Origin of the sequence: Aeromicrobium camelliae, from assembly GCF_003850045.1 — a bacterium.
In the GTDB taxonomy this organism is placed as follows: Bacteria; Actinomycetota; Actinomycetes; order Propionibacteriales; family Nocardioidaceae; genus Aeromicrobium; species Aeromicrobium camelliae.
This window is the reverse complement of record NZ_RQJX01000002.1, coordinates 1-56890: the sequence shown is the minus strand read 5'-3', so window position 1 is coordinate 56890 and position 56890 is coordinate 1. Positions and strand designations below refer to the sequence as shown.

General features: G+C 69.4%; 58 protein-coding genes, 1 pseudogene and 1 riboswitch (1 of these 60 cut by a window edge). Of the genes and pseudogenes, 34 read left to right on the top strand and 25 right to left on the bottom strand.

The window, feature by feature from the left end; genetic code table 11:
* Positions 1-996, bottom strand: the 5' end (the start) of a protein-coding gene (locus EHW97_RS01910; protein WP_124235479.1) for a phosphodiester glycosidase family protein. The gene continues 2634 nt to the left of window position 1, outside the view; the window shows 996 of its 3630 coding nt (coding positions 1-996); its start codon is at positions 994-996; its stop codon lies off the left edge, out of view.
* Positions 997-1187: 191 nt separating this feature from the next.
* On the opposite strand from EHW97_RS01910, the gene EHW97_RS01905 reads away from it, so the two are divergent.
* Positions 1188-2606 (top strand): carboxyl transferase domain-containing protein, encoded by a 1419-nt coding sequence (locus EHW97_RS01905; RefSeq protein ID WP_124235478.1) that lies wholly within the window; start codon positions 1188-1190, stop codon positions 2604-2606.
* Positions 2603-3394: a mycothiol synthase gene (gene mshD, locus EHW97_RS01900; protein WP_124235477.1), complete on the top strand. Its 792-nt coding sequence runs from the start codon at positions 2603-2605 to the stop codon at positions 3392-3394. Before EHW97_RS01905 ends, mshD begins: the two co-directional genes overlap by 4 nt.
* Here the strand turns inward: mshD and EHW97_RS01895 are convergent.
* On the bottom strand, positions 3391-3984 hold the full coding sequence (locus EHW97_RS01895; RefSeq protein ID WP_124235476.1) for a hypothetical protein: 594 nt from the start codon (positions 3982-3984) through the stop codon (positions 3391-3393). The two genes, mshD and EHW97_RS01895, sit on opposite strands and share 4 nt — an antisense overlap.
* Positions 3974-5125 carry an SGNH/GDSL hydrolase family protein gene (locus EHW97_RS01890; RefSeq protein WP_124235475.1) on the bottom strand — a complete coding sequence of 384 codons (1152 nt, stop codon included), beginning with the start codon at positions 5123-5125 and terminating at the stop codon, positions 3974-3976. Before EHW97_RS01890 ends, EHW97_RS01895 begins: the two co-directional genes overlap by 11 nt.
* 372 nt (positions 5126-5497) lie before the next feature.
* Between EHW97_RS01890 and EHW97_RS01885 the strand changes: the two genes are divergently transcribed.
* The 5 genes from EHW97_RS01885 to EHW97_RS01870 all read left to right on the top strand — a co-directional run bounded on the left by EHW97_RS01885 (position 5498) and on the right by EHW97_RS01870 (position 10683).
* Positions 5498-7540 (top strand): RNA degradosome polyphosphate kinase, encoded by a 2043-nt coding sequence (locus tag EHW97_RS01885; RefSeq protein WP_208001839.1) that lies wholly within the window; start codon positions 5498-5500, stop codon positions 7538-7540.
* Between the two features lie 113 nt (positions 7541-7653).
* A complete protein-coding gene (locus EHW97_RS01880) occupies positions 7654-8709 on the top strand; it encodes an alpha-hydroxy acid oxidase (RefSeq protein WP_208001826.1) in 1056 nt (351 codons plus the stop codon).
* A gap of 33 nt (positions 8710-8742) precedes the next feature.
* Positions 8743-9552 carry an MFS transporter gene (locus tag EHW97_RS01875; protein ID WP_208001825.1) on the top strand — a complete coding sequence of 270 codons (810 nt, stop codon included), beginning with the start codon at positions 8743-8745 and terminating at the stop codon, positions 9550-9552.
* Complete coding sequence (locus EHW97_RS15450; RefSeq protein ID WP_208001844.1) at positions 9546-9983, top strand: MFS transporter; 438 nt, start codon at positions 9546-9548, stop codon at positions 9981-9983. The genes EHW97_RS01875 and EHW97_RS15450 overlap by 7 nt, the downstream gene beginning before the upstream one ends.
* Positions 9970-10683, top strand: coding sequence for a MerR family transcriptional regulator (locus tag EHW97_RS01870; RefSeq protein WP_124235473.1), 714 nt, complete (start codon positions 9970-9972; stop codon positions 10681-10683). Before EHW97_RS15450 ends, EHW97_RS01870 begins: the two co-directional genes overlap by 14 nt.
* A 78-nt stretch (positions 10684-10761) precedes the next feature.
* Here EHW97_RS01870 and EHW97_RS01865 read toward each other — a convergent pair whose 3' ends face one another.
* Positions 10762-11277: a hypothetical protein gene (locus EHW97_RS01865; protein ID WP_124235472.1), complete on the bottom strand. Its 516-nt coding sequence runs from the start codon at positions 11275-11277 to the stop codon at positions 10762-10764.
* Positions 11278-11362: 85 nt separating this feature from the next.
* Between EHW97_RS01865 and EHW97_RS01860 the strand changes: the two genes are divergently transcribed.
* Positions 11363-11923: a DinB family protein gene (locus tag EHW97_RS01860; RefSeq protein ID WP_124235471.1), complete on the top strand. Its 561-nt coding sequence runs from the start codon at positions 11363-11365 to the stop codon at positions 11921-11923.
* Between the two features lie 120 nt (positions 11924-12043).
* On the opposite strand, the gene EHW97_RS01855 is transcribed toward EHW97_RS01860, so the two are convergent.
* A complete protein-coding gene (locus EHW97_RS01855; protein ID WP_124235470.1) occupies positions 12044-12904 on the bottom strand; it encodes a hypothetical protein in 861 nt (286 codons plus the stop codon).
* A gap of 52 nt (positions 12905-12956) precedes the next feature.
* On the opposite strand from EHW97_RS01855, the gene EHW97_RS01850 reads away from it, so the two are divergent.
* The 8 genes from EHW97_RS01850 to EHW97_RS01815 all read left to right on the top strand — a co-directional run bounded on the left by EHW97_RS01850 (position 12957) and on the right by EHW97_RS01815 (position 20541).
* Entirely contained in the window at positions 12957-13826 is an 870-nt protein-coding gene (locus tag EHW97_RS01850) for an NUDIX hydrolase (RefSeq protein WP_124235469.1), read from the top strand.
* A gap of 128 nt (positions 13827-13954) precedes the next feature.
* On the top strand, positions 13955-15046 hold the full coding sequence (gene pstS / locus EHW97_RS01845) for a phosphate ABC transporter substrate-binding protein PstS (protein WP_243696262.1): 1092 nt from the start codon (positions 13955-13957) through the stop codon (positions 15044-15046).
* A 97-nt stretch (positions 15047-15143) separates the two neighbouring features.
* Complete coding sequence (pstC, locus tag EHW97_RS01840) at positions 15144-16088, top strand: phosphate ABC transporter permease subunit PstC (protein ID WP_208001824.1); 945 nt, start codon at positions 15144-15146, stop codon at positions 16086-16088.
* Positions 16088-17167 (top strand): phosphate ABC transporter permease PstA, encoded by a 1080-nt coding sequence (gene pstA / locus EHW97_RS01835; protein WP_243696261.1) that lies wholly within the window; start codon positions 16088-16090, stop codon positions 17165-17167. The genes pstC and pstA overlap by 1 nt, the downstream gene beginning before the upstream one ends.
* Positions 17168-17172: 5 nt before the next feature.
* Positions 17173-17952: a phosphate ABC transporter ATP-binding protein PstB gene (pstB, locus tag EHW97_RS01830; protein WP_124235468.1), complete on the top strand. Its 780-nt coding sequence runs from the start codon at positions 17173-17175 to the stop codon at positions 17950-17952.
* Positions 17953-18059: 107 nt separating this feature from the next.
* Positions 18060-18737 (top strand): response regulator transcription factor, encoded by a 678-nt coding sequence (locus EHW97_RS01825; RefSeq protein ID WP_124235467.1) that lies wholly within the window; start codon positions 18060-18062, stop codon positions 18735-18737.
* Between the two features lie 2 nt (positions 18738-18739).
* A complete protein-coding gene (locus EHW97_RS01820) occupies positions 18740-20026 on the top strand; it encodes a sensor histidine kinase (RefSeq protein ID WP_208001823.1) in 1287 nt (428 codons plus the stop codon).
* An 86-nt stretch (positions 20027-20112) separates the two neighbouring features.
* The gene (locus tag EHW97_RS01815; RefSeq protein WP_124235465.1) at positions 20113-20541 is read left to right on the top strand and encodes a PepSY domain-containing protein; all 429 of its coding nucleotides are present in this window, start codon (positions 20113-20115) and stop codon (positions 20539-20541) included.
* A gap of 220 nt (positions 20542-20761) precedes the next feature.
* Here EHW97_RS01815 and rlmB read toward each other — a convergent pair whose 3' ends face one another.
* Both rlmB and cysS read right to left on the bottom strand, forming a co-directional pair.
* Positions 20762-21709, bottom strand: a complete 948-nt coding sequence (gene rlmB / locus EHW97_RS01810; protein ID WP_124235464.1) for a 23S rRNA (guanosine(2251)-2'-O)-methyltransferase RlmB — start codon at positions 21707-21709, stop codon at positions 20762-20764.
* Complete coding sequence (gene cysS, locus EHW97_RS01805) at positions 21709-23124, bottom strand: cysteine--tRNA ligase (RefSeq protein ID WP_124235463.1); 1416 nt, start codon at positions 23122-23124, stop codon at positions 21709-21711. The genes rlmB and cysS overlap by 1 nt, the downstream gene beginning before the upstream one ends.
* Positions 23125-23163: 39 nt before the next feature.
* On the opposite strand from cysS, the gene ispF reads away from it, so the two are divergent.
* Positions 23164-23640, top strand: coding sequence for a 2-C-methyl-D-erythritol 2,4-cyclodiphosphate synthase (ispF, locus tag EHW97_RS01800; protein ID WP_124235462.1), 477 nt, complete (start codon positions 23164-23166; stop codon positions 23638-23640).
* Between the two features lie 150 nt (positions 23641-23790).
* On the opposite strand, the gene EHW97_RS01795 is transcribed toward ispF, so the two are convergent.
* Positions 23791-24276, bottom strand: coding sequence for a CarD family transcriptional regulator (locus EHW97_RS01795; protein WP_121795165.1), 486 nt, complete (start codon positions 24274-24276; stop codon positions 23791-23793).
* Positions 24277-24375: 99 nt separating this feature from the next.
* Between EHW97_RS01795 and EHW97_RS01790 the strand changes: the two genes are divergently transcribed.
* Positions 24376-24969, top strand: a complete 594-nt coding sequence (locus tag EHW97_RS01790) for a hypothetical protein (RefSeq protein ID WP_124235461.1) — start codon at positions 24376-24378, stop codon at positions 24967-24969.
* Positions 24970-25032: 63 nt separating this feature from the next.
* Here EHW97_RS01790 and phoU read toward each other — a convergent pair whose 3' ends face one another.
* The gene (gene phoU / locus EHW97_RS01785) at positions 25033-25683 is read right to left on the bottom strand and encodes a phosphate signaling complex protein PhoU (RefSeq protein WP_124235460.1); all 651 of its coding nucleotides are present in this window, start codon (positions 25681-25683) and stop codon (positions 25033-25035) included.
* Positions 25684-25816: 133 nt separating this feature from the next.
* On the opposite strand from phoU, the gene EHW97_RS01780 reads away from it, so the two are divergent.
* Both EHW97_RS01780 and EHW97_RS01775 read left to right on the top strand, forming a co-directional pair.
* On the top strand, positions 25817-26953 hold the full coding sequence (locus EHW97_RS01780) for a sensor histidine kinase (RefSeq protein WP_124235459.1): 1137 nt from the start codon (positions 25817-25819) through the stop codon (positions 26951-26953).
* Positions 26950-27630 carry a response regulator transcription factor gene (locus EHW97_RS01775; protein WP_124235458.1) on the top strand — a complete coding sequence of 227 codons (681 nt, stop codon included), beginning with the start codon at positions 26950-26952 and terminating at the stop codon, positions 27628-27630. Before EHW97_RS01780 ends, EHW97_RS01775 begins: the two co-directional genes overlap by 4 nt.
* Positions 27631-27839: 209 nt before the next feature.
* Here the strand turns inward: EHW97_RS01775 and EHW97_RS01770 are convergent, their stop codons facing one another.
* Genes EHW97_RS01770 through EHW97_RS01750 form a run of 5 tightly spaced genes read right to left on the bottom strand, consistent with a single transcriptional unit; the run spans position 27840 to position 31917 of the window.
* Positions 27840-28583 (bottom strand): phosphoglyceromutase, encoded by a 744-nt coding sequence (locus tag EHW97_RS01770; RefSeq protein ID WP_124235457.1) that lies wholly within the window; start codon positions 28581-28583, stop codon positions 27840-27842.
* Between the two features lie 16 nt (positions 28584-28599).
* Positions 28600-29175, bottom strand: coding sequence for a DsbA family oxidoreductase (locus EHW97_RS01765; protein ID WP_124235456.1), 576 nt, complete (start codon positions 29173-29175; stop codon positions 28600-28602).
* On the bottom strand, positions 29172-29672 hold the full coding sequence (locus EHW97_RS01760; protein ID WP_124235455.1) for a type III secretion system chaperone family protein: 501 nt from the start codon (positions 29670-29672) through the stop codon (positions 29172-29174). The genes EHW97_RS01765 and EHW97_RS01760 overlap by 4 nt, the downstream gene beginning before the upstream one ends.
* A complete protein-coding gene (gene mshA / locus EHW97_RS01755) occupies positions 29669-30928 on the bottom strand; it encodes a D-inositol-3-phosphate glycosyltransferase (RefSeq protein WP_341770275.1) in 1260 nt (419 codons plus the stop codon). The genes EHW97_RS01760 and mshA overlap by 4 nt, the downstream gene beginning before the upstream one ends.
* Positions 30929-30975: 47 nt before the next feature.
* Positions 30976-31917: a YeiH family protein gene (locus EHW97_RS01750; RefSeq protein ID WP_166367349.1), complete on the bottom strand. Its 942-nt coding sequence runs from the start codon at positions 31915-31917 to the stop codon at positions 30976-30978.
* A gap of 70 nt (positions 31918-31987) precedes the next feature.
* On the opposite strand from EHW97_RS01750, the gene EHW97_RS01745 reads away from it, so the two are divergent.
* From EHW97_RS01745 to EHW97_RS01735, 3 genes are all read left to right on the top strand, one after another.
* Positions 31988-32881: a LysR family transcriptional regulator gene (locus EHW97_RS01745; protein WP_124235453.1), complete on the top strand. Its 894-nt coding sequence runs from the start codon at positions 31988-31990 to the stop codon at positions 32879-32881.
* Positions 32878-33645 (top strand): SDR family NAD(P)-dependent oxidoreductase, encoded by a 768-nt coding sequence (locus tag EHW97_RS01740; protein ID WP_124235452.1) that lies wholly within the window; start codon positions 32878-32880, stop codon positions 33643-33645. Before EHW97_RS01745 ends, EHW97_RS01740 begins: the two co-directional genes overlap by 4 nt.
* 79 nt (positions 33646-33724) lie before the next feature.
* The gene (locus EHW97_RS01735; protein ID WP_243696260.1) at positions 33725-35458 is read left to right on the top strand and encodes a BCCT family transporter; all 1734 of its coding nucleotides are present in this window, start codon (positions 33725-33727) and stop codon (positions 35456-35458) included.
* Between the two features lie 54 nt (positions 35459-35512).
* Here EHW97_RS01735 and EHW97_RS01730 read toward each other — a convergent pair whose 3' ends face one another.
* The 6 genes and pseudogenes from EHW97_RS01730 to EHW97_RS01710 all read right to left on the bottom strand — a co-directional run bounded on the left by EHW97_RS01730 (position 35513) and on the right by EHW97_RS01710 (position 39276).
* Entirely contained in the window at positions 35513-37075 is a 1563-nt protein-coding gene (locus EHW97_RS01730) for a DHA2 family efflux MFS transporter permease subunit (protein ID WP_124235450.1), read from the bottom strand.
* Positions 37062-37526, bottom strand: coding sequence for a MarR family winged helix-turn-helix transcriptional regulator (locus tag EHW97_RS01725; RefSeq protein WP_208001822.1), 465 nt, complete (start codon positions 37524-37526; stop codon positions 37062-37064). Before EHW97_RS01725 ends, EHW97_RS01730 begins: the two co-directional genes overlap by 14 nt.
* A gap of 172 nt (positions 37527-37698) precedes the next feature.
* On the bottom strand, positions 37699-38115 hold the full coding sequence (locus tag EHW97_RS01720) for an RNA polymerase sigma factor (protein WP_124235449.1): 417 nt from the start codon (positions 38113-38115) through the stop codon (positions 37699-37701).
* Positions 38049-38393 (bottom strand): DUF6596 domain-containing protein, encoded by a 345-nt coding sequence (locus tag EHW97_RS15920; protein WP_378079910.1) that lies wholly within the window; start codon positions 38391-38393, stop codon positions 38049-38051. Before EHW97_RS15920 ends, EHW97_RS01720 begins: the two co-directional genes overlap by 67 nt.
* Positions 38394-38461: 68 nt before the next feature.
* Positions 38462-38917 (bottom strand): annotated as a pseudogene (locus EHW97_RS15915) (sigma factor); the annotation flags it as partial.
* 11 nt (positions 38918-38928) lie between these two features.
* Positions 38929-39276, bottom strand: a complete 348-nt coding sequence (locus tag EHW97_RS01710) for a YciI family protein (RefSeq protein ID WP_166367347.1) — start codon at positions 39274-39276, stop codon at positions 38929-38931.
* 90 nt (positions 39277-39366) lie between these two features.
* Here EHW97_RS01710 and typA point away from each other — a divergent pair, with 90 nt between their 5' ends.
* The 3 genes from typA (at position 39367) to EHW97_RS01695 (ending at position 42023) form a co-directional block, all read left to right on the top strand.
* Positions 39367-41232 carry a translational GTPase TypA gene (gene typA / locus EHW97_RS01705; protein ID WP_124235446.1) on the top strand — a complete coding sequence of 622 codons (1866 nt, stop codon included), beginning with the start codon at positions 39367-39369 and terminating at the stop codon, positions 41230-41232.
* 21 nt (positions 41233-41253) lie between these two features.
* Positions 41254-41559 (top strand): hypothetical protein, encoded by a 306-nt coding sequence (locus EHW97_RS01700; protein WP_124235445.1) that lies wholly within the window; start codon positions 41254-41256, stop codon positions 41557-41559.
* A 68-nt stretch (positions 41560-41627) separates the two neighbouring features.
* Complete coding sequence (locus EHW97_RS01695) at positions 41628-42023, top strand: tautomerase family protein (protein WP_124235444.1); 396 nt, start codon at positions 41628-41630, stop codon at positions 42021-42023.
* Positions 42024-42035: 12 nt separating this feature from the next.
* On the opposite strand, the gene EHW97_RS01690 is transcribed toward EHW97_RS01695, so the two are convergent.
* The 5 genes from EHW97_RS01690 to EHW97_RS01670 form a co-directional block, all read right to left on the bottom strand.
* A complete protein-coding gene (locus EHW97_RS01690) occupies positions 42036-43562 on the bottom strand; it encodes an OFA family MFS transporter (RefSeq protein ID WP_124235443.1) in 1527 nt (508 codons plus the stop codon).
* 124 nt (positions 43563-43686) lie between these two features.
* Complete coding sequence (locus tag EHW97_RS01685; RefSeq protein ID WP_124235442.1) at positions 43687-44385, bottom strand: energy-coupling factor transporter transmembrane component T family protein; 699 nt, start codon at positions 44383-44385, stop codon at positions 43687-43689.
* Complete coding sequence (locus EHW97_RS01680; RefSeq protein WP_124235441.1) at positions 44382-45770, bottom strand: ABC transporter ATP-binding protein; 1389 nt, start codon at positions 45768-45770, stop codon at positions 44382-44384. Before EHW97_RS01680 ends, EHW97_RS01685 begins: the two co-directional genes overlap by 4 nt.
* Before the next feature lie 5 nt (positions 45771-45775).
* Positions 45776-46387 (bottom strand): ECF transporter S component, encoded by a 612-nt coding sequence (locus tag EHW97_RS01675; protein ID WP_124235440.1) that lies wholly within the window; start codon positions 46385-46387, stop codon positions 45776-45778.
* Positions 46377-46486: riboswitch (TPP riboswitch) on the bottom strand. It overlaps the preceding gene by 11 nt.
* Before the next feature lie 109 nt (positions 46487-46595).
* Positions 46596-46979, bottom strand: a complete 384-nt coding sequence (locus EHW97_RS01670) for an ankyrin repeat domain-containing protein (protein WP_124235439.1) — start codon at positions 46977-46979, stop codon at positions 46596-46598.
* An 87-nt stretch (positions 46980-47066) separates the two neighbouring features.
* Between EHW97_RS01670 and EHW97_RS01665 the strand changes: the two genes are divergently transcribed.
* The 8 genes from EHW97_RS01665 to EHW97_RS01630 form a co-directional block, all read left to right on the top strand.
* The gene (locus EHW97_RS01665; RefSeq protein WP_124235438.1) at positions 47067-49157 is read left to right on the top strand and encodes a CocE/NonD family hydrolase; all 2091 of its coding nucleotides are present in this window, start codon (positions 47067-47069) and stop codon (positions 49155-49157) included.
* A 9-nt stretch (positions 49158-49166) separates the two neighbouring features.
* Positions 49167-49832: a GOLPH3/VPS74 family protein gene (locus tag EHW97_RS01660; protein ID WP_124235437.1), complete on the top strand. Its 666-nt coding sequence runs from the start codon at positions 49167-49169 to the stop codon at positions 49830-49832.
* A gap of 26 nt (positions 49833-49858) precedes the next feature.
* Positions 49859-50404 carry an NUDIX hydrolase family protein gene (locus EHW97_RS01655; RefSeq protein ID WP_124235436.1) on the top strand — a complete coding sequence of 182 codons (546 nt, stop codon included), beginning with the start codon at positions 49859-49861 and terminating at the stop codon, positions 50402-50404.
* Entirely contained in the window at positions 50401-50853 is a 453-nt protein-coding gene (locus EHW97_RS01650) for a GNAT family N-acetyltransferase (RefSeq protein ID WP_124235435.1), read from the top strand. Before EHW97_RS01655 ends, EHW97_RS01650 begins: the two co-directional genes overlap by 4 nt.
* A 32-nt stretch (positions 50854-50885) precedes the next feature.
* Positions 50886-51368, top strand: a complete 483-nt coding sequence (locus tag EHW97_RS01645; RefSeq protein ID WP_208001821.1) for a nucleoside deaminase — start codon at positions 50886-50888, stop codon at positions 51366-51368.
* Entirely contained in the window at positions 51365-52537 is a 1173-nt protein-coding gene (locus tag EHW97_RS01640) for an MFS transporter (protein WP_208001820.1), read from the top strand. The genes EHW97_RS01645 and EHW97_RS01640 overlap by 4 nt, the downstream gene beginning before the upstream one ends.
* A 169-nt stretch (positions 52538-52706) precedes the next feature.
* Complete coding sequence (locus tag EHW97_RS01635) at positions 52707-55565, top strand: heterodisulfide reductase-related iron-sulfur binding cluster (protein ID WP_124235434.1); 2859 nt, start codon at positions 52707-52709, stop codon at positions 55563-55565.
* Between the two features lie 356 nt (positions 55566-55921).
* Positions 55922-56890, top strand: a 969-nt coding sequence (locus EHW97_RS01630; protein WP_124235433.1) for a DUF222 domain-containing protein, incomplete at its 3' end; no start/stop codon positions are given.

Below are 56890 nucleotides of genomic sequence, written 5' to 3'. Positions count from 1 at the left end.
GCGTCCGTCGATCGTGACGACGAACAGCTCCGTGCCGTCGGCGTTCATGCCGACCGCGGTGCGCGGGTGCACCGAGGTCGCGAGGCTGCCGCTGAGCTCGGGAACCTCCCCGTCGCGCAGGATCTGATGGCTCCCCGCGATCGCCATGTCGACGTCGGCGGACGGGCCGACCTCGATCTCGAGGTTCTGCCCGACCTCCAGGTCGGCCACCACCGCGGCACCGGCGTCACGGCCGAGCAGCACCTGCTCACCTTCGGCGATGTCGGCCGCGCCGGGCGCGTCGAGGATCCCGCTGACCTCGGTGACGGTGCCGTCGACGACGGTCGCGAGGGCGACCTGCTCGGCGGGAGCCTCCGGCGCGCCGGCAGGACGATCCAGCGAGTGGTCGCCCCAGGCGCCCGTGTAGACGCCGATCGCGTCGGCAGGCAGACGCGGGTTGTTGAGACCCTCGAGCTCGTGCTCGACGCCGTCGACCGTCAGCGTGCCCTCGGCCGACAGCAGCTGCACCGCGGCGCGTCCTTGGGCGAGGGTCAGGCTCGGCATCGCAGTGGGCGTTCCGACCCGCATGCCGTCGCGAGACGAGATCGAGGTGTAGTTGGGCGCGCTGGTGTGGTTGATGTCGAAGAACGTGCCGTTCACCGCCGCGACCGCGCCGTTGTCGCGAGCCAGCTCGCTGACGGTCGACGTCCGGGTCACGGCTCCCGAATCGACGACGTCCATGCTCAGCGTCGGGGTCGTGAGATCAGCCGTGAGGACGTTGCCGTCGTTCCAGCCTCGCTCCTCCAGCCGGGAGAAGTTGGTGAGGTCGAGTCCGGGGGCGACGCGCTCGGTGACGGCCGACCGGAGGACGGACCCGTCGGCTCCCAGTTGCTCGTCGCTCGGAGCCGCGTGGCCGGGAATCCCGGGTGCGACGAGAGCGACCAGCAGGGCGAGCAGGACAGCGGCCAACGGCGTTTGCCGTCGCGTGGACAGGGATCGGGGAGTGCGGTGAAGCATGAAGTCCTTTTTCACGAAGGGTCATCGGCGGGCCCGTACGAGAGCCTCAGGGAGGCTAGGAAGACCGTCCGACCGGCCGGGGTCGGATCGGTGAACGAACGGCGAACTCGCGTGGCGACGCGACGTGGGATGTCTCACTCGCCCGTCCGCGCGCTCCGACACGCACGGCGCACATGGCCTAGGCTCGCCGCGTGGGACGCCTGACGACGCACGAGCTCATCGACCTGGTTCTCGATCCGGGCTCGTTCACCTCCTGGGACGAGCCGATCGACATCTCGCACCACCCCGAGCCGTATCGCACCGAGTTGAAGGCGGCGGCCGAGCGAGCCGGCACCGACGAGTCCATCGTCACCGGCCGGGCGACGGTCAAGGGGCGACCGGTCGCGGTCGTGGTCAACGAATTCCGCTTCCTCGCGGGCTCCATCGGGCAGGCGGCCGCGCAACGCATCGTCGCCGCCGTACGGCGGGCGACGGCCGAGAGGCTGCCCGTGCTGGCGACGACGGCGTCGGGTGGCACGCGGATGCAGGAGGGAACGCCGGCGTTCGTCACGATGGTCGACATCTCCCGCGCGCTCATGGACCACAAGGCGGCCGGCCTGCCGTACCTGGTGTATTTGCGCCATCCCACGACCGGCGGGGTCTTCGCCTCGTGGGGGTCGCTCGGCCACATCACGATCGCCGAACCCGGTGCGCTGATCGGGTTCCTCGGCCCGAAGGTCTACGAGTTGCTCAACGGCGTCCCGTTCCCGCCGAACGTGCAGACCTCCGACAACCTCGCCCATCGCGGCATCATCGACGCGGTGGTGCTGCCCGAGGAGCTCCCCTCGATCGTCGACACCGCCTTGTCGCTTCTGGTCGATCCGGTCACCAACCCGCAGCGGCACCGTCGCACCGAGCCGGTGAGCCGCCACCGCGACACGTGGACGTCGGTCGAACTCACGCGGCGTCCGGACCGCGTCGGCGTGCGGGAGGTGCTGCGTTACGGCAGCGACGCCACGATCCGCCTGCAGGGCACCGAGAAGGGCGAGCGCGACTCCGCCATGATCGTCGCGATCGCGCGTCTGGACGGCGTGCCGTGCGTCGTCGTCGGCCAGGACCGCACCACCCAGACGCGGATCAAGCCGATGGGTCCGGCGGCCCTGCGCGAGGCGCGGCGCGGCATCCGGCTCGCCAACGAGCTGCAGCTCCCGCTCGTCTCCGTCATCGACACTCCCGGCGCCGAGCTCTCGCCTCAGGCCGAGGAAGGTGCGATCGCCGGGGAGATCGCCCGTTGTATCAGCCAGATGTCGACGATCCAGGTGCCCTCCGTCTCGGTGCTGCTCGGTCAGGGTTGTGGCGGCGGTGCGCTCGCTCTCCTGCCGGCGGCGCGCGTCATCGCGACCGAGAACGCCTGGCTGTCGCCGCTGCCGCCCGAGGGCGCGAGCGCGATCGTGCACGGCGACATCGATCACGCGGAGGAACTCGCCGTCGCCCAGCGGATCAGCGCCTTCGACCTGCACGAGCTGGGCACCGTCCACCGGCTCATCCCCGAGCGCGACGAGGACACCCCCGAGACGTTGGCCCATGCGGTGGCCGCCGAGGTCGCTGGACAGTTGAGGGAGTTGACATGAGCATCGAGGAACTCGCCGCCGCGGCGACTGCCGAGGACGGCGTGGCGCCGTTCAACGAGGCGACGACGATCGCGCTCGCGGGCGACGGCCCGTGGCGCGTGCACGAGGTGAACGAGGAGGCGGCAGCGCTCGCTCTCGCGGACGCACCGATCGAACTCGTCGTCCACCCGCGCCGGCGCCGCCGCGGCTACGGCGGCGCGCTGCTCGACCGGTTGATCGCCTCCGGCGAACGGCGGTTCTGGTCCCACGGCGATCTCGAGGGCGCCCGCGCCCTGGCAGTCTCGCGCGATCTCGTGGTCACCCGCACCCTGCTCGTCCTGCGGCTGGACCTGGAGATGCCACCTGAGGTACCGCAGCCCGAGGGCGTGACCCTGCGGTCGTTCGAGGAGCGCGACGCCGACGCCATCGTCGAGGTCAACGCGCGGGCGTTCGCCTCACATCCCGAGCAGGGGGCGATGGACCGCGCGGACTTCGACCGACGCCGTTCTCAGGAGTGGTTCGACCCGGCCGGGCTGTTCGTCGCCGAGCGTGAGGGGCGCGTGGTGGGCTTCCACTGGACGAAGGCCGAGGACGGGATCGGCGAGGTCTACGTCGTCGGGGTCGATCCGGACGCCCACGGCGGCGGGCTCGGCACCGCACTCACCGCCCGCGGACTGCGCCACCTGTGGGACGACGGAATCCGCACGGTCGACCTCTACGTGGAGGGCGACAACCTGCCCGCCCTGGCGGTCTACACGCGTCTCGGCTTCCGGGAACACGCGCGCGACGTTCTCTGGTCGGTCGCCTAGCCGTCCAGCAGGCGCTGATCGATCGCTGCGGCGATCGCACGCTGCTCAGCGTCCGGCAGCACCGTGGCCGCGGGTGCCGCTACGACGACCACGACCTCATCACGACGGAAGACGATCGCCTGGAACGCGGACGACGCCGGCTCGTCGAACGCCCACCCGATCGACTCGTCGCCCACCTGCGTCGAGATCGGGCGACCGGTCCGGCCGTCCTCTTGGACACACTCGTCGCGATGCGAGGCGAGGTCGTCCATGACCTGCCGAGCGTCGTTCTCGTCGGCCACCATGCTCCAGACGATCACGTACCGATCGAGCGCGCGGCCTTCGTCGTACGTCGTGATGCGGCCTTCGGCCACGTCGGCCGGCGCGGCTCGAACGCCGCAGTACTGCGGGATGCCGGGTGAGGACCCCAGACGTTCTTGCACGGTCACCTCGGTCCAGCCCTCTGGAAGGGCGCTCGAGGGCAGCAAGGTGAGGTCGGCCCGCTCGTACTCGGGTGAGCGCGTGGTTTCGGCCTCACCGGGCTCTTCGCCGCCGCATCCTGCGAGCGCGAGCAGCAGGGCTGCAAGGGCTGCGACGTGCTTACGGGCCATGCCGGATCGCCTCCTCGAGGATGTCCGCGTACCGCTCGTGTCCGCGGTCGTTCGGGTGGTAACTGCCGCTGAGGTTGAAGCTACCGGCGTTCCAGAACTGGACGTTGTTCATGCAGGGGTCGTCGGTTCCGATCTCGCAACCGTCGAAGGCGTCGGAGACGTCGACGTACTGCAGGTTGCCGGGGATGCTCGCGTCGTTGTACGCCGCGACCCGTTCCTCGATGCCGGCGTTCATCCGGGCGATCATGTCGTTGATGAAGCGGGTGTCGTCGGGACTGATGATGGTGCCGTCGGCGTACCACTCGAGCGCTTCCTCGGGGAAGAACCGCGGATACCCGAGCACCAGGATGCGGGCGTTGGGCGCGCGTTCGCGGATCTGCGGGAGCAGCGCGTCGAGGTTCGCCAGCGCGCGATCGACATCCGCCTCGATGTTCTCCGCGTCGTCCGCGCACGAAGAGAACGGGTTCAGGCCGCGGAAGATGCAGTCGCGCAACGTGTTGCCGAACTCGGCGTCGTTACCCCCGATGCTGAAGGTCACGAGGCTCGTCGTCTCGTCGAGGTGATCGAGCTGGGCCGCCTCGTCGTCGTTCCACGCGTTCGGTTCGCTGAACTCCGTGGTGGTCGCACCGGAGCAGGCGGCGAAGGTGAGATCACCGGCGAAGTCGAAGCTGTCGTTCAGCTGCTGCGGGTAGGCGAGCGTCGAGCGGTGGCACATGTTGTGGTACGGCCGCTCGCCCTCCTGCGCCTCCTCCCACGCGTCGCGCTGCGCCTCGTTGTCGACGTCGGTTCCGTCCTCGTAGGCTGAGCCGCCTTCACCGGACGAGAACGAGTCGCCCAGCGCCACATAGTCACCGCGGGTGGCGGCCTGCTCCGGTGTGAGCGCCGGGTCCAGGAACCACGGGATCGCGTCGCCTCCGGGGCCCGCGAGGGCCTCGCCGTCCCCGACGTCGCACGCACCCTGGCCCAGCGTGGTGATCTCGCAGATCGTGGCGACGACGGTGTCGCGCACGTTCGGGGACGACGTCGAGACGCCGAAGACCACCGCCGCGACGCTGATCGCGGCGAGCACGATGATGCCCAGGAACTCGTTCGATCCCTGACCCCGCTCGGCCGGGATGAGACGCCCCCGTCGACGTTCCATGCGCTCAGCCAACGCCACCGATCGGCTGCCCTGGAAGGGCCCAGGGACCCGCTCCTCGATGGGGCCCTAGGCCCCTTCCCCTGCCCAAGCACCCGCCGCATCCTCCCGGCCTTCTCCGCGAGTGGCGCAGATTGGGGCTGTTCCACACCGAAAAAGCCCGATTCTGCGCCACTCGGTCACCACTTTGCGCCACTCGCGGGAGGCGGCGAGCGGCGCGTCGGGAAGCCGCGAGCCGGAGCCGCTCCTCGTGTTCATGTGACGTTCACGTTCTCGTGCGACAGTGACAGTGTGGACAGCTCCGAACTCATCGAAGCCCCGGCCTCCCCGGACGAATTCGACGTCGATCCACCGTTCGACCCGCTCGAGGGCAGCCTGCCCGACGATCGGTTCCTCGACCGTGAGCTGTCATGGATCGCGTTCAACGCCCGCGTGCTCGAACTCGCCGAGGACGACTCGCTTCCCTTGCTCGAACGCGTGCGATTCACGTCCATCTTCGGCAGCAATCTCGATGAGTTCTTCATGGTCCGTATCGCCGGGCTCAAACGCCGCATCGCCGCCGGGGTCGCTGTCCCGTCGGCCAGCGGCCTGAAGCCGCGCCGTGTGCTCTCGGAGAGCCTGCGCGCCAGCTACGAACTCATGCAGCGCCAGGCCGAGCTGTTCGGCGAGACGATCGTTCCGGGGCTGGCCGCCGAAGGCATCGAGCTGCTGCAGTGGCCCGACCTGACCGAGGACGAGCAGGAGCGGATCACCGAGTTCTACCGCGATCGCGTCTTCCCGGTGCTCACGCCCCTCGCCGTCGACCCGGCGCACCCGTTCCCCTACATCTCCGGACTTTCGCTCAACCTCGCCCTGCTGATGCGCAACCCGGCCACCGGCAAGGAGCACTTCGCCCGGGTCAAGGTGCCGCCGATCATCGACCGCTGGGTCGAGGCGTCCCCCGACCGCTATGTGCCGCTCGAGGAGATCATCGCCGCGCATCTCGACATGCTGTTCCCCGGCATGGAGGTCCTCGCGCACCACATCTTCCGCGTCACCCGCAACGAGGACCTCGAAGTCGAGGAGGACGACGCCGAGAATCTGCTCAAGGCGCTCGAGCAGGAGTTGCTGCGCCGCCGCTTCGGCCCGCCCGTGCGGCTCGAGGTCGAGGACACGATGAGCGAGGACATCCTCAACCTGCTCGTCACGGAGTTGCGCATCAGCGACGAGGAGGTGTTCCGGCTCCCCGGGCCGTTGGACCTGCGGTCGCTCAATCAGATCGCCGACGCGGACCGGCCCGAACTGCAGTTCCCGCCGTTCGTGCCCGGCACGCACCCGCACCTGGCGGAGGTCGAGACGGCCAGTCCCGCCGACATGTTCAGCGCTCTGAAGAAGCGCGATGTGCTCGTGCACCACCCCTACGACTCGTTCGCGACGAGCGTCCAGCGCTTCATCGAGCAGGCGGCCGCCGATCCCGAAGTGCTCGCCATCAAGCAGACGCTGTACCGCACCTCCGGCGACTCGCCGATCATCGACGCCCTCATCGACGCCGCCCGGTCCGGGAAGCAGGTCCTCGTGCTGGTCGAGATCAAGGCGCGCTTCGACGAGCAGGCGAACATCCGCTGGGCCCGCAAACTCGAGCGCGCCGGATGCCACGTCGTCTATGGTCTCGTCGGCCTCAAGACACATTGCAAACTCGCGCTCGTCATCCGCAACGAGAAGGACGGGCTGCGCCGGTACGCCCATATCGGCACCGGCAACTACAACCCGAAGACCGCTCGTTACTACGAGGACCTCGGGCTGCTGACCGCCAACTCGGCCATCACCCACGACCTCACCGAGCTGTTCAACAACCTCTCCGGATTCGCGCACAACACCGACTACGACGCGCTGCTCGTGGCTCCGCACGACGTCCGCTCCGGTCTCATCGCGCGCATCCAGCGCGAGATCGAGCACGCGCGCGCCGGACGCAGCGCCGCCCTGCGGTTCAAGCTCAACTCGCTCGTCGACGAAGTGGTCATCGACGCGCTGTACGAGGCGTCCCGGGCCGGGGTCGAGATCGACCTCGTCGTGCGCGGCATCTGCGCGTTGCGGCCCGGCGTTCCCGGCCTGAGCGAGCGGATCCGCGTGCACAGCATCCTCGGGCGGTTCCTCGAGCACAGCCGGGTGTTCTGGTTCGCCAACGGCGGTGAGCCCGAGGTGTGGATCGGTTCGGCCGACCTCATGCACCGCAACCTCGACCGCCGCGTCGAGGTCCTCGTCCGCGTCCCGTCACCCCAGCATGTCGAGCAGCTGGAGAGGCTGCTGGCCACGATGGCTGCTCCCGAGACGATGTCCTGGCACCTGGACTCTGACGGCGTCTGGACCCGCTACGGCGAGAACGACGTGCAGGCGATGCTCATCGAGCACGCCAAGTCGCGGCGTTCCCGGCGCGACTGACCGTCCGCTGAGGCGATGCGCCCGGCGCATCGCCTCATCCGATTTCGGACCTGGACGGTCCGCGCGCCGTCGGTGGATAGTGCTCACGTCCGGACCGACGGTGAGGAGTGGCGGTGGAGCACGAACGGGACGTCGAGGACGCCCTCGAGCGCGAGGTGCGTGATCGGATCGGGCGTGCCGCCCACGACTACTTCGCCGGCGGCGCGGGGGCGGAGATCACGCTGCGCGACAACCACGCCGCGTGGAACCGTATCGCCCTGGCTCCTCGGGTTCTGCGTGGCGTGGGCGAGCGCGACACCGCGGTGACCCTGCTCGGCGAACGCCGCCGCCATCCGGTCCTCGTGGCCCCGATGGCCTATCAGCGCCACGCGCACGACGAGGGAGAGCTGGCCATGGCCCGAGGAGCCGCCGCCACCGGCACGCCGATGATCCTCTCCTCGCAGACGACGACGGCACCGGCGGACGTGGCGCGTGCGATGGGCGAGACCGCGCGGTGGATGCAGCTCTACGTCTTCCGCGACCGCGCGCTGTCGTTCGAGATCGTCGAGGCCGCGCGCGAAGGCGGTTACGAAGCGCTCGTCATCACCGTGGACTTCCCGCTCGGCGGACGGCGTGACCGCGAGATCGCGTCCGGTTTCACCGCGACGCATCCCACGTTCCTGAACCACGGTGAGAACCTGTCACCCGACGTGCGCCACACCCGGCATGACCCGGACTTGACGTGGGACGACATCGCCGTCTTCGCCGAGGCGAGCGCGCTTCCCGTCGTGCTCAAGGGCATCCTGCACCCGGCCGACGCCGAACTCGCGGTCCAGGCCGGCGCCGCTGGGCTCGTCGTGTCCAACCACGGCGGCCGGCAGCTCGACACCGTGGTGTCGGGAGCCGACGCGCTGGCTCCGGTGATCGACGCCGTCGACGGGCGCGCCGACGTCCTCGTGGACGGCGGCGTGCGACGCGGTTGGGATGTCGCCAAGGCGATCGCGCTCGGAGCGAACGGCGTGCTCGTCGGTCGCCACGCGCTCTGGGGCCTCGCCCGCGGCGGGGCGGAGGGCGTCGAGCGCGTGCTGAGTGATCTCGTCGACGAGTTCGACTCGACGCTCGCGCTGCTCGGGTGCCGCACCCCCGATGAGCTGAGCCGCGATCACATTCTGACGGCGCCGTGGGCTTGACCCCGACGTAACGTCACGGTTTCTGCTGGAGCCGTGAACCTCGTTTCCGTCGCCTACCTCGGCTCCTACTTCCTGTCCCTCCTCGGCAACGCCATCGCTGCGGTCGCGTTGCCGCTCATCGTCTTGCAGACCACGGGCAGTGTCCTCGGTGCCGGCGCGGTGGCCGCGGCCACGGCCCTTCCGGCGGTGGTGGCCGGCGTCCTCATGGGCGTCATCATCGACCGCATCGACCGCCGTTTCTCCTCGGTGCTGACCGACCTCATCTCGGGTGCATCGATCGCGGCGCTGCCGCTCGTCGACCTCGTCACGGACGTGAACGTCGGATGGTTCGCGCTGTTCGGTCTCATCGGCTCGCTCGGCGACGTCCCCGGGATGACCGCGCGCGAGGCGCTCGTGCCCGCGATCGTCCGTCACGGCGCCATGGAGGCCGAGCGGCTGGTCGGGCTTCGCGAGAGCACCGGAGCCCTCGCCGTCATTCTCGGTCCCGCCGCCGCGGGCGGTCTCATGGCGGCCTTCGACGGCGCGACCGTCCTGTGGGTCACCGCCGCCACCTCCCTCGCCGCCGCGCTCGCGACGCTGCTGCTGCCGCGTTCCGTCGGCACCATCCGTCGCGAGGAGCACGGCGCGGAACCCGGCACGTCCTGGTCCCAGTTGCGCGAGGGCTGGACGTTGTTGTTCCGTACGAGTCCTTTCCTGCTCACCACGACGGCGATGAACACGGTGCTCGTCGCCGTGCTGGCCGCGATGCAGTCCCTCGTGCTCCCGGTGCACTTCACCGAGATCGGCACCCCGGACGGCTCGGTTTCATCCTCAGCGCGATCGCTGCCGGTTCCCTCGTGGTAGGAGTGCTCTTCGCCGTGCTCGGTCGGCGAGGGTCGCGGCGCGCCTGGTTCCTGGTGGTTCTCGCCGGAACCGCGGCCGGGTTCGGGGTGGTCGGTGCCCTTCCGCCGATGTGGGCCATCTTCTCCGGAGCCGTCGCCATGGGCGTGGCCTCAGGCGCGCTCGGAAGTCTGCTCGGCGTCCTGATGCTCGAGCGCATCCCCGAGCACATGCGCGGCCGTGTGCTCGGCACGCAGAACGCCATCATGACGGCGGCAGCACCGCTCGGGATCGTCGCTGCGGCGTACGCAGCTCATCACGGCGGCAACGCCTTCGCTGGTCTGGCGCTGGTCGCGGTGTGGCTGGTCGCCGCTCTCCTCGCGGCGCTCGCGCCGGCGCTGCGTAGTCTTGGCCCGGTCGAGGACGTCCCGGAGGTGGTCGATGCGCAGCGCTGAACTCGCCGCCGTCGCGGGCGTGACGGTCCGGACCTTGCGCCACTATCACCAGGTCGGCGTCCTGCCCGAGCCACCGCGTCGCAGCAACGGCTACCGCGAGTACGACGTGCGCGACCTCTTCCGCGTGCTGCGGATCCGGCGCCTCGCGTCCCTCGGCATCCCGCTCGACCGGATGGCCGAGATCCTCGACGGCGATGCCGCGCCCGACGCACTGCTCGACGAACTCGACCGCGAACTCGAGAGTCGGATCGCCGAACTCGTCGCTCAACGCGAGCTGGTCGCGCAGATCCGTCGTGAGCGGCTCGCCCCTGATCTCCCGCCCGACGTCGGACGCGTCAGCTCCCGGCTCGAGGATCCCCGCAGTGAGCGGGACCTATCCGTGCTGCTGGCCCACCTCACCGACGACCCGACGCGCGCCCGTCTCGTCGCGTACTACGACCGCGCGACGAGCCCGGAGATGATCGCCTCCAGCGACGCGCTGGTCCGGCGGTTCAGCGCGCTCGCGCCGGACAGCAGCGACGCGGAGATCGAGGCGGTCGCGGCGCAATTCGTCGAGCAGATCGCGGTCCTCGATCCGCCGCTCGACCTCGGCCTCGTCGACGAGCGCCGGTCGCGCGCGCTCCTCGACGGATACCTGCGAAGCCACCACAACGCGGCGCAGGTCGCGGTCCTCGATCGGGTGGCGGCCCGCTTGGGGTGAGGTCAAGCTGAGTCAGTCGGACTGAGCCGGGCGGCGAAAGCGCCGGTCGACCCTGCGCTCCCGCGCGAGATCGCGATTTCACATCGTGGAACCAGCCCGGGCGAGCGCGAGGCGGCGATCCTCCACGGCACCCACGAGCGCGAACCCGAGCAGCACCGCCAACGTCCCGCACGGAATGCCGCCGGTTGCGAACGCCACCGACCACCACGTCTCGCCCTGCAGCGCAACGGCCAGGCCCGCGGCGGTACCGGCGAGCGGCAGCACCACCCCGATGAGCAGCACGATGCTCCCGAGCAACAGGAGCGCCCACTGCAGCAGCGAGGGCCGAGCTCGCCCCGCCGCGGTCGCGTCGCCCCACTGCTTGGCGTGTTCGTCGGCCGTGAACATGCCGCTCAGGCCCAGCACGTGGTGGATGATCGAGAATCCGAGGCCCGCCAGCAGCGTGACGGACCCGGGCGCCCACGCGCCGTCGAGGACGAAGACGACCGCGAGGAGTGCCGAGCCGACTCCGGACAACATGCCTCCGGTGAAGCAACCCGAGGCCGCGAGCGTCAGCAGCCTGGCCACGCCCGTCGCACCCTGGCCGTGGGTCATGCGGCCCTCCCTCTCGAACTCCGTCGCCCCATCATCGCCGACGAAGGCCCTGGCGGTCGATGCCCTCCCGCGCGAGGATGACTCCATGAGCGAATCCCTCCCTCAGCGGTGGAGCCAGGCGACGGTCTACCCCGACATGTGGGCGGACCCGGACGACGATCCCCGCACGAGCGACGGCGGAACGCCAGACGGCGAGCTGGCGACGCTGGACGACTTCCTCACCAACTACCGCCTCACCCTGCGCATGAAGTGCGAGGGCCTCGAACCCGAGCAGCTCGCCCGCCGGTCGGTGCCGCCCTCGACGCTGTCACTGCTCGGTCTCGTCCGTCACCTCGCGGAGGTCGAACGGGACTGGCGCAACTGGATCACCGACGGCGATCCCGAACCGCCGCTGTACGGCGGGCGCGGCGGGGACTTCGAGGTCCGCGGCGACGCCGAGGAGGTCGAGCGGGCGTTCGCCGACCTCGACCGCGAGCAGGCTGCCACGGACGCCGTTCTCGCCGCGCACACCGATCTCGGCGAACGCCTCGGCAAGGATCAGATCGCGGTGCGGGAGCTCCTGGTGCACCGAATCGAGGAGTACGCCCGGCACTGCGGCCACGCCGACCTGCTGCGCGAGTGCATCGACGGTCGCGTCGGGCAGTGAGCTGGTGTCAGCACCCGGCGAGCAGAAGCGGCCCCGTCGTGCTCATCAGCGACGACCCCGTCGGCTCGCGCGTGAACGACAACATCGCCACCGTCTCGCTCGCCGCCCTGCGCGTCAGGGTCACCACGTCCTCGACTCGACCGGAACGTCCGATGAAGGGGCCGGTCGAGAGTCGTGCGCGCACCCCCGCCTGATCGGCCGCCGTCGCCGGGCTGGCGAAGGCCGCCGCGAAACTGAAGCTCTCGCCGTCGACCGCCCGCACGGACCACACCGGCTCGACCAGCCCCCCCCGGCCCGTCGAGCCGCTTCCGCCCCCTGCTCCTCGATCTGGGTTCCGCGGCCGGACACGCCACCGGATGCGCACGTCGCCGGGCCGTCCTGGAACAGTGCGCTCCGCGGGGTTCCGCCGAGCGCTCGCGCGACCTCGGCGACTCCTCGGCGATCGAGCAGTGAATCGTCGGTGAACGTCCGAACCGAGTCCGCCGCCACGAGCGTGCGCCGACCGGCATCGAGCTCCACGACCGCCATCGCCCCCGACAACGCGGCGGGTAGCGCGCTCTCGGCTGCGAGTTCCCAGCGGTCTCCGTCGCGCTCGTACCCGGCCTGTTCCAGACCGTCCTCGACCTGAGCGACCGTGAGCTCGTCGGACCAGCCGACGGCGAGCACCGCTCCCGCCTCGCTGCGGGCGGTGAGTTCCCAGTCCAAGGCTTGCGGGGAGAAGCCGAACGCCTGCTCCCACACGAGCGCCTGGGGAGCGATGCTCGAGCGGGTGAGCGCGTCCTCGCGGAGCCCTTCGCGGACCGCAGCGGCGAGATCGCCCTCGGCCACGTTCGACCAGTCCGTGAAACTCGCCTCGTGCGCGTCGCCCGGCGCGGCCGAGAGGGCGGCGGCGACGGGGCCGCGTTCGACGGCGGACGCTCCGCAGCCCGAGAGCAGGGCGCTCAGCGCTGCCAGCGCGAGGATCGCCGTCCTGGGCCGCATCTCACACCCTTCCGTGGTGGCGTCGACACCTTGAGCATGGACAATACTCACCATGGCGACGACCAAGGTCACTCCTGCCGCCGGCGGCGTCGTATGGCGCAAGGCCTCGTCGTCGAAGGACGGCATCGAGGTCCTCCTCGTGCACCGACCGCGCTACGACGACTGGACGTACCCCAAAGGCAAGGCGGAGGCCGGTGAACTGCCGCCCGTGACCGCGAGCCGGGAGATCCACGAGGAGTCTGGGCTGACGGTGCGGCTCGGTCGTCCGCTTCCCACGGTCACGTACCGCGTGCGCGGCGGAGTCAAAGAGGTCTCCTACTGGCTCGCCCGCCCGCGCGGCGAGCCGGAGTTCACGCCGAGCAAGGAGATCGACAAGACCGCGTGGCTCGGCCTGCGGGCGGCGCGCAAGCGTCTCACCTACGACCACGACATCGCCCTGCTCGACCAGCTCGAGGACCTCGTCGCCACCGGCGCCCATCGCACCCGCACACTCGTGCTGCTGCGGCACGCGACGGCCGAGCCTCGCGAGGAGTTCGACGGGCCCGACGATCTCGACCGGCCGTTGAGCACGCGCGGACTCCGCGAGGCCGAGCTGATCGTCCCCACGCTCGCCGCCTTCGGGATCCGGCGCGTCGTCTCCTCACCCGCGCTGCGGTGTCGGCAGACCGTCGCTCCCTTCGCCTCGGCGCACCGGCGAGAGGTACACCTGGATGAGGACCTGACCGAGGACGCGCGTCCCAAGGCGGTCCGCGACGTGGTGCGGGAGGCGCTCGAGCACAAGGCCGTGCTGCTGTGCTCGCACCGGCCGACCTTCCCGGACCTGTTCGCCGCTCTCGACCTCGACGACCCCGGGCTGGAACCCGGTGAGGCCGCCGTCGTTCACCATCGCAAAGGCACAGTGCTGGCGTTGGAACGCTGGTGACGTGGACGTTTCGCGATCGTTCACTTTCCGTTCACCGAGCTTCGGCCTTCGATACACCTGCCCTCTTTAGCGTCGACGACGTCAGGCTGACCTGGCACCTGTCGTAAAGACCCAGAGAGGGAATCCACGTGAATCGCAAGTCCATGCGCAAGGCCGCGGCGCTCGGCGCCGGCGCCGCGCTCGTGTTCGGCCTGTCCGCCTGCGGTGCTGAGAACGAAGCCGGCGACGGCGGCGAGAGCAGCAGCGACCTGTCCGGCACGCTCAACGGTGCGGGCGCCAGCTCCCAGCAGGCCGCCGTGTCCGCGTGGCAGCAGGGCTTCCAGACCGCCAACTCCGACGTCACGGTCAACTACGACCCGATCGGTTCCGGCGGCGGCCGCGAGCAGTTCCTCGAGGGCGGCACGTCGTTCGCCGGCTCGGACGCGTACCTCGACGACGACGAGCTGACGCAGGCGAAGGAGCGCTGCAACGACAGCGATGTCGTCTCGATCCCCGTGTACGTGAGCCCCATCGCCGTGATCTACAACCTCCCCGGCGTCGAGGACCTCCAGCTCTCCCCCCAGACCATCGGCGCCATCTTCGAGGGCACCATCACCACCTGGAACGACCCGGCCATCGCCGAGGACAACCCGGACGCCGAGCTGCCCGACAGCCCGATCACGCCCGTCCACCGCTCGGACGACTCGGGTACGACCGAGAACTTCACCGAGTACCTCGAAGCCACCTCGGAGGGCAGCTGGACCGCCGGTGCCGTCGAGACCTGGCCGATCCAGGGCGGCGAGGCCGCCAACGGCACCTCGGGCGTCGTGGCGGCCGTCGAGTCCGGCGAGGGCACCATCGGTTACGCCGACGCCAGCCAGGCCGGCGACCTCGGCAAGGTCGCGGTCAAGGTCGGCGAGGAGTACGTCGCGCCGACCGAGGAGGCCGCGGCGCGCGTCCTCGACACCGCCGAGCAGGTCGAGGGCCGCGCCGAGACCGACATCGCGCTGCACATCGACCGCACGACGACCGAGTCCGGCGTCTACCCGATCGTCCTCGCGTCCTACCAGATCGCCTGCCAGACCTACGAGGACTCGGCCGAGGCCGAGCTGGTCAAGGCCTGGCTGACCTACGTGGTGAGCGAGGACGGCCAGCAGGCCGCCGCGGAGAGTGCCGGTTCGGCGCCGCTCTCGGACGACTTCCGCGAGAAGGTGCAGGCCGCCATCGACACGATCAGCTGATCAAGAGGCACATCATGATCCCGGCGAAGGGTGTCACCCTTCGCCGGGGTCATGGGTTTCTCGCCCAGAACCACCGCCACGTTCGAAAGGCTCCACTGTGACCTCGATCCAGTCCACCGCCCGCAAGCGGTCGACGCCCACCCGACCGGGTGACCGGATCTTCCGCGGCACCTCCGTCGCCGCGGCGTTGACGATCCTGGCGACGCTTGCGGGCGTTGCGCTGTTCCTGACCGTCGAGGGCATCCCCGGCGTCCTCGCCTCGCCCGACGAGGTCAAGCACGGCACGACGTTCATCGACTACGTCGTCCCGCTGGTCTTCGGCACGCTGCTGGCGGCCGTGCTGGCCCTGGCGATGGCCATCCCGGTGGCCATCGGCGTCGCGCTCTACATCTCGCACTACGCCCCCCGCCGCCTCGCCGCGACGCTCGGTTACGTCATCGACCTGCTGGCCGCCGTCCCGAGCGTCGTCTACGGCGTCTGGGGCATCAGCTTCCTGGCGACCGCGCTGGTCCCGGTCTACGGCTGGCTGGAGCGCACCCTGGGGTTCATCCCGCTGTTCGCCGGGCCCGCTTCGGCGACGGGCCGCACGATCCTCACCGCGTCGATCGTGCTCGCCGTCATGGTCCTGCCGGTCATCACGGCGCTGTGTCGCGAGATCTTCCTGCAGACTCCCCGACTGCACGAAGAAGCCGCCCTCGCACTCGGCGCCACCCGGTGGGAGATGGCCAAGCTCGCGATCTTCCCGTACGCCCGCTCCGGCATCATCTCGGCCTCGATGCTCGGTCTCGGCCGCGCGCTGGGCGAGACGATGGCGGTGGCGATGGTGCTGTCGGCGAGCGGCGTCATCACCGTCAACCTGATCAGCTCCACGAACCCCTCGACGATCGCGGCGAACATCGCCCTGACGTTCAACGAGGCGACCGGCCTGACCGTCAACGCGCTCATCGCGTCCGGTCTCGTCCTGTTCCTCCTCACCTTCCTCGTCAACTTCGCCGCGCGCGCCATCGTCGAGCGCCGCAAGGACTTCTCGGGAGCGAACTGATGACCTCCACCATGCAGTCCCCCACCAGCTCCCCGACGCCCTCGCCGGAGATCGCCCAGAGCCTGCGCGGCCGGAGCCTGCCGACCTGGGCGCCGAAGGCGTTCGGGGCCGCCGCCGTCGCGCTCGCCCTCGTCGGCGTGTTCGGCCCGGTCGGCTTCTGGCTCGTGTTCGTCGCCTGGCTCGTCGCCGCCGTGATCCCGCTGTGGTCGATGATCGTCGAGGGCCGGCGCAAGGCCACCGACCGGTTCGTGACACTGCTGGTCACGACCGCGTTCGTCATCGCCTTGTTCCCGCTCGGCAGCATCCTCACCACGGTCGTCTCCCGCGGAGCGCCGGTGCTCGGCAGCGAGTTCTTCACATATTCGATGCGCAACATCGTCGGCGAGGGCGGCGGCATCTACCACGCCCTCATGGGCACGCTGCTCATCACCGCGGCCGCGGCGGCGATCTCGGTCCCGATCGGCCTGTTCACGGCGATCTACCTCATCGAGTACGGCGAGGGGAAGCGCCTCGCGCGATGGATCCGGTTCCTCGTCGACGTCATGACCGGCATCCCGTCGATCGTCGCCGGCCTGTTCGCCTACGCCCTGTTCGTGATCTTCTTCGGTCCGGGCGTGCGCATGGGCATCGGCGGCGCGGTCGCGCTTTCGGTGCTGATGATCCCGGTCGTGGTGCGCTCCTGCGAGGAGATGCTGAAGCTCGTGCCGAACGAGCTGCGCGAGGCCTCCTACGCGCTGGGCGTGCCCAAGTGGCGCACGATCGTCAAGGTCGTCCTGCCGACCGCCCTGGCCGGCATCGTGACCGGCGTGACGCTGGCCGTGGCCCGCGTCATCGGCGAGACGGCGCCGCTGCTCATCATCGCCGGTCTGACCGACTCGGTGAACTTCAACCTGTTCGACGGACGCATGGCCACGCTGCCGGTGTTCACCTACTTCTCGATCATCACTCCGGGCGTCCCGCCCGGACCCAGCATCGAACGAGCCTGGGGAGCGGCCCTCGTGCTGCTCATCATCGTGATGCTGCTGAACCTCGCAGCCCGACTCGTCTCGTACTTCTTCAGCCCCAAGGGAGAGCGGTAAATCCAATGGCCAAGAGCATCGACGTCAGCGATCTGAACATCTACTACGGCGACTTCCTCGCCGTCGAGGGGGTGACGATCCCCGTCGCCGCCCGCTCGGTGACCGCGTTCATCGGCCCGTCCGGCTGCGGCAAGTCCACCTTCCTGCGGTCCCTCAACCGCATGCACGAGGTCATCCGCGGAGCCCGCGTCGACGGCAAGGTCCTCGTCGACGGCCAGGACCTCTACGCCGACGACATGGACCCGGTGAACGTCCGGCGCATGATCGGCATGGTCTTCCAGCGCCCCAACCCGTTCCCGACGATGTCGATCGCCGAGAACGTGCTGGCCGGGCAGAAGCTCAACAGCAAGCGCATGAAGAAGTCCGAGGCCGACGACATCGTCGAGCGGTCGCTGCGCAGCGCCGGCCTGTGGAACGAGGTCAAGGATCGCCTGGACCGTCCCGGTTCCGGCCTGTCCGGCGGCCAGCAGCAGCGACTGTGCATCGCGCGGGCGATCGCGACGCAGCCCGAGGTCCTGCTCATGGACGAGCCCTGCTCGGCGCTCGACCCGATCTCGACGAGCGTCATCGAGGATCTCATCCACGAGCTCAAGAAGGACTACACGATCGTCATCGTGACCCACAACATGCAGCAGGCGGCACGCGTGTCCGACACGACCGCGTTCTTCAACCTCGCCGGTGTGGGACAGCCGGGTCGCCTCATCGAGCACGGTCCGACGGAGAAGATGTTCTCCAACCCGGAGGACCCCGCCACGGAGGCCTACATCCAGGGCCGTTTCGGCTGATCGACCACCCTCGATGCGTCATACGTCTCGGGGCCTCTGCGCCTCGGAACGTATGACGCATCGCTGTTTTCAGCGGCGCTTCAGCGAGCTTCTGTCAGGATCGGGTCGTGCGCATTCTCGTCGTCGAGGACGAAGTCCGGCTCGCGAGCGGACTCAAGGCAGGATTCGAGGCTGAGGGGTTCGCGGTCGACGTCGCCCACACGGGCACCGACGGGCTCTGGCTCGGCCGCGAGAACTCCTACGACGTCATCGTCCTCGACATCATGCTGCCGGGCATGAACGGCTACAAGGTCTGCGAGGCGCTGCGGCACCACGAGGTGTGGTCGCCGATCCTCATGCTCACGGCGAAGGACGGCGACTGGGATCAGATCGAGGCGCTCGACACCGGGGCGGACGACTACCTCACCAAGCCGTTCTCGTTCGACGTCCTCCTCGCGCGCGTCCGCGCACTCATCCGGCGCGGTCGGGGGGCCCGGCCGGCCACGCTCACCGCCGGTGACCTCACGCTCGACCCGTCCACTCGCGCCGTGCACCGGGGCGACGCGCCCATCGAGTTGACCTCCCGCGAGTTCGCCGTCCTCGAGTACCTGTTGCGCCGCAAGGGCGAGGTCGTGTCCAAGACCGACATCCTCGGCAACGTGTGGGACTTCGACTTCGACGGCGACCCGAACATCGTCGAGGTCTACGTGCGCCACCTGCGCAACAAGGTGGACCGGCCATTCGAGCGTGGCGCGATCGAGACCATTCGCGGGGCCGGGTACCGGCTCGCCGCGAACGGAGGGTGAGCGTGTCCTCCCTTCGCGCCCGCATCACGATCGGCGCCACGCTCATCGTCGCCGTGGTCCTGGCCCTCGGCGCGCTGCTCTTCACCTGGTCCTTGGAACGGTCGCTCATCGCGTCGACCGCCGACGCCGCGGAACGGTCGGCCTCCGCGATGGCTCGCGACCTCGATGACGACGACGGCCTGCTCGTCGGGGTCGACGACGAGGACCTCGCCCAGCTCCTCGCCTCCGACGGGACCGTCCTGGCCAGCAATGCCGGCGCGACGGGGCTGGGTCCGATCACCTCACCCGACCGCGACCAGCGGGTGATCGGCGTCGAGGACGAGCGGTACGTGGTCGTCACCACCTCCACCGAGAACGGCGTCCTCGCCCTCGGAGTCCCACTGGACGAAGTCGATGAATCCGTGGCCACCACCCGGCGTCTGCTGTGGATGGCCGTGCCGGTGCTGCTCGTGCTCGTCGCCGGTGTGACGTGGCTGACCGTGAGCCGCGCGCTGCGTCCCGTCGATCGCATGCGCGCCGAGGTCGAGCAGATCGACGCCGCCGACCTCAGCCGTCGCGTCCCGGTGCCGCCGGGGCGCGACGAGCTCGGCCGCCTCGCTCGCACGATGAACGCCATGCTGGACCGGCTCGAGGCGTCCTCGGAGCAACAGCGCCGGTTCATCTCCGACGCGTCCCACGAGCTGCGCTCCCCCATCGCCGCGATGCACCAGCACGCGGAGGTCGCACAGCGGTACCCCGATCGCGACCTCGACCTGCCGACCACGGTCATCGCCGAGACCGAGCGGCTTCAAGGTCTCGTGTCGGCGATGCTCGTCCTCGCCCGCTCCGACGAGCATGGGCTCGCGCTGCGCCGCGAACCCATCGACCTGGACGATCTCGCGATCGCGGAGGCCGGGCGTCTGCGGTCCTCCACGGCTCTGACCATCGACGGCTCCGCCATCGCCCCAGCCCGCGTCCAGGGCGATCTGCGGCTGCTCGGCCAGGTGTTCCGCAACCTGGCCGACAACGCAGCCCGGCACGCGCGCAGCACCGTGGCGTTCTCCGTGCGCGAGGAGCCGGGAGGTGTCCTCGTCATCGTGGAGGACGACGGCGACGGCATCGATGTGAGGGACCGCGAGCGAGTCTTCGAGCGGTTCGTACGGCTCGATGAGGGGCGGGCCCGCGACGCCGGCGGCAGTGGCCTCGGCCTCGCCATCGTCGCCGAGGTCGTGCGGGCACACGGCGGCGACGTGTCCGTGGATGACAGCGCGCTCGGCGGCGCCCGTTTCAGCCTGCGGTTCCCTGCCTGAAAGCGCGTTCAGCAAGCTTCAGGCGACGTTCAGCGGCCGCGGACGAGAGTGGTACCACTGACCGACCGACCCAGGAGTTGAGTGCCATGAAGAAGACCATCATCGCCGCCGGAGCCGCTGCCGTTCTCCTCGCCGGAGGAGCCGGATACGCCCTCGCCTCGACCGACGACCGCGACGACGTTCCCGAGATCACCCGCTCGACCTCCTCGCCGTCGCCGAGCAGGGTGGCCGATGCCGACGGGCGCGCTGATGACCGTGGCGGCGACGCCGGGCGCATCGATCTGCGCGATGACGACGACGATCGCGACGACCTGACCGGCGAGACGCTCCAGCGCGCCGCGGACGCCGCCCTCGCCCACACCGGTGGCGGCCGTGTGACCGACGCGGAGAAGAGCGATGACGACGACCGTCACGAGTACGAGGTCGAGGTCACGATGGACGACGGCAGCGAGTACGACATCGACCTCGACAAGGACTTCGCGGTCGTCGACGTCGACCATGACACCGACGACTGATCCCCGTCGCGCGAGGAACGACCCGCCCCGGCCCTAGGTGGTCGAGTAGCGGCGCCCTTCGATACGCCGCTCGTTCCTCGCGGCTACTCAGGATCCGCAACGAGCCGCCTCCGGCCCTAGGTAGTCGAGTAGCGGCGCCCTTCGATACGCCGCTCGTTCCTCGCGGCTACTCAGGATCCGGAACGAGCGGCGTATCGAGACCACAGACCGGAACGTGGTCTCAGCCGCGGGCGCGGGCGATGGCGTAGAGGGCGACGCCCGTCGCGACACCGGCGTTGAGTGACTCGAGGTCGCTCGACATGGGGATGCTGACGAGCTGGTCGCAGGTCTCGCTCACGAGGCGGGACAGCCCCTTGCCCTCGCTGCCGACCACGACGACGAGCGGGCCGTCGGCGAGGTCGAGCGCCGGCAGTTCCACGTCGCCGTCGGCGGCGAGACCGACGACCATGAGGCCGGCTTCCTGGTAGGCCTTGAGCTGGCGGGTGAGGTTGGTGGCCCGCGCCACCGGCACCCGCGCCGCGGCACCCGCCGAGGTCTTCCAGGCCGCCGCGGTCATCTGTGCGGCGCGGCGCTCCGGGATCACCACGCCGTGTGCCCCGAAACCGGAGGCCGACCGGACGATGGCGCCGAGATTGCGCGGATCGGTGATCCCGTCGAGCATCACGATGAGCGGCGGCTCGCCGAGTTCCTCGGCGCGCTCCAGGAGGTCGTCGGGATGGGCGTACTCGTACGCGTCGAGCTTGGCGGCGATGCCCTGGTGCACAGCGCCGCCGGTCAGGCGATCGAGCTCTGGGCGGCCGATCTCCAGCAGCGCGATGTGCTGCTCGGCGGCGAGCCGGAAGATCTCCCGCAGACGTTCGTCGCGCTCGGTCCCCTCGGCGACGTAGACCCCGTTGACCGGGACGTTGGCCCGGAGCAGTTCGACGACCGAGTTACGGCCGGCCACCCACTCGGCGCCGCCGTCGCTCGGCTTGCGCCGCGGCTTGCTCTGCTGCCGCTTCTCGACGGCCCGCACCATCTTGTACTTCTTGTGGTTGGGGCGTTCCTCCGCACGCGGCGTCGGCCCCTTGCCTTCCAGGCTGCGGCGACGTCGACCACCGGATCCGGCGGTCGGGTTGCCCTTGCCTGACTTCTTGATGGCGCCTCGACGCTGGCTGTTGCCTGGCATCAGCGCTCTCCCTCCTTGAGGCTCCAGCGGGCGCCCTGCGGAGTGTCCTCCACCTCGACGCCTGCTGCAGCCAGTTGGTCACGAATTCGGTCGGCGGCGGCGAAGTCCTTCGCACCGCGCGCCTCGGCTCGCTGATCGATGAGACGCTGCACGAGGACCGCGAGCGAGTCCTCCGCAGCGGTGTTGGTGCTCGAGGACGCCCACATCGGGTCGAGCGGGTCCAGACCGAGCACGTCGAGCATCGCCCGCACGGCACCGAGCGCCGTCGCGAGGCCGGACGTCTCCCCCGCGCCGAGCAGCTTGTTGCCCTCGGCGACGGTCTCCTGCAGCACGGCAAGCGCAGCGGGGACGGAAAGGTCGTCGTCCATCGCGGCGGCGAAGGCGTCCGGGATCTTGCCGTCGTCGCAGGGGCCGACGAGCTCGGCGGCCCGCCGCACGAACCCCTCGATCCGTGAGAAAGCGGTGGCCGCTTCGACCAGCGCCTCTTCGCTGTACTCGATGATCGAGCGATAGTGCGCTGCCGCCAGGTAGTACCGCAACGCGATGGGCGGGACGCGCTTGACGACCTCGCTGACCATGAGGGTGTTGCCGACGCTCTTGCTCATCTTGGCGTTGCCGAGGTTGAGCATCGCGTTGTGCATCCAGATGCGCGCGAACGGTTGGCCGGCGGCTCGCGACTGGGCGAGTTCGTTCTCGTGGTGCGGGAACCGCAGATCGAGACCGCCGCCGTGGATGTCGAACTCCGGACCGAGGTACTTCGCCGCCATCGCCGAGCATTCGAGGTGCCAACCCGGACGGCCGCGACCCCACGGGGTGGGCCACGAGGCCGACTCGGGTTCGCCCTCCTTGTGTCCCTTCCACAGCGCGAAGTCGCGCGGGTCGCGCTTGCCCTCCAGCGGCGCGTCGGGGGCGGCCTGCATGTCGTCGACGGACTGGTTGGACAGTTCGCCGTACGCAGGCCAGGAGCGCACGTCGAAGTAGACGTCGCCGGAGCCGTCCTCCGCCGGGTAGGCGTGGCCGCGCTCGATCAGCGTCGCGATCATCTCGATCATCTCGGGCACGTGCCCGGTCGCGCGGGGCTCGTACGTCGGCGGCTGGCAGCCCAGCACCTCGTATGCGGCGTGCAGGGCGCGCTCGTTGCGATAGGCGACCGCGAACCAGGGTTCACCGGTCTCCGCGCCCTTGGCGAGGATCTTGTCGTCGATGTCGGTGACGTTGGCGATGATCCGCACCTCGTACCCGGCGCGCTCGAGCCACCGACGCAGGACGTCGAACACGACCTCCTTGCGGATGTGGCCGATGTGCGGCGGACCCTGCACCGTGAGCCCGCAGTGGTAGATCCCGACGCGACCCGGCACCACCGGGTCGAGCGGCGTGATCCGCCGGGTCGCGGAGTCGTAGAGATGCAGCGTCACAGGTCAACCCTATCGGCGCGGGCCATTAGGGTTTCGGGCATGGCGCTCGTTCCACGTGTCGGACTCGGCACTGACGTCCACCGGCTCGTCGCCGGCCGCGAGCTGTGGCTCGCCGGACTGCACTGGCCGGAGGAGGAACTCGGACTGGAGGGGCACTCCGACGGCGACGCGGCCGCACACGCGATGGTCGACGCGCTGCTCTCCGCGGCGGCGCTCGGCGACATCGGCCAGCACTTCGGCACGGCCGCCCCGGAGTTCGCCGGGGCGTCGGGCCACACGTTCCTCACCGAGACCGCGCGGCGTGTTCGCGAGGCCGGTTTCACGATCGGCAACGTCAGCGTGCAGGTGATCGGCAACCGCCCGCGGATCGGTGCGCGCCGTGAGGAGGCGCAGCGCGTCCTCGGCGAGGCGATCGGCGCGCCGGTCGCGGTATCCGGCACCACGACCGACGGACTGGGGCTCACCGGACGCGGCGAAGGCGTGGCGGCCGTCGCGGTGGCCATGCTGTTCGGCTGACACCACCCGCGGCGGTGGGTATGCGTCCTTTTGCGTCTCCTCTTCGGACGCTAGCGCACCGGCACCGCTCACCAACGGACGCAGGCTCACCGCCCCACAACGACGACGGCGCCGCTCCCCGGAGGGAACGGCGCCGTCGGCTGATCGAACTCAGGACGCGAGGACCTCGTCGAGACGGGTCTCGGCCTTGTCCTCGTTGGTGTTCTCCGCGAGCGCGAGCTCGGAGACGAGGATCTGACGTGCCTTGGAGAGCATGCGCTTCTCACCGGCGGACAGTCCGCGATCGTGATCGCGGCGCCAGAGGTCGCGCACGACCTCGGCCACCTTGAGGACGTCGCCGGAGTGCAGCTTCTCGAGGTTCGCCTTGTACCGACGCGACCAGTTGGTGGGTTCCTCGACGTGCTCGGCCCGCAGCACCGAGAACACCCGCTCCAGACCGGCTTCGTCGACCACGTCACGGACGCCGACGAGGTCGACGTTGCACGCCGGGACACGCACGACGAGGTCGTTCTGGGCCACGATCCTCAGAACCAGGTATTCGCGGATCTCCCCCTTGATCGTTCGCGTTTCGATGTCTTCGATGACTGCAGCGCCGTGATTCGGGTACACAACGGTTTCGCCGACAGTGAAAGTCATAGACATTACACCTTTCCTAGGTGACTAGGATAACACGGGAATGCGAGCCAGTTCCCGGCCATTTCCCCCGGGCGGAACGCCCTCCGATACGATGCCATCGTGAGCCTTCGACGACGCCGCCTCGCCGCCACTGCCCTGGTCGCCACCGCTCCGTTCGTGCTGTCCGCGTGCGGCACCAGCTTCAACGCGCAGACGAACAAGCAGTACCAGCCGGGCATCGGGACCAACGTCCGCGACCTGGACAAGTCCGTGCAGGTCTACAACGGGCTCTTCGTCGACAACGGCGACGGCACCGCCACGTTCTCCGGCGCCCTGCTCGCGCGCGGCGAGGACGAGCAGACCATCGAGTCCATCGAGATCACGCCCGGCGAGGGTCAGTCCGTCGAGGCCACCCTCAGCGCGCCGTTGCGCCTGCCCGCCGAGGTCCTCGTGCCGGTCGGCGAGTCCGGCGAGATCTTCGTCGAGAGCCCCGACGTGCGCGCCGGCTACTACGTCACCATGACGCTCAACCTCGCCTCCGGCGACCAGGTGAGCCTGCGGGTGCCTGTCGAGCCGCGCGAGGACATGTACGCCTCCGTGGCCGAGTCGCCCTCGACGCCGGAGGCCCCGGGCGACGTCACCGGCGAGACCGGTGCCGAGGTCGATCCGGACTTCGGTGTGGAGGGAGAGTCGAACCTCGACACCGAGCAGTGACGCACCACCACGACCACGACGAAGGGGGCTGCCGATGGCAGCCCCCTTCGTCGTTCGGTGAGGTCAGTTCGTGACCGGCAGCTCGCCCGTCACGAGGAACACGACCCGGCGGGCCATGTTGACCGCGTGGTCACCCAGGCGCTCGTAGTAGCGGCCGAGCAGCGCGAGGTCGATGGCGGCCTCCATGCCGTGCTCCCAGGAGCCGTCGAGCAGGACGCGGAAGAGGTCGGCGCGCAGGCGGTCCATCTCGTCGTCTTCGACCTCGAGGGCCGCGGCGGCCGTCAGGTCGCGGTTGCCGACGATCCGGGCGGCCTTCTCGATCATCGAGTCGGCGACCGAGGCCATCGAGCGGATGGTGGGCTGGATCGTCAGCGGCACCGCCGACTCGGGAACGCGGCGGCGCGCCACCTTGCTCACGTGCACGGCGAGCGCGTTCATGCGCTGCAGGTCCGCCAGCATGCGCAGCGCGGCGACGATCTGACGAAGGTCGGTGGCGACAGGCTGCTGCGTGGCGAGGACAACGAGCGCGCGCTCCTCCACTTCGTCGATCGACGCGTCGATGTCACGTCCGGCGTCGATGACCTTCTCCGCGATGGTCGTGTCAGCGTGCAGGAGCGCCGTCGTGGAGTCGGCGACCGAGCGCCGGACGGTCGTGGTCAACGTGACGAGGTCGTCGACGATGCGGTCGAGTTGCTCGTAGTACTGGTCTCGCATGCGGCGAGACTACGCCGCGCGGGTGAACGCTCGGCGACCCATGATGAACGCCGCGTGAACGACAACCGAAACTGTGGGCGCGGGCCGGTCCTGGATGCGGATCCTGGGTGAACAGCGCCCTACGATCGAGCATGTGGAGGTCAGCGCGAGCTATGTCATCGTGGGGATGCTCGGCGTCGTGTTCGGCGCCGCGCTCGCCTGGGTGTGGAGTCTGAGCGAACGCCGCCAGGAGTCCGTGCCCGCGGTCGAGGAACCGCCGCTGGTCCCTCCGGGCGTCAAGGACGTCCTCGCCGTGCTCTCCTCCTCGGCCGTCCTCATCGACGACACCGACGCGGTCGTGCAGGCCTCCGCACCGGCGATCGCGCTCGGCATCGTGAGGGACGGGGAGATCGCGCCGCCGGAGCTGACCGAGCTCAGTCATCAGGTCCGCCGCGACGGCCAGGTCCGCGAGGCCGACCTGACGATCCGTCAGCGTCGCCGCCCGCCGATCCACGTGCACGCGCGCGTCGCCCCGTTGACGAGCCGCCTGCAGCTCGTTCTGATCCACGACCGCACCCGCGAGCGGCAGGTCGAGACCATCCGCCGCGATTTCGTGGCCAACGTGAGCCACGAGTTGAAGACCCCCATCGGCGCGCTGAACCTGCTCGCCGAGGCTGTCGGCGAGGCGAAGGACGACCCCGAGGCGGTCACTCGCTTCTCTCAGCGGATGCAAGCCGAGAGCGAGCGGCTCACCCGCCTCGTCCAACAGATCATCGACCTCTCGCGCCTCCAGAACGACACCGCCAGCGAGGACGCCTCGGCGGTCAAGGTCTCCGAGCTCGTTGCAGAGGCGGCCGAGCACTCGGCGACCGAGGCGGAGGGCAAGGACATCGAGATCGCCACCGAGGTGGAGCCCGACCTGATCGTCCACGGCGACCGCGCCCAGCTGCACTCCGCGGTGAGCAACCTCGTCGAGAACGCCGTCACGTACAGCGACGCGGGCGGCAAGGTGTCCGTCATCGCCACGCGCGACGAGGAGGACGTCCGCATCACCGTCTCCGACACCGGTATCGGCATCCCCGATACCGAGTTGGAGCGCATCTTCGAACGCTTCTACCGGGTCGACCCGGCCCGAGCGCGTTCCACGGGTGGCACCGGATTGGGGCTGTCCATCGTCAAGCACGTCGCCGCCAGCAACGGCGGCACCGTCGAGGTCTGGAGCGAACCCGGCCTCGGTTCGTCGTTCACGCTGGTGCTGCCAGCCGTAACGCTCGATGAGGAGCAACTGTGACCAAGGTTCTGATCGTCGAGGACGAGGCTTCCTACAGCGAAGCGCTGTCGTATGTGCTGCGCAAGGAGGGCTTCGACGTCGCCGTCGCCGAGACCGGACCGGACGCGCTGGAGGCGTTCGAACGCGGTGGCGCCGACATCGTCCTGCTCGATCTCATGCTGCCGGGCATCCCCGGCACCGAAGTGTGCCGCACGATCCGTCAGACGTCGGCCGTCCCGATCATCATGGTGAGCGCCAAGGACACCGAGGTCGACAAGGTCGTCGGCCTCGAGCTGGGTGCCGACGACTACGTCACCAAGCCGTACTCGCCACGTGAACTCGTGGCGCGCATCCGCGCCGTGCTGCGCCGCGGCGGCGTGGAGGAGGTCGAGGAGAGCCCCACGCTGCAGGTCGGCTCGGTCCGCATGGACGTCGACCGCCACATCGTCACGGTGGACGGCGAGGAGGTGCGGTTCCCGCTCAAGGAGTTCGAACTGCTCGAGTTCTTCCTGCGTAACCCCGGTCGAGTGCTGACCCGCGGGCAGCTCATCGATCGCGTGTGGGGCGCTGACTACGTCGGTGACACCAAGACGCTCGACGTCCACGTCAAGCGGCTGCGCGCCAAGATCGAACCCGACCCCGCGCATCCTGTCACCCTCACCACGGTCCGAGGCCTCGGTTACAAGTACGGCACCTGACCTGAGGTGTCGGTGGTCGAGTACCGGCGCCCTTCGATACGCCGCTCGTTCCTCGCGGCTACTCAGGAACCGGAACGAGCCGCAATGGAGCCGTGGCAAGGAGGGCGTAGCCGACACGGAGCGAGACCAGTCGACGCAACGTGGTCTCGATACGGCACTCCGCTAGCGCTCCGGCCTACTCGACCACCTACGACGCGGAAGGGGCCGGGTCAGCGGCCTTGGTTGGCGACGGCGGCGATGGCGGCTTCGGCCGCCTCGGGGTCGAGGTAACGGCCGCCCTTCTCGATCGGCTTCATGTCGTCGTCGAGTTCGTAGACGAGCGGGATGCCGGTCGGGATGTTGAGGCCGACGACGGCCTCCTCGGACAGTCCGTCGAGGTGCTTGACGAGGGCGCGCAGCGAGTTGCCGTGGGCTGTCACGAGCACCGTCTTGCCGGCGCGCAGGTCCGGGATGATCTCGTCGTACCAGTACGGCAGCAGCCGCACGAGCACGTGCGCGAGCGCCTCAGTCCGCGGAAGCAGCTCCGACGGCAGCGATGCGTAGCGCGCGTCGCCAGCCTGGCTGAACTCGTCGTCGTCGGCGATCGGCGGCGGCGGGGTCGCGTAGGAGCGGCGCCACGTCATGAACTGCTCCTCGCCGAACTCCTCGAGCGTGGCCTTCTTGTCCTTGCCCTGCAGTGCTCCGTAGTGGCGTTCGTTGAGCCGCCACGACCGCTTGACCGGGATCCAGTGGCGGTCGATGCCGTCGAGCGTGATCTGGGCGGTGCGGATGGCCCGCCGCAGCACCGAGGTGTGCGAGACGTCCGGCAGGATGCCGGCCTCGCGGAGCAGCTCGGGGGCGCGCATGGCCTCCGCGACGCCCTGCTCGTTCAGGTCGACGTCGACCCATCCGGTGAACAGGTTCTTCGCGTTCCATTCGCTGTGACCGTGGCGCAGCAGGACGAGTGTGCTCATGGGCCCAGCGTAGCGATCAGTCGACGCCGTGAGCGATGCGGTGGAGCGCCTGGAGGTAGTCGTCCTGCGAGTGACCGCCGGCGATGGTCCGTGAGGCGTTGACGACGATGAAGGGCGTGGTGTCGACGCCCAGATGCGCGGCCGTGTCGCGCTGCCGCTCCACGTCCTCGGCGTACTCGTTGCTCGCCAGCAGCCCGTCCGCGGCCTCCAGGTCGAGCCCGGCGAGGGCCGCGCGGCTCGCGAGGACGAAGGAGTCGCTGATGTCGGCGCCCTCGAGGAAGTGGGCGCGCCACAGCTGGTGCAGCAGTTCGCGCTGCACCGCCTCGCCGGACTCCATCGCCCAGGTCAGCAATCGCCAGGCGTCGGTGGAGTCGGCGGGCACGATCTCCTCGACGTTGAGCTCGATGGCGCTGATCCGCGCGGCGGCCACGACCTCCTCGGCCGTGGGGGCCCCGGGGACGCGGCAGGCGCGGTAGCCGATCTCGACCGGTTCGCCGGTGAGGATCGTGTACATCGCGGCGGCCCGCTCGAAACGCACGGACCCCACGTACGACCACGCGTCGACGACGTCGACGAAGACGGTCGCCTTCATGCCGTCGGTTCGTCGTCGCGGGGGCGCAGGTGCTTGAACGCCTCGAGGTTGCGGGTGGACTCACCTCGCGCCTCCCGCCACGCCCATTCCTTACGGATCGAGCTGGCGAAGCCCAGTTCGAGGATCGTGTTGAAGGACTCGTCGGCGTACGTGAGGACGGCACCGAGGACCCGGTCGATCTCGTCCTCGGTCACGGCGTGCAGCGGCAGACGTCCGTCGAGGTAGATGTCGCCGACGGCGTCGACGGCGAAGGCCACGCCGAACAGCTTGAAGTTGCGTTCGAGCAACCAGCGGTAGACGGCTTCGTGGTTCTCGTCAGGGCGGCGCGCGACGAAGGCGTGCACCCCCAGCGCGTGACGCCCGACGTCGAGCCGGCACGTGGTCTTGAGCTTGCGCTCGCCGGGAAGGTCGACCTCGAAGACGTCCTCGCCGTGGCGCACGTACTCGAGCTCGGCCGCGTCGAGAGCGGCGACGATGGTGTCGTGGACGGCGCTCATGGCGTGCTCCTCAGTTCCTCGTGGCGTTGACGGACTGCGGCCTCATAACTGGCGATCGTACGGTCGGCCGTCGCGTCCCAACTGAACATCTCCGCGTGGGCGACGGCTTTCCGCCCGACGTCGGAGCGCAACTGCCCGTCGGTGAGGTAGGTGAACAGCGCGTCGGCGTAGTCGCGCGGATCGTGGCCGTCGACGAGGGTGCCGGTGACGCCGTCGGCCACGGCCGTGGTCAGTCCGCCGACGCGCGCGGCGACGACCGGCGTGCCGCAGGCCTGCGCCTCGATCGCCACGAGTCCGAACGACTCGTTGTACGACGGCACGCACACCGCCGAGGCGGCCGAGTACCACTGCGCGAGTTCGGCCTGCGACACCGTCGGGACGAAGTGGACGGCGTCGCGGATGTCGAGCTCCGCCGCCAACTGCTGCAGTTCGTCGGGACGGGCGAGCCCGCTGCCGGACGCTCCCCCGACGACGGCGACCTCCACACCGAGCGCCGGATGACGGCGGCGCAGGCTGGCCACGGCCTTGAGGACGATGTCAGGCGCCTTGAGCGGTTGGATGCGGCCGGCGAACACCACGAGCGGAGTCGTCGGCGCGATACCGAGACGGCGGCGGGCCTCGCCGCGGTCGTGCGGGTGGAAGACGTCGAGGTCGACGCCCGGGTGGACGATGTCGACACGGCCGCCGTCAGCGCCGTAGAGCTCGATGAGCTCGCGGCGCTCCTCGTCGGTGTTGGCGATGAGACGGTCGGCGAAGCGCACGATCTCCTCCTCGCCCCAGACCCGTCCGAGCGGTTCGGGCGTGTCACCGTCAGCGAGGGCAGCGTTCTTGACCTTGGCCATGGTGTGCATCGAGTGGACGAGCGGCACCCCCCATCGGTCGCGGACGACGGTGCCGACCTGGCCGGAGAGCCAGTAGTGGGAGTGGACGAGGTCGAAGTACCCCGGTCCGTGCTCGACCTCGGCACGCAGCACGTCGCGCACGAAGGAGCACAGCTGGGCGGGAAGGTCGTTCTTCTCGAGGCCGTCGAAAGGGCCGGCGGCCACGTGGTGGACGCGGATTCCCGGCTCGGCGTCCACGACAGGAGGCAGGTGGCGGGACGTCGCGCGAGTGAAGATCTCGACCTCGATCCCGCGGCCCGCCAGCCGCCGCGACAGCTCCAGGATGTAGACGTTCATGCCGCCCGCGTCGCCGTTGCCGGGTTGCTCGAGTGGCGACGTGTGCGCCGAGAGCATGGCGATACGGCTGATGTCCACCTAGGCATTCTCCCGCATGCGTCCCAGCGGGCAACGCGACGTCCGCCTCACAGGAGCACCGAGACCAGCGACAGGGACACCCCGGCAGCCACGACGGTGCTGGCCGCGGCGAGCACGAGCAGCCGTCCGGTCCCCCGGGTGAGGGTGCGGAGGTGAACGGTCGTTCCGAGGGCGAACATCCCGGCGGCAAGCAGTCCTGTCGCCAGGCGATCGCCCCCGGACAGCACGGCCCCGTCGAGGAGCCCGGCGCTTCGGACGGCCACAGCACCTAGGAATCCGAGGACGAACCAGGGAACCCGTGGGCGGCCGTCGCCGGCGTCGCTTCGGCCCGCCCCGACGACCAGCGACATCGGGGCGAGCAGCACGACGCGGGCGAGTTTGACGGTGACCGCGACGCCGACCGCTGCCGGCGCAGCCGCGGCGCTCGCGGCGACGACCTGCGCCACTTCGTGGATGCTCGCGCCGGCCCATACGGCCGTTTCCCGTGCGTCGAGTCCGATCACGCTCGCCGTGACCGGCACCGCGACGATCATCACCGAGCCGAAGATCGTCACCATCGCGACCGCTTGGGCGACCACTGCGCTCCGCGCGCGGACGACGTCCTGAACCCCGGCGATCGCCGCCGCGCCGCAGATCGAGAAGCCGACCGCGATGAGCGTGACGAGATCGTCGTCGAGCCCGAGGCGACGGCCGATCGACCGGGTCGCGGAGTACGTCACCGCCACGGTCACGGCCACGATCAGCAGTCCCGTCTGCCCGAGATCGGCCAGCTGACCGAGGGAGAGCCGCAATCCCAGCAGCACGACACCCAGCCGCAACGCGTCTCGCCCCAGCCCGTCCACGCCTTCTGGTCGGTGCGGCAGATGCGCGACGACGATCCCGGCGACGAGCGCGACCACCAGCGGGCTCACCGGCCAACCCGTCGCCAGCGCACCCGCCGCGACGATCGCGGACAGGAGCACGGCACTCCGGGTGACTGACACCGACATGTCTCCACCCTCCCGGCGCACGCGCCCGCTGAGTAGACGCCGGATCGGGAACGGGTCATAAACTGGATTGATGACCCCCGACCTCGAAGGAGCCGAAGTCCTCGTCGCGGTGGACGAGTACGGCAGCATCGGAGCTGCTGCCCGCCGGCTCGGCATCACTCAGCCTGCCGCGAGCGCGCGATTGCGCGCGATGGAGGCGCGCTGGGGCCTGACGCTGGTGGAACGGTCGGCTCGCGGGTCCCAACTCACTGACGAGGGGCGAGCGGTCGCCGGCTGGGGACGCGCCGCGTTCGAGCGGGTGGCGGCGCTGCAGGCGGGTCTCGAAGCGCTGCGAGGCCGGCACGATCGCGACTTGCGCGTCGCCGCGAGCCTGACCGTCGCCGGCTACCTCGTGCCGCGCTGGCTCGGCGAGCTGCGCGCCCGGTACCAGGCCGCCACGCCTCAGCTGATGGTGGTCAACAGCGCTGCCGTGGTCGACCGGGTGCGCGAGGGGACCGCGGACCTCGGCTTCATCGAGACGCCGGACCTTCCATCCGACCTCGCGGTGCGCAAGGTCGGTGAGGACGCACTGGCCGTAGTAGCGCACCCGTCTCACGCGTGGGCGCGACGTGACCGGCCGGTCGACCGGGACGAGCTCGCGCAGGAACCGCTCGTCCTCCGCGAGCCCGGGAGCGGCACACGTCGCACCTTCGAGGCTGCGCTCGGCGCCAGTCCTCAGGTCGCGATGGAGGCGAGTTCGACGGCGAGCCTCGTGGGAGCGGTCATCGCCGGTATCGCGCCCGGAGTGGTGGCCGAGCGCGCCGTCATCGCGGCCGTGCAGAACGGCGATGTCGTCCCTGTGGCGACGATAGTGGACGCCCGACGCCCCTTGAGCGTCGTGTGGTCGCGCGAACGGCGGCTGTCCCGCACCGCGGAGGCACTCGTCGCGATCGCCACGGCGGGCTCTGCGACGATGAGGCCATGAGCACCCAGCCCCTCGCCGTCGTGACCGGTGCCAGCAGCGGCATCGGCGCCGCCACCGCCCGCGCCCTCGCCGCCCAGGGGTACCGCGTCGTCTGCGCGGCTCGCCGCACCGAGCGCATCACGGCGCTCGCGTCCGAGATCGGCGGGTCCGCGGTGACCTGCGACGTCACCGACACCGAGGCGGTCGCGGCGTTGGCCGACGCGGTGGGCCCCTCGCTGGACCTCCTCGTCAACAACGCCGGCGGTGCCATCGGCCTCGAGCGGGTCGACGAGGCCGACCCCGAAGACTGGCGGCGCATGTACGACATCAACGTCATCGGCACCTTGAACGTCACGCGCGCACTGCTTCCGGCGCTGCGCCGAGCGGCGTCGGGCACGGGCACGATCGTCAACGTCGGGTCGATCGCCGGCCACCACGCCTACGAGGGCGGTGGCGGCTACACCGCCGCCAAGCACGGCCTCGCCGTGATGACCGAGACGCTGCGGCTCGAGCTCAACGGCGAACCGGTGCGGATCAGCGAGGTGGCGCCGGGCATGGTGCAGACGGAGGAGTTCTCGCTCACCCGGTTCCGCGGGGATCGGGACCGCGCCGACCAGGTCTACGAGGGTGTCGAGAACCCGCTGTCGGCCGACGACGTCGCGGACGCCATCGCCTGGATCGCCTCGCGACCGGCGCACGTCGACATCGACTTCCTCGTCATCAAGCCGGTCGCGCAGGCGGCCTCGCACAAGGTGGCCCGAGGGCCGCTCGCTCCCCGCTCCTGAGCATCACTCACTTTGCGCCTCTTGGGCGGCGCTGACACAGTGGTGGGCTGGCAATTACTTCTGACCCAAGGAGATCCACGTGCCAGCAATCACGACCGACGGCTCCGCCCATCTTCGGCGCGGTGTCTTCTACCCGGCCCTCGGCTTCCTCGCCGTGGTCGTCGCCCTCAGCGTCGCGTTCCCTTCCGCGACGGAGACGGCCCTCACGACCCTGCAGGACACCGTCGTGCGCGGCCTCGGCTGGTACTACGTCCTGATCGTCTCGGGATTCGTCATCTTCGCGATCTGGATGGGGGTCGGCAGGTTCGGCGACATCGTGCTCGGCAAGGATGAGGACGAACCCGAATTCGGCATCTTCGCCTGGTTCTCGATGCTCTTCGCCGCCGGCATGGGCATCGGCCTGGTCTTCTGGGGAGCGGCTGAACCCCTCACCTTCTTCGTCGACCCCAAGCCGGGCGTCACCGGCTCGGAGGGACAGCTCGTGAACTCGGCGATGTCCCAGGTGTTCTTGCACTGGGGCTTCCACGCGTGGGCGATCTACGTCGTCGTCGGCCTCGCGATGGCCTACGCGATCCACCGCAAGGGCCGTCCGGTCTCGCTGCGGTGGGCGCTGGAACCGGTACTGGGCGACCGTGTGAAGGGCTGGGCCGGCGACATCATCGACGTCGCCGCCATCGTCGGCACCGTCGCCGGTGTCGCCACCTCGCTCGGCCTCGGTGTCCAGCAGATCTCCGCCGGCCTCGTGAGCCTCGGCGTCATCGACGAGGCGCTCGACTGGCACCTCGTGGCCCTGATCATCGGCGTCACCGCCGTCGCGACGCTCTCCGTCGTCAGCGGCGTGGGCCGCGGCATCAAATGGCTCTCCAACGCGAACCTCGGACTCGCGGGCGTCTTCCTCGTGGCGATTCTGGCGCTGGGACCGACCCTGTTCCTGCTGCGCGACTTCGTGCAGAACATCGGCAACTACCTGTTCAACCTCGTGCCGCTGAGCTTCAACACGAGCGCGCTGACCGGCGAGGCGGGCATCGAGTGGCAGGCCGCGTGGACGACGTTCTACTGGGGCTGGTGGATCTCGTGGTCGCCGTTCGTCGGCCTGTTCATCGCGCGGATCTCCCGCGGCCGCACCGTGCGCGAGTTCGTCGCCGGCGTGATGCTCGTGCCGGTTCTGGTCACGATGGCCTGGTTCACGGTCATGGGCGGCAGTGCCATCTACCAGCAGATGAACGGCCAGGACCTCACCAACCCGGACGGCAGTGTCACGAGCGAGAACGCCCTGTTCCAGATGCTCGAGAATCTTCCCGCCAGCGGCCTGCTCTCGGGTGTCGCGATCATCATGATCGTCATCTTCTTCGTCACCTCGTCGGACTCCGGCTCGCTGGTCGTCGACATGCTGAGTCACGGCGGACACCCGGAGCCTCCGACGTGGAGCCGCATCCTGTGGTCGTCCATCGAGGGTCTGGTGGCGATCGGTCTGCTGCTGGCGGGCGGGCTCGTCGCGTTGCAGACGGGAGCGATCCTGACCGCGGTGCCGTTCAGCGTCATCATGATCGCGATGTGCTTCGCCACCTACAAGGCGCTCAAGAGCGAGTATCGGGAGATCCGGCGACTCAGCCGGCGGGCCCGTGAGCGGGAGTGGCAGCTCGAGCTCACCGAGCGGATGACCCCCGCGGTGACGTCGCAGGTGGTGGACACCATCTCGGAGAACTTCGAGGACCACTTCGGCGAGCAGGTCGACGAACGCATCTCGAGCGCGATCGACGAGTACGACGCCGAGCACACCGACACCGACACGAACGGCGGCACGTCCCGCTGACAGCACGAGGCCCCGGTGCTCAGCAGCGCCGGGGCCTCGTCGTCGGTTCGTCGATCAGTGGATGACGACCGGCGGTTTGCCCTCGTCGTCGAGCAGGTGGCTCGCCTCGCGCTTCTTGGGCAGGAAGAGCGTCGCGACGAACGTCACCACGCACAGCGCGAACGCGATCCAGAAGCTGTGCGCGAAGGCCGACGCGGCCTCCTGCGACACCAGCTTCTCGAACTGATCGCCGACCGACTGGACGTACTGCAGCACGGCGGCCGGCGGCTGCTCACCCGCCCGCTCGGCCTCGGCGAGTGCCTGCGCCGCGGACACGGCGTCGGAGTCCTTCTGCTGGTTGGTCAGCACGACCGAGATGATCGCGACGCCGACCGAGCTGGCGATCTGCTGGGTGATGTTGAGCAGCGTCGAGCCGCGAGCGACTTCGTGGTTGGTGAGCGTGCGCAGCGCGGACGTCATGAGCGGCATCATCGTCGAGCCCATGCCGAGACCCATGACGAACAGGACGCCGATGAGGTACGGGTACGGTGTGTCCGCCTCGATCCGGGTGAGACCGAACATGCCGGCGCAGATCAGCGCGAGGCCGACCGGCACGATGCGTCCGACCGGGAAGCGGTCGACGAGGGCGCCGGCGATCGGCATCGTCAGCATCGCGCCGATGCCCTGCGGGGCGACCAGGAGCCCGGCGTCGAACGGCGTCTCCATCCGCACCTGCTGGAAGTACGTCGGCACGAGCAGCAGCCCGCCGAAGAACGCGGCCGCGAACAGGAACATCGTGAGCGTCGAGATCGACAGGTTGTAGTTGCGGAACAGGCGCAGGTCCAGCAGCGGGTGCTGGGGCTTGAAGGAGTACGCGATGAACGCGAGCACCAGCAGGCCGCCGGCGAGCATCGTGGCCCACACCTTGGGAGCGGCCATCGTGCCCTCGTCGGGGATGGACGAGACGCCGTAGAGGAACAGCGCGAGACCGGGCGACATCATCAGCATGCCGAGGAAGTCGAACGACTCACCGGGCTGCGGGGTGTCCTTCGGCAGGATGATCCACGCGTACACGAGTGCGACGACGCCGAGCGGCAAGTTGATGAGGAAGATCCAGTGCCACGTGGCGTGATCGATGAGCCAGCCGCCGAGGATGGGGCCGAGGATCGGGCCCAGCAGCATCGGCACACCGAGGATCGCCATGAGGCGGCCCATCCGCTGCGGGCCGGCCGCTCGGGTCATGATCGTCATGCCGAGCGGCATGAGCATGCCGCCGCCGAGCCCCTGCACCACGCGGAACGCGATGAGCGCCTCGATGCTCTGCGCCGCGGCGCACAGCACGGAGCCGGCGGTGAACAGCGCGAGGGCGAGCAGGTAGAGCCGCTTGGTGCCGAAGCGGTCGGCGGCCCAGCCGGTCAGCGGGATGACGGTCGCGAGCGCGAGCGTGTAGGCGGTGACGGTCCAGGCCACGGTGGAGTAGTTCTGGACGTCGAGGTCGGTCATGAACGTCGGCAGCGCGACGTTGACGACGGTGATGTCGAGGATCGACATGATCGAGCCGAGGACGACGACGCCGGCGACCTTGAGGACGGCGGCGTCGATCTTCTCGGGGTAGTCGGGCAGCTCAGTGCTGGTCATTCAGGTCCTCTTTCGTGAGGGCGAGCAAGGGCGCGAGGGCCTCGCTGAGGCGCTCGCACTGATCGAGGTCGAGTCGGTTGAGCATGTGGCGCACGGAGTCGCGCTTGGCGTCGAGGTGCGCACGGGCGAGTTCGACGCCCTTGTTGGTGAGGGCGACGATCTTGACCCGTCGGTCCTGGTCGCACTCGGTGCGCTCGACGAGCCCGAGCTTGACGAGCTGGTCGACGTTACGGCCGGCGGCCGCGACCGAGAGCGACACCAGCTTGGCGATGTCCCCGATGGCGAGCGGTCCGTCGGTCTGCGCGAGCGTGAACAGGGTGCGGGCCTGCGAGAACGACAGGTCCATGGCGAGGAAGACCTCGTAGGCCTCCGACTCGGCGTTGATGAAGACCCGGCCGAGGAAGGTCTCGAGATCGGCGAAAGCGGCCGAGCGCGGGTCTGAGGACGTCACCCCAGAATACTAACGCTACTGCAACTATTGCGTCTCCGTGATCGTTGCCACAGCGCAACGTCCGGAAAGCGGCGAGCAGTTCCCCTAGGTGGTCGAGTAGCGGCGAGGAACGAGCCGCGTACCGAGACCACGTCGACCCGTCTCGATACGGTCGCTCGCTGGCGCTCGGTCGCTACTCGACCACCTGCGTCATCGAGTCGCGGCGCCGCCGGTAGTGACGCCGGACCGGCGCGCAGGCGCACCAGTCGGCAGCGGAGGCGAACAACCTCCGGGCGTGCGCCAAGTTCCCGGCCTCGGCATGGAGTTCGGCGAGAGCGCCAGCCGTCCGGTGGTCCCGCGGGTCGAGACCGTCGAGTTCAGCCAGAGCGTGCTTGGCGCCATTCACGCGGGCGACGGCGACGGCACGGTTGAGCCGGATCACCGGGTCGTCCCCGCTCATGGCGAGCAGGCGGTCGTAGAACGTGAGCGCCAACGGCCAGTCCGTCTCCTCGGTGCTGAGCGCCACCGCGTGGACGGCCGCGATCAGCGCCTGAAGACGCAGTTCCTCGGCGAAGCCGGCGGCTGGGTCGAGGGCCAGCAGTCGCTCCATGGCGCCGTCGATTTCATCGTGCCGCCAGCGCCGACGGTCTTGTTCGGCGAGCAGCACGAGGTCCCCGCCGCGTCCGCCCGTGCGTCCCGCCGCGCGTGCTGCAGTTCCAGGAGTGATCGCAGCGCCTGCACGTCGGTACGCCCGGGCGGGAGGTCGTCGATGACGGCGACGAGCCGGATCGCCTCGGCGCAGACCTCCGGACGTACCGCCAGATCGCCCTCGGACGGGGCATACCCGGACGTGAAGAACAGGTGAGCGGTGCGGAGGACTCCCTCCACGCGGTCGTCGAGCGCGGACCCGGTGGGCAGCTCGAACGCGTGGGCTCCGCAGCGGCGCGTTGCCGGGCTCGGGTGAGGCGTGCCGACATCGCGGCGGGCGCGACGGCGAACAGCCGCGCGATCTCCGTGGTCGGCACCGCCAGCACCCAGCGCAAGGCCAGGGCGGTCTGGGCATGCGGGGGAAGCGCCGGGTGACAGGCCAGGAAGACCAACCGCAGCATGTCGTCGGGGACGGCCTCGAGCCGAGGTTCACCGGCCTCGGCCCGGTGCGTGAGGTCCTCCGCGATCCTTGCTGCTGCCCGGTGGGCGCTCGCCTCGCTGCGCAGCCGGTCGATCACTTCGCGCTGGGCGACCCGGTGCAGCCACGCGACCGGCGAGGCGGGCACCCCGTCGGTCCCCCAGAGTCGGGCGGCTTTCGCGAACGCCTCCGCCAACGCGTCCTCGGCGAGGTCGACCCGTTCGAATCGTGCGGTGAGGAGAGCGAGGAGTCGCGGCCGGTGCTCGCGCCACGACTCCTCGATCACCTCGTCGGCGGTCACGACTCCGGCGCGTCCAGCAACCGCCGTACCTCGACCGCGCCGCCGTCGAAGGTCATGAGCTTGCACACATCGAGCAGGTCATCGAGATCGTCCGTCGCCACGATGTAGAAACCACTGAGCTGCTCGGTGGTCTCGGCGAACGGACCGTCGGTGACGACGTGACCGGAGCCCTCCGGCCGGACGACTTTGGCGTGCTTGGAGTGCTCGAGTTCCGCGCCACCAGTGATTTCGTGGCCTCGGGCGGTGAGCTGCTCGGAGAACTCCCGGTGCCGGTCGAACACCTTCTCGCGTTCTTCGGGACTCATCTGCTCCCAGACGTCCTCGTCGCCGGGGAGGTTGATCAAGTACTCGTGGCCATGGTTGTCCTTCCATCGTTGGTCACCACGATGACGGACCGAGGACGGGAATTTCGACACTTCGCATAGGATTTCCCGGTGCCCACACGCTCTGACCTTCGTAACGTCGCCATCGTCGCCCACGTCGACCATGGCAAGACCACCCTCGTCGACGCCATGCTCCAGCAGCAGGGCGCGTACGCGGAGCACGAGGAGGTCACCGAGCGGGTGATGGACTCGGGCGACCTCGAACGCGAGAAGGGGATCACGATCCTCGCCAAGAACACCGCGGTCCGCTACCAGGGACCGGGGTCGGACGGCGGCGTCACGATCAACATCATCGACACCCCCGGCCACGCCGACTTCGGCGGCGAGGTGGAGCGCGGTCTGTCGATGGTCGACGCGGTCGTGCTGCTGGTCGACGCCTCCGAGGGCCCGCTGCCGCAGACGCGCTTCGTGCTGCGCAAGGCGCTCAGCGCGAAGATGCCGGTCATCCTCGTCGTCAACAAGGTCGACCGTCCTGACGCGCGGATCGCCGAGGTCGTCAACGAGACGTACGACCTCTTCATGGATCTGCTGCCCGAGGACGCCGACGACGACGCACTCGACTTCCCCGTCGTGTACGCCTCGGCGAAGGCCGGCCGCGCTTCGCTCGAGCAGCCGGCCGACGGTGGCCTGCCGGACAACGACAACCTCATCCCGCTGTTCCAGACGATCATGGAGCACGTCCCGGCCCCCGAGTACGACGCTGACGCCCCGCTGCAGGCGCACGTCACCAACCTCGACTCCTCGCCGTTCCTCGGCCGCCTCGCCCTCGTGCGCGTCAAGAACGGCGTGCTGAAGAAGGGCCAGCAGGTCGCGTGGATGAAGCGCGACGGTTCGGTCGAGCGGGTCAAGGTCACCGAGCTGCTCATCACCGAGGCGCTCGAGCGTAAGCCCGGCGAGCAGGCAGGACCCGGCGACATCGTCGCCATCGCCGGCATGTCCGACATCATGATCGGCGAGACGCTCGCCGACCCCGACAACCCGATCGCGTTGCCGCTCATCACCGTCGACGAGCCGGCGATCTCGATGACGATCGGCACCAACACCTCGCCGCTCGCCGGCCGCGAGAAGGGCACCAAGGTCACCGCCCGCCTCGTGAAGGACCGCCTGGACAACGAGCTGATCGGCAACGTGTCGATCCGTGTGCTGCCCACCGACCGTCCCGACGCGTGGGAGGTCCAGGGTCGTGGCGAGCTCGCGCTGGCGATCCTCGTCGAGCAGATGCGCCGCGAGGGCTACGAGCTGACCGTCGGCAAGCCGCAGGTGGTCACCAAGCAGATCGACGGCAAGCTGCACGAGCCCGTCGAGCGGCTGACGATCGACACGCCCGAGGAGTACCTCGGCACCGTCACGCAGCTGCTGGCCGTCCGCAAGGGCCGCATGGAGCAGATGATCAACCACGGCACGGGCTGGGTCCGGATGGAGTTCCTGGTGCCGTCGCGCGGTCTGATCGGCTTCCGCACCGAGTTCCTCACCGACACCCGCGGCACCGGCATCGCCCACCACGTGTTCGAGGGCTACGAGCCGTGGCACGGCGAGATCTCGACGCGCCCGTCGGGATCGCTGGTCGCCGACCGCGCTGGTGCGGCGTCGTCGTACGCGATGACCAGCCTGCAGGAGCGCGGCACGCTCTTCATCGACCCGGGCACCGAGGTGTACGAGGGCATGATCGTCGGCGAGAACTCCCGTGATGACGACATGGACGTCAACATCACCAAGGAGAAGAAGCAGACGAACGTGCGCTCGTCGACGGCCGACAACTTCGAGAAGCTGATCCCGCCGAAGAAGTTGTCGCTCGAGCAGTCGCTGGAGTTCTGCCGCGAGGACGAGTGCGTGGAGATCACGCCGTCGGCCGTGCGCATCCGCAAGGTCATCCTCGATTCGGGCGAGCGCGCCCGCGCCGCCCGCAAGCGGGGCTGACCTCGGGCTAGTCTGGCCGCGATGACTCGCGACGCCGGATTTCACCGGGAACCTGAGCAGTCGACGTACCGCGTCGGCGACGCGCCGCGCTACAGCGGCATGGCGATCTACCGGTTCGTGCTCGGATGTCTCTTCGTGGCGCTGGCGATCGCCGGCGCGGTCGCGTTGGTGCTCGGCGTGGAGGCGGGGCATCCGGCCTTGATCGTGGGGTACGTGCTCGCGGGTCTGACCGTGTGCTTCTTCCTCGGCTCGTTCCTGCCGGACAACGGGAGCGGCTCGACCGACCCCGGCCAAGGCACGGACTTCGCGGTGCAGAACACCGACTGAAACGGCGGCGGGTTCCCGCACGGGTCGGCGTCGCCCTCCCCAACGGAAGCGCTGACTACACTCCGGCCATGCCCCACGCGCTCATCGAAGTTCGCCGTCGCTGGTCCGAGGACGAGGAAGCCGCCATCATCGACGCCGTCCACGGCGCGCTCGTCGAGGCCTTTCAGATCCCGGCGCACGACAAGCATGTCCGCCTCGTGGTTCACGAGCCGCATCGTTTCGCGTGCCCGCCCCATCTCCACGAGCCCGAGTTCGCGACGCTCGTCAGCATCGACTGCTTCACGGGTCGCTCACTCGACGCCAAGCGGCACCTGTATGCGGCGATCGTCGACCGCTTGACGGAACTCGGCATCCCGGGCGATCACGTCTCGATCGTCCTTCGCGAGAGCCCCGTCGAGAACTGGGGCGTCCGCGGAGGGCGCGCAGCGAGCGACGTCGATCTCGGTTTCGACGTCACCGTGTGACCACGGTCGCCCTCAGAACAGGCTGGCCGCGGTGCGGACGGTCTGGATGACGCCGTAGGCGAGCGGGATGCCGACGACCGCCCAGGCCACGACCAGCAACGGGGTCGTGGCCGTCTGCGCGGTCGACTCGGGCCCGGCCTCGGCCTCGACCGGTGCATCGTCGGCCGTCGGCTCGGTCCCCGCCTTCTCGCGCGGTTCGTGGAACTTGTCGGCGACCGGCCGCACCAGGATGTTCGCGAGGAATCCGACCACCAGCACGCCGACCATCGTCAGGAGCGCGGGTCGATAGTCGGCTGCGGTGAGGGCACCGGGCTCGCCGCGGGCGTCGAGGAAGCCGTTGATGATGAGCGGCCCCGCCACGCCGGCTGCCGACCACGCGGTCAGCAGCCGGCCGTGGATCGCGCCGACCTGGAAGGTGCCGAACAGGTCACGCAGATACGCGGGGATGGTGGCGAATCCGCCGCCGTAGAAGCTGAGGATCACGCCCGCGAGCAGTGCGAACAGCAGCACCGAGGCGGAACCGCCGAAGGCGAGGGTGGCGTAGAGGACGACCCCGAGGCCGAGGTAGACGATGTAGATGTTCTTGCGGCCGATGACGTCCGACGTCGACGACCAGACGAAGCGTCCGGCCATGTTGCACAGCGACAGGAACCCGACGAAGCCGGCGGCAGCGGAGGCGGCGACCGTGGACGAGTCGCCTTCACGGAAGAAGTCCTGGATCATCGGCGCGGCCTGCTCGAGGATGCCGATGCCGGCGGTGACGTTGCAGAACAGCACGATCCACAGCAGCCAGAACTGCGGCGTCTTGACCGCGTTGTTCGCGGACACGCTCTCGGTGGTGACGAGGGCCTTGCTCTTGACGGTGCTGGGATCGAATCCCTCCGGCCGCCAGCCGGGAGCGGGCACGCGCACCAGCCAGGCGCCGAACAGCATCACGATCAAGTACGCCACGCCGAGAGTGAGGAACAGCTTGCCGACGGCGCTGCCGGACGCGACGCCCTCCTCCATCGCCGGGTCGTAGAGATCGAGGAGGTTGCGCGACAGCGGGCTGGCGATCATCGCACCACCACCGAAGCCCATGATCGCCATGCCGGTGGCGAGCCCGGGACGGTCGGGGAACCACTTGATGAGCGTGGAGACCGGGGAGATGTACCCGATGCCGAGACCGATACCTCCGATGACGCCGTAGCCGAGATACAGCAACCACAGCTGCCCGGTGAAGATGCCGAGCGCACCCACGAGGAAGCCGACCGACCAGCAGACGGCGGCCGCCACCATGGCGCGCCGCGGTCCGCCGGTGTCCACCCACGTGCCGAACACTGCGGCCGACAGACCCAGCATCACGATCGCGATCGAGAAGACGATGCCGACTTGCGTGAGCGAGACGTCGAAGTGCTCGACCAGCGACGCCTTGTAGACACTCGTCGCGTACACCTGGCCGATACAGAGATGGACGGCCAGCGCCGCCGGTGGGATCAGCCATCGGTTGAACCCCGGCTTGGCGACGGTGCGTTCCCGGTCGAGCACTGCAAGCGACATGCGCTTCCCCCTGTATCAGCATGAACGTGACGCGGGTCTCAGCCTAAACGTGGAGAGCGATGTGCGCAGCGACTTGTTGAGTGGATGGGGCTGTGTCAGATGCCGTGCTGTTCGCCTGGCAGTCTCAGATTGCGAAGAAGCAGACGATCGGCACAGCACCGAGCGCTGCAGCCAGCGCTAGCCCGGCGAGGTCCATTCGAGACCACGTTGCCGGCTCGGCCCAGGTGCGGCCGCGGGCGTCGGCGAAGCCCCGTGCGTCCATCGCGATGGACGAGGAGGACGCTCCCCGCATGGCCTGGACGAGGAGAGCGAAGGCCATCGACCCGCTGTGCTTCACCTGCCCGACGGGGTGACGGCCGGGCGCGACGCCGCGAGCTCGTCGGGTGCGTTCCAGCGACTCCCACGTCTGCGCGAAGCCGCTGAACCGCTGCAGCGCCGCGGAGAACGCCGCGACTCCGCGGGCCGGGAGGCGAAGCGTCTGCGCAGCGTAGTCGGAAAGACGCCCAGGGTCGATGAACCCGACCATCACCGAGCCTGGCCACGCCAGCACCAGGATCCGCAGGCCCGCCACGGCGGCGACCTCGGTGTTCTGCCCGCCGAGCCGCCACGTCGAGTAGACGATCGTGACGGCCGCGAACCCGGAGAACGCCAGGCACGCGAGCGGGTAGCGCCACGTGGGTAGGAAGATCAGGGCGGCCAGCGCGTAGAGGCCGATCGTCACAGCGGCGACCGGCAGTGAACGGACCGCGAAGGACCCGATGAGCGAGAACGCGCCCACCGACAACAGCACGAGGGGGTTGACCCGGGTGATCAGCGTCCTCATGTCGCCGTCACCGCCTCACCCACGGCGATCTCCACGTCGCGAGGCGCGTCGGGGTCGTGCGTGGCCAGAGCGACGACCGCACCCGCTCGCGCGGCCGCGGTGTACCAACCGGTCACGACCGCCCAGGTGTCGCGGTCCTGTCCGACGGTCGGCTCGTCGAGCGCGACGAAGCCCGGGCGATGCGCGAGAGCGCTGATCATCGCGAGCCGCCGTTGTTCTCCCCCGGACAGGCGATACGGGTGCGAGGGAGCGAACCGCTCCAGGCCGACGAGCGCGAGCAGCTCGTCGGCTTCCACCTCGACGCCGAGCACACTCGCCGTGCGTTCGACCTCCTCGCGCACGCTCGTCGTCAGGAACCCCAGCTCGGGGTTCTGCGGCACCCACCCGACCTCCCGCGCCAGCTCTCGCGACCGCATCCGCGTGCGGTCCGGCGTCACCGTTCCGCCGGACACGCGGACGAGGCCGGTCATCGCGAGCAAAGCGGTCGACTTGCCGGCACCACTCGGACCGGTGATCGCCGTGGTCGTGCCGGGAGCGAGTCGCGCGGTGAAGCCGGAGAGCGCACGGTGCCGGCGTGTGCCGCGGATCATCCGCGTGGTGAGGACGACGTCGGACGCGTCGACGGCTTCGGGGACAACTGCGGGCGACACGAACTCGGCGGGGATCTCGATGGGCGTGGGCGGTGGGGCACCGGGCATCCACAGCCTGGGCCGACCGCCCGAGGCGAGGAACTCCGCCACCGATCCGTCGAAGCCGACCACGCCCCCAGGATCGAGCGCGACCACGCGGTCGACGTGGTCGAGCCACGGCTCGAACCGGTGCTCGACCACGACGAGCGTCCTGTCGCCCACGGCGGCCAGCACGGCGTCGCGAGCCCGCTCGGCCGCGACCGCGTCGAGCATCGAGGTGGGCTCGTCGAGCAGCACCACATCGGGCTCGGTCGCCAGTACCCCGGCGAGCACCAGCCGCTGTTGTTCGCCTCCCGACAGCGCCGAGGTGAGGTGGTCGCGCGGGTAGTCCAGCCGCACCGCAGCCAGGGCTGCGTCGACGCGCCGCCAGATCTCGTCGCGCGGCAACCCGAGGTTCTCCGGACCGAAGGCGACATCACGGCCGATCCGCTCGGCCACGATCGCGTCGGCGGGGTTCTGCAGCACCAGGCCGAGTCGGCCGTCGACGCTGACGTCGCCCGTCGCCTCACCGGAGATCGTCGTGCCGAGCGCGCCCGCCGCCGCGTGGAGGATCGTCGACTTGCCGCTGCCACTCGGGCCGACGAGCAGCACCCGCTCGCCGGGCTCGATGTGGAGGTCGAGCCCGGCGATCGTGGGGTTCTTTCGGCCGACTGGCCGCCAGGTGAAGCCCCGGAAACTGATCGCGCCGGAGCGCATGGCGGCTAGACCTCCGTGGTGGTTTCGCGGCCGGCCGCGAAGGAGTCGAGCACCCCCGCGGTGGCGAGCGCGCGGGTCAGCGCCCAGCCCCCGACGCCGGCGACGACGATGCCGGACACCACGAAGAAACCGAGGTGCGCGAGCTGGTAGCCGAAGCTCCAGTCGGAGTAGTAGGAGTACCACTCGTAGACGGACTCGAAGGCGGCCGAGAGCGCACCCGCCGCCGCGGCGACGACGAGACCGAAACGGCGGTAGAAGAACGCGAGGAAGATCAGCTCGGCGCCGAGGCCCTGGAAGAAGCCAGAGGCGAACACGCTGAAGCCCCACTGCGTGCCGCCGACGATCAGCGTCGAGACGGCCGCGGCGATGAACTCCGTGGCGAACGCGGCGCCCGGTTTGCGGACGATCAGACCGCCGACGACCCCGGCCATCAACCACACGCCGCCGAGCAGCGCCGAGGACGGCGGGAACGCGAACAGCGCGAGGTTGCTGAGCGGCTCGTAGAGCTTGCCCCACGCCCAGAACACGACGCCGAAGGCGACGCCGAGGGTGGCGATGGTGACGAGATCGATCGTGCGATACCGCAGATCGAGGGTAGGACGGGTTGCAGAACTCATCGTGACTCCCTTCGCCGGTGCTAACCGGAGCAGGTTCAAGGGTCTGCGGCTTCTCCGCACTCTCAGCGCCCTCTGCATGGCGCTCCCCTGTCGTGTGTTCTCCACCCTAGCAGCGGGGAGATTCGCTGACTGATCGAGCTTCTTTGGCACTCCTCCGGGTGAATTCACCCGGAGGAGTGAGGGAAAACCTACGTAACCTGGTAATCCGTCAGCCGTCGGCGAGGAGGTCGTGACGGCCGAACATCTCGGCGGTGGCGCGGGCGGACGGAGTTCCGGCGTCGGGGTCGGCTCCGTGCTCACGCAGCGCGGCGACGACGTCGTCCTCACCCTTGAACACGGCACCCGCCAGCGGGCTCTGCCCGCGGTCGTTGAGTCGGTTGACGTCCGCCCCGCGCTCGGCCAGTGCCCGAACGGTCGCCGCGTGCCCGTGGTACGCCGCGAGCATCAGCAGCGTGTTGCCCTGCGCGTCCGTGAGGTCGACCGGTGCGCCAGCGTCGACGTAGGCGGCGAGGCGCTCGGTGTCGCCTTGGCGGGCGAGGTCGAACAGTTGGTGCGCCAGTTCGACGAGTCGGGGATCGGGTTCCTCAGTCACCGTTCCAGCGTACGGGCGTCTCGCTCGTGACCCTCCAGTAACTTCCGCAGCGCTGTGTCGTTGGTCACAGTGACTCTGGAGGTGGTCATGCGTCGCGTCGTCGCCCTCGTCCTGTCCCTCGGTCTGCTGCTCGCGCCATCCGCGGCCCCGGCAGAACCCAGCGCACCCGGCTCGTCGTGGAGCCCGCGTCCCGCGGAGTATCCGAGCTCGGTGACAGAGAGCAACGTCGCGATCCAGATGTCCGATGGGCTCGAACTGCGCGGTGACATCGTGCGGCCAGTGGACGAGAGCGGCGACGTCGTCGACGAGCCGCTTCCCGTCGTCGTCACCATCACCGCGTACAACAAGAGCGCACTGTCGGCGGCGGGCTTCGGCGGCGGCGAGGCCGACTACCTCGTCTCACGCGGCTACGTCCGGCTGACCGTCGACGCGCGCGGCACCGGCAACTCCCCCGGTGTCTGGCAGGTGTTCGGCGAACGCGAGCAGCTCGACGCCAAGGAAGTCGTCGAGTGGGCGGCGCAACAACCCTGGAGCGACGGTTCCGTCGGCATGTCCGGCGCCTCCTACATGGGCATCAGTCAGCTGTTCGCCGCCGGCCAGCAGCCCGAGGGCCTGGAAGCGATCTTCCCGCAGGTCCCGAGCGCCGAGGTCTACCGCGACGTCGTCGCCTCGGGCGGCCAGCTGGACGTCGGCTTCATGCCGCTGTGGCTCGGGCTCGTCAACGTCACCGGCATCATCCCCGGCACCTCGCTCGAATCGATCGCGGTCGTCCTGCAACACCTCCTGGGCACCACCCCGTCGAGTCTGAGCCTGCTGCTGAACGCCTTCGTCGGTGGCGAGCAGGCCTACGACGGACCGTTCTACGAGGAGCGGTCCACGCTGACCCGGTCCGTCCCCAACATCGACGTCCCCACGTTCCTCGTGGGCGGCCACTACGACCTCTTCCAGCGCGGCACCCCGCTCGTCTTCGAGGAACTCCACGAGCGCGGCGTGCCGGTCAAGATGATCCTCGGCCCCTGGGACCACCTGCAGGGATCGAGCGGCGCGGAGATCGTCGAAGCCGGCTACGGCACCCTCGACGAGCTTCAGCTCCGCTGGTTCGACCGCTACGTCAAGGACCTTCCCGACCCGACCCTCGACGCCGACATCGCCGACTTCACCTACTACGAACTCGGCTCCGGCCAGTGGCGCGAGCGCAACGACTATCTCGACGAGCAGGCGGTCTCGGTCTTCCGCCTCTCGGGTACGTCTGCCCCGATCAGCGGCGGCGGCAAGCTCAGCGAGCGTGAGGAAATCGAGAACGGCAGCTCCTCGATCGCGCCGATCGCGCTCGCCGGCCTGTGCTCGCGCTCGGCGACGCAGTGGACAGCGGGCATCACCAACCAGTTCCCGTTCCCCAACCCTTGCAACACCGACAACGCACTCAACGACCGGCTGGGCGTGGTGTTCGAGACCGAGCCGCTGACTGAGCCCCTGCACATGCTCGGACCGATCGCCGCCCGGTTGTACGCGTCCAGCACCACCGGGGACGGCCTGCTCTCGGTGCATGTCTCACGGGTCCAGCCCGACGGGCGCGTGGAGCGGCTGACCGGCGGCTGGCAGGTCATGTCGCTCGCCGCTCTCGACGAGGAGAAGTCGGTGAAGCTCGGCGACGAGATCGTGCAGCCGTGGCACCCGTTCACCCGCGACTCGCGGCGCGTGCGCGCGCCTGGCGAGATCACGCCGGTCGATGTCGAGGTGTTCCCGACCGGTGCCGTGATCAACCCTGGCGACCGGCTGCGGATCTCGGTGCAGACGTTCGACCTGCCGCACCTCGCGCCGACGCTCGAACAGCTTCCGGGCGCGCTCGGCGTGATGACCATTCACAACTCGCCGGAGCATCCGTCGCGACTCGTCGTACCCGACCTCGCCGGCGAGGCGCCCCCGGTGAGCGAGCCCGGCGGCGCTGACGACTCCGGTCTCGTCGGCGCGATCGAGGACGCGCTGGGCGGCGCGGCGGGACTCCCCGTCGCCGCGGGCGCCGAGTCCGAGAAGAGCTGGCCGGCACGGGTCGCCGACGCGCTCCTGCCCGCCACTGGCTCCCCGATGTCCGGGGTGCTGATCCTCGCCGCCGTCGCGCTCGTGCTCGGCGGCCTGGCCCTGCGACTTCGCCGGCCTGAGGAGCCGCCGTCGGCATAAGCTGCGGTCATGGGCATCGCCACCGACCTCATCCTCATTGCGACCGACCCGAACAGTCACAAGCTGCAGATCAACAGCGCCAGCAACGACGCGATCCTCGGCGGAGCGCACCTGCTCGACCTCGTCAAGGAGGGCCGCGTCGGAGTCGAGGCCCACGGCAAGAAGAAGGTGAAGGTCTTCGTGGTGGATGGCGCACCCGTACCCGACCCGGAGATCGACGCCGCACTCGATCGTATTCGCGACGGCAAGAAGCGCAGAGCGGCCGATGCGGTGACCCGCATGGGCAAGAACGGCATCAAGAACGCCTACCGACGTCTCTGCGAGAACGGTCAAATGCGCGCCCTGGACGAGAAGTTCCTCGGCTTCGCGTTGCAGCGTCATGAGGTCGTTGACATGGCCGGACGCGAGGAGTTGCGCGCGCGAGTACGTGCGTCCCTCCTGCAGGGTCAGCCGGCCGACGAGCGCACCGGACCGCTGATCGGCCTGCTCCACGCGAGCGATCAACTCAAGCTCGTCGTCGACAAGCACGAGCGCAAGCAGGCGAAGGCGGCGGCCGAGAAGATCAGCGAGGGTGACTGGGCGAGCGCCGGGGTCAAGGACGCGATCGCAGGCGCGCAAGCTGCCCTCATGGTGGCGATGATCGCGCCGGCTGCGGCGGCGTCAGCCAGCTCCTGAACCGTTCATCGATCACAATGGGCACCATGCCTTCGGTCCGCACCCCTGACCCGAATCCTGGCTGGCTCTCGGAGTTCCAGCTCGAAGAGACGCGAGCACGCGTGCCGATCCTCTACGTCGAGGCGGTCCCCATCAGGGTCGACGCGCTCGGTCAGGTCGAGCACGTGGGTCTCCTGCTCCGCGGCTCCGCACAGACCGGCGGGATCACGCGCACGCTCGTGTCAGGCCGGGTACTGCACGGCGAATCGATCCGCGGCGCACTGATCCGCAATCTCGAGAAGGACCTCGGCCCGACCGCCTTCCCGCAGGTCCCGCCGTCCATCACGCCGTTCACGGTCGCCGAGTACTTTCCGGTTCCCGGCGTCACGCCGATGTACGACGCGCGCCAGCACGCCGTCGCGCTGGCCTACATCGTGCCCGTCACGGGCGAGTGCGACCCGCGCCAGGACGCCCTCGAACTCACCTGGCTCACCCCCGAGGACGCCGCGATGCCCGGCATCCTCAACGAGCTCGAAGGCGGCCGCGGCCACCTGCTCAAGCAGGCCCTCGCTCACCTGTGTGTCCTGCCATGAGGCTGCACATCCGCGACGCCACCCCGGCCGATCTGCCCGCGATCCTCGCGCTCACCGCCGAGGACTCGATGCACTACTACGCCGACGAGCCCACCGAGCCGACCCCCGAACTCCTGGCCGCGCTCGACGAGATCACCCGCGACGCGCATCAGCGACTCCTGGTGGGTGAGCTGGACGGCGTGGTCGTCGTGACGGCGCAGGTGACGTACATGCGGATGCTGAACGGCAACGGAGCGCTGTACTGCCAGGTCGAATCCGTCCGCACGGCGTCACACCTTCGCGGTCAGGGTCTCGGCGGTGAACTCATGCAGTACATCGAGGACGAGGCGCGCTTACGCGGTGTCGCGCGCATCCAGCTGACGTCGAACGCGCAGCGCAAGGACGCGCACCGCTTCTACGAGCGCCTCGGCTACACCGCCAGCCACGTCGGAATGAAGAAGTACCTCTGAGCCCCGGCGACGGCCGATCGTAGGGTGGCCCCGTGACTGTCCCCGACACCCTGACACCGGCCGACCGCGAGCACATGGAGCACGCACTGCGGCTCGCCTGGGACACCCTCGCCGCCGGCAACTCCCCGTTCGCTGCCGTCCTCGTCGCTGCTGATGGCCGCGTGCTCGCCACGGGTCAGAACGCCTTCGCGCAGAGCGGGGATCCGACCTCGCACGCCGAGCTCGACGCGATCCGCGCCGTCGCCGATACCGATCGCGGCGCGCTTCTCGGAGCCACGATGTACGCGAGCGGCGAGCCCTGCCCGATGTGCAGTGCCGCGCTGGCCTGGGCCCGGGTGTCCCGCGTCGTCTACGGCGCCGCCGCCCCCGACATCCGTGCGATCTACCCGAGTCCTGTCAGCTTCACCCTGCGATGCGCCGAGGTGATCGCGGCTGCCGACGCCGACATCGACGTGACCGGACCGGTCCTCGGCGAGGAGGGGCTCGCCCCGTTCCACGAAGCCGCCTCCTCGTGACCCGACCCGCGCCGAGCCCGTGGTTGATGCTGGCCGTCGGCATGTTCGGGCAGCTCGCCGGGACGCTCGTGGTCAGCACGCCACCCTTCCTCATTCCGCATCTGCACCTGACCGAGGACGTCAGCCTGGTGTCCGCGGGAGCCCTCGCCGCCGCTCCCACGGTCGGCACGATGCTGAGTCTCGTCGCGTGGGGTGCGGTCGTCGACCGCTTCGGCGAACGTCTCGCGATGGTGGCCGGGCTCTCGCTCGTGACGGTCGGCGCGGCCGGCGCCTTCACCACCAGCTCGCTGACCGCCCTCGGCGCCTGGTTCTTCCTCTGCGGTCTCGGCGCGGCCAGCACCAACGCAGCGAGCGGCCGGCTGGTCGTCGGCTGGTTCCCGGTGCGCCGCCGCGGGCTCGCCATGGGCATCCGCCAGACCGCCCTGCCGCTGGGTGTGGGCGCGGCGGCGTTGCTCGTCCCGAACGTCGTCGACGCGGCCGGCCTCCGCCCGGCGATCCTCACGGTGACGGCGTCGGCGGCGGTCGCGACGCTCGCGTCGCTCGCCATCGTCGATCCGCCGCGACCCGAACGGCCCGCCGCCTTCTCCGGTTCTCGTCCCGACAACCCCTACCGCGGCCAGCGCACGCTCGTGCGCATCCACGTCGCCTCGGCGCTGCTGGTGGTTCCCCAGTACGCCATCTGGACGTTCATGCTGCTGTGGCTCATCGACGCCCACGGGTGGTCGACGACCGCCGCCTCCGCCCTCGTCGCCGTGACGCATGTGCTGTCTGCCGGCGGACGAATCGGTGTCGGCTGGTGGTCCGACCGTCTCGGCTCGCGGCTGCGGCCCATGCGGTGGGTGGCGATCGCCGCCGCGGCGGTCATGCTCGGACTCGGACTGCTCGAAGGGAACTCACTCGGCATCGGGCTGGCGGTCGTGGCGACCGTCGTCACGGTGGCCGACAACGGGCTCGCCTTCACCGCCGTCGCCGAGCGAGCGGGTCCGTTCTGGTCGGGCCGGGCCTTCGGCATCCAGAACACCGGCCAGTACCTGACCGCGGCAGCGGTCCCACCGGTCCTCGGAGCCGTCGTCACGGCAGCGGGTTACGGCTGGGCCTTCGGCGCCGTCGCCGTCGTTGCCGCGTTCGCCGTCGCCGCCATTCCGGAGGACGTTGCAGCGCTGGACTGAGCTGCGCGACGGCGGCCTCAGCGCGGGCCGCGACTGGCGCACTCGTTACCCCCGGGTAACATGACCAGCGCGTGAACGAACTCGCCCGGTATGGACAGCCTTAGTGAGATAGGCCGCATTCGGGCGACTAGTCTCAGCACCACCTGTACGGTCCGATCCGGAGGATCCCATGAGCACGGTCTCGATCGTCGCGGGAGTGATCTCGCTTGCCGTCACCGCAGTCGCGGTTTACCTGGCCGTCGTCGGCGTCAATCAGATGCTCCGCGTCATGCGCGCGGGCCAGCCCGCGGTCGGACGCACCGATCAGCCGGGCAAGCGGCTGGCCACGATGCTCAAGGAGACCGTCGGCCACACGCGCATGCTCCAGTGGACCTGGATCGGCATCATGCACTGGCTGGTGTTCGCCGGCTTCATCTACCTGAGCTCGGCCGTTCTCACCGGTTACTTCCAGGTGTGGAACCCGCACTTCATGCTGCCGATCATCGGCACCTGGTATCCGTTCATCTGGCTCACCGAGGCGCTGTCCTGGCTGACGGTCATCGGCATCGCGTACCTCATCATCTATCGCCAGAAGCACCACCCCAAGCGCCTCGCGCGCCAGAGCCGCTTCTTCGGCTCGACCTTCTGGCAGGCGTACTTCGTCGAGTTGATCATCCTCGGCGAGGGCCTCGCGGGCATCTTCATCCGCGCGTCGGAGTACCGCCTGCTGCAGGTTGAGGGCTCCGAGGACGCGAACCTCGCGCACTTCCCGCTGACCGGCTGGATCGGCGAGACCTTGTTCGGCGGCCTGTCGGCGACCGGCGCCGAGAACGTCATCGTCGTCGTGGCCCTCGCCAAGATCCTCATGGCGATGGTGTGGCTGGCCGTCCTGGCCCGCAACATCACGATGGGCGTCGCCTGGCACCGCTTCACCGCGTGGTTCAACATCTACTTCAAGCGCGAGTCCGACGGGAACGTCGCGCTCGGCGGCCTCGTCCCGCTGTACCTCGGTGGCGAGCAGCTGTCGATGGAGAAGATGGAGGACCTCGAGGAAGAGGACTTCGAGAAGCTCGGTGTCGGCAAGGTCGAGGACTTCAGCTGGAAGGGCATCCTCGACTTCACCACGTGCACCGAGTGTGGTCGCTGCCAGAGCCAGTGCCCCGCTTGGAACACCGAGAAGCCGCTCAGCCCGAAGCTGCTCGTCATGGGCCTGCGCGAGCACGCCTACGCCAAGATCCCGCTGCTCGAGCAGGACGGCGACACGCTCACCGAGGTGCAGCAGCGTGAGCTCGAACGTCCGCTCATCGGTAGCGAGGAGCTCTTCGGCGTCATCGATCCGGACGTGCTGTGGTCCTGCACCAACTGCGGTGCCTGCGTGCAGCAGTGCCCCGTCGACATCGAGCACGTCGACCACATCGACAACATGCGCCGCTACCAGGTGCTCGTCGAGTCCAACTTCCCCGCCGAGCTCAACAACATCTTCAAGGGCCTCGAGCGCAAGGGGAACCCGTGGGGCATGAACCCCAAGGACCGCATGGCCTGGGCCAAGGATCTCGACTTCGAGGTCAAGCAGGTCGGCGTCGACGTCGAGAGCCTCGACGAGGTCGACTGGCTGTTCTGGGTCGGCTGCGCCGGCGCCTTCGAGGACCGTGCGAAGAAGACCACGCAGGCCGTCGCCGAGCTGCTGAACATCGCGGGCGTCGACTTCGCGGTGCTGGGTGACGGCGAGACCTGCTCGGGTGATCCCGCTCGCCGCGCCGGCAACGAGATCGTCTTCATGCAGCTCGCGATGGAGAACGCCGAGGTCTTCAAGGAGACCAAGGTCAAGAAGGTCGTCTCCACCTGCGCCCACTGCTTCAATACGCTGAAGAACGAGTACGCGCAGTTCGGTGTCGAGCTCGAGGTCGTGCACCATACGCAGCTGCTCAACCGCCTCGTGCGTGAGGGCAAGCTCAAGCCGGTCCCGCCGGCCGCAGGCGAACCGCAGAACACGATCACCTACCACGACCCGTGCTTCCTCGGTCGCCACAACCAGGTCTACGAGCCCCCGCGCGAGCTGCTCGGCGCGATCCCCGGTTCGACGTACGCCGAGATGCCGCGCAACAGCGAGAAGTCGTTCTGCTGTGGCGCCGGTGGCGCGCGCATGTGGATGGAGGAGACCCTCGGGTCCCGCATCAACATCAACCGCACCGAGGAAGCCATCGCGACCGGTGCCGACCAGATCGCCGTCGGCTGCCCGTTCTGCCGCGTGATGCTGTCGGACGGTCTGACGGCCAAGCAGGCCGCGGGTGAGGCGCGGGTCGAGGTCGAGGTGCTCGACGTCGCCCAGATGCTCCTCGCGTCGGTCAAGCGCGAACCCACGGCCGAGGAGACCGAGGCCGTGGTGAGCGAGGCTGAGGCTGCCACCGCTGCCGCGGCGACCGGTGGAGGCGACGAGGACAAGGCCACGGAGGCGGAGCCCGACGCCGAGGACCGCGCCGACGACGCGACCATCTCGGACACCGAGGAGGCCGGCGCGGGTGCCAAGGCGACCGTGACCGGCGAATCGGACGAGGGCGACAAGGCTGACCTCAACGAACCGATCACGCATGACCGCCAGGAGGACATCGAGATCGCGGCGGAGAGCAACATCGCCGTCGATGAGGAAGGCAAGGGCCACGGTGGCCGCACCGAGACGGTCGAGGAGGCCGGCGAGGGCGAGGTCGTCTCGGCTGACGAAGTTGCGGAGGAGAAGTCCGAGGACGATGCTGAGGCGACTGCTTCCGAGCAGTCCGAGCCCAGTGAGCCCAGCAACGAGGAGGCCGAGTCCGTGACCAAGGAAGCCGAGGAGCCCAAGCCCGAGCAGACGGCGCCCGAGTTCGGCGACGCGACCGACCCGCAAGGTGAGGTCATCAACGCCGACGACGACCGGCCCGAGATCCCGGCCACCAAGGACAACGACGACGCCCCGGCCGAGGAGCTCTACGAGGGCGACCCGCACGCCGACCACGAGACCGCCGAGCGCAACGAAGAGCTCGACGCCATCGAGGACGACGACAAGAAGTCCTGATCCGCACCAGCGAAGGCCCCGCACGAAAGTGCGGGGCCTTCGCCATTCCCAGGGCGAGGCGCTCGAGCCCGGGCCCGGTTGCCACGGAGTGAGACCAGTTGACGCAGTGGTCTCGATCGTCGGTCGCTGAGCGACCTCCTACTCGACCACCTATGTCCGGTTTAGGTGGTCGAGTAGCGGCGAGCTCTGCGAGCCGCGTATCGAGACCATCAGCGTGACGTGGTCTCGCTCCGTGGCGGCTACGCCCCCATTGCCACGGCTCCATTGCCCCTCGTTCCTCGGGCCTACTCGACCATCCGATCAGGCGCTGTGCACAAGGGGCGAAAAGTGTCGGTGGCCTTCTCTAGATTAGGAACATGATCGGGGAAACGAGCGACCAGCGCATCGCAGAGTTGGGCGTGCTGCAGGTCGAGCGTGCCCGCGCCGAGTACCGCGTCTGGTCGGCAACCCTCAAGGTCCTCGACGCAGAACGCGATCGGATCGAGCGGGAGGTGGAGCCGCAGCAGCAGGACCTCGCGCTCGCGGCCGTCCGGTCGGTAATGGCGCAGGCGAACGGGTGGTCCGAACACCAGGCTGCGAGCCGGATCCACGAGGCGGAAACCGCCCGCGACGACCTCCCCGCGGTATGGAGAGCCTTCTCGGAAGGAGCCCTCGATGCCGCACGGGTGTCAGTGCTCGCGAACGGCGCATGGAAGTTGACCAAAGAGCGTTCGATCGCGCGTTTGGACGCACGTTCGGTGGCTTTCGCGGCCACGCACACCGTCGGTGAGCTGCGCCGGTGGGTGAAGCGGTTCATCGCCCGCGTCGAACCCGACGAGGTCGAGAAGCGCTACGAGGACATCGTCGCGGAGCGGTCGGTCACCATCCACCACGATGAGGACGGCACCGGCAGCCTGTACGCCGAGAATCTCCCGTCGTATGTCCTGGCTGGGATCGATCAGCGACTCGACCACGCAGCGAGGTCACTGAGTGACGACGACCGGACCCTGCACCAGCGCCGCGCCGACCTGCTCGTCGACGCGCTCGACCACATCGACCCCGACAACGAACCCGCACGCACCCCGAACATGGCGATCGGCGTGATGGTTCCCGCCTCCACCCTGGCAGGAATCGACGACCAGCCCGCGATCAGCGCCGACCGCGACTGGATCATCCCCGCGAACATCCTCCGCACACTCGCCACGAGCGGCAACCCGTTCTGGTACCGGCTCACCACCGACGACAAGGACGATGTTCTCGCCGCCAGCTACCGCGGATACTCACCACCGGACCACCTGAAAAACGCCATCCGCTACAGAGACGGCACCTGCAGATACCCCGGATGC

Coding starts and splice junctions, on each gene's coding strand:
- EHW97_RS01765 (WP_124235456.1), bottom strand. CDS start 29,175: ATGAAGGCGACCGTCTTCGTCGACGTCGTCGACGCGTGGTCGTACGTG.
- EHW97_RS01660 (WP_124235437.1), top strand. CDS start 49,167: ATGGGCATCGCCACCGACCTCATCCTCATTGCGACCGACCCGAACAGT.
- EHW97_RS01795 (WP_121795165.1), bottom strand. CDS start 24,276: ATGACTTTCACTGTCGGCGAAACCGTTGTGTACCCGAATCACGGCGCT.
- EHW97_RS01720 (WP_124235449.1), bottom strand. CDS start 38,115: ATGGAGCGACTGCTGGCCCTCGACCCAGCCGCCGGCTTCGCCGAGGAA.
- EHW97_RS01675 (WP_124235440.1), bottom strand. CDS start 46,387: ATGAGTTCTGCAACCCGTCCTACCCTCGATCTGCGGTATCGCACGATC.
- EHW97_RS01865 (WP_124235472.1), bottom strand. CDS start 11,277: ATGACCCACGGCCAGGGTGCGACGGGCGTGGCCAGGCTGCTGACGCTC.
- EHW97_RS01770 (WP_124235457.1), bottom strand. CDS start 28,583: ATGAGCACACTCGTCCTGCTGCGCCACGGTCACAGCGAATGGAACGCG.
- EHW97_RS01685 (WP_124235442.1), bottom strand. CDS start 44,385: ATGAGGACGCTGATCACCCGGGTCAACCCCCTCGTGCTGTTGTCGGTG.
- ispF (WP_124235462.1), top strand. CDS start 23,164: ATGGCGCTCGTTCCACGTGTCGGACTCGGCACTGACGTCCACCGGCTC.
- rlmB (WP_124235464.1), bottom strand. CDS start 21,709: ATGCCAGGCAACAGCCAGCGTCGAGGCGCCATCAAGAAGTCAGGCAAG.
- mshD (WP_124235477.1), top strand. CDS start 2,603: ATGAGCATCGAGGAACTCGCCGCCGCGGCGACTGCCGAGGACGGCGTG.
- EHW97_RS01890 (WP_124235475.1), bottom strand. CDS start 5,125: ATGGAACGTCGACGGGGGCGTCTCATCCCGGCCGAGCGGGGTCAGGGA.
- EHW97_RS01680 (WP_124235441.1), bottom strand. CDS start 45,770: ATGCGCTCCGGCGCGATCAGTTTCCGGGGCTTCACCTGGCGGCCAGTC.
- pstA (WP_243696261.1), top strand. CDS start 16,088: ATGACCTCCACCATGCAGTCCCCCACCAGCTCCCCGACGCCCTCGCCG.
- EHW97_RS01745 (WP_124235453.1), top strand. CDS start 31,988: ATGACCCCCGACCTCGAAGGAGCCGAAGTCCTCGTCGCGGTGGACGAG.
- EHW97_RS01650 (WP_124235435.1), top strand. CDS start 50,401: ATGAGGCTGCACATCCGCGACGCCACCCCGGCCGATCTGCCCGCGATC.
- EHW97_RS01690 (WP_124235443.1), bottom strand. CDS start 43,562: ATGTCGCTTGCAGTGCTCGACCGGGAACGCACCGTCGCCAAGCCGGGG.
- pstB (WP_124235468.1), top strand. CDS start 17,173: ATGGCCAAGAGCATCGACGTCAGCGATCTGAACATCTACTACGGCGAC.
- EHW97_RS01635 (WP_124235434.1), top strand. CDS start 52,707: ATGAGCACGGTCTCGATCGTCGCGGGAGTGATCTCGCTTGCCGTCACC.
- EHW97_RS01730 (WP_124235450.1), bottom strand. CDS start 37,075: ATGACCAGCACTGAGCTGCCCGACTACCCCGAGAAGATCGACGCCGCC.
- EHW97_RS01760 (WP_124235455.1), bottom strand. CDS start 29,672: ATGAGCGCCGTCCACGACACCATCGTCGCCGCTCTCGACGCGGCCGAG.
- EHW97_RS01855 (WP_124235470.1), bottom strand. CDS start 12,904: ATGCGGCCCAGGACGGCGATCCTCGCGCTGGCAGCGCTGAGCGCCCTG.
- EHW97_RS01700 (WP_124235445.1), top strand. CDS start 41,254: ATGACTCGCGACGCCGGATTTCACCGGGAACCTGAGCAGTCGACGTAC.
- EHW97_RS01665 (WP_124235438.1), top strand. CDS start 47,067: ATGCGTCGCGTCGTCGCCCTCGTCCTGTCCCTCGGTCTGCTGCTCGCG.
- EHW97_RS01750 (WP_166367349.1), bottom strand. CDS start 31,917: ATGTCGGTGTCAGTCACCCGGAGTGCCGTGCTCCTGTCCGCGATCGTC.
- EHW97_RS01655 (WP_124235436.1), top strand. CDS start 49,859: ATGCCTTCGGTCCGCACCCCTGACCCGAATCCTGGCTGGCTCTCGGAG.
- EHW97_RS01850 (WP_124235469.1), top strand. CDS start 12,957: ATGGCGACGACCAAGGTCACTCCTGCCGCCGGCGGCGTCGTATGGCGC.
- EHW97_RS01815 (WP_124235465.1), top strand. CDS start 20,113: ATGAAGAAGACCATCATCGCCGCCGGAGCCGCTGCCGTTCTCCTCGCC.
- EHW97_RS01740 (WP_124235452.1), top strand. CDS start 32,878: ATGAGCACCCAGCCCCTCGCCGTCGTGACCGGTGCCAGCAGCGGCATC.
- EHW97_RS01695 (WP_124235444.1), top strand. CDS start 41,628: ATGCCCCACGCGCTCATCGAAGTTCGCCGTCGCTGGTCCGAGGACGAG.
- EHW97_RS01870 (WP_124235473.1), top strand. CDS start 9,970: ATGCGCAGCGCTGAACTCGCCGCCGTCGCGGGCGTGACGGTCCGGACC.
- EHW97_RS01895 (WP_124235476.1), bottom strand. CDS start 3,984: ATGGCCCGTAAGCACGTCGCAGCCCTTGCAGCCCTGCTGCTCGCGCTC.
- phoU (WP_124235460.1), bottom strand. CDS start 25,683: ATGCGAGACCAGTACTACGAGCAACTCGACCGCATCGTCGACGACCTC.
- EHW97_RS01860 (WP_124235471.1), top strand. CDS start 11,363: ATGAGCGAATCCCTCCCTCAGCGGTGGAGCCAGGCGACGGTCTACCCC.